This is a genomic window from Rhodoglobus sp., assembly GCF_053580035.1.
Genome location: NZ_JBMDVL010000001.1, coordinates 1,817,485 through 1,872,608, shown reverse-complemented (window position 1 = coordinate 1,872,608; position 55,124 = coordinate 1,817,485). Strand labels below are relative to the sequence as shown.

Here is a 55,124-nt window from a genome sequence, read left to right as displayed (position 1 = left end):
GACCCGTGCCGGAGCGCGTTAGTAAGTGCTTCTTGGACGATGCGAAATACGGCGAGCTGCTGGTTTGCCGCCAACGCTGGCGGCTTACCGGATTGCTCCAGCCGCAAAGCCATGCCTGAGGAGCGAAACTGCCGCACAAGTTGATCAAGGTCCGTAATCGTCGGCTGAGGGCCGGCATACTGCTGGTGACGCAATTGTCCGAGCAGTATTCTGACGTCGGCGAGAGCTTCTCGCGCGGTCGTTGAAATGGTCACCAGAGCATCGTCGATCACTTCTGGCTTGGTGGTCCGCGCGTACCGAGCCCCATCGGCTTGCGCGATCACCACCGCAAGACTGTGTGCCACAACATCGTGCATATCGCGAGCAATTCGATTGCGTTCTTGCTCAATCGCAATCGCCTCATCAGCCTTAGCTCGTTCAAGCCGCGTTTGCTCGGCATGTACCTTCATCTCAACTAGGAGGCCGAACGACCAGCTGAGGCCAAGTACCGCAAAGAGACCCACTGCCAATGTAACGAGAGAGATAAGTGTGTCGGTGCCAAGCAGGAACTGGATAATATCTCGCGGCGTTTCGTAATTTGCCCCTGGGACAGCTACGAAGAGGTAAACAGATGCTACGACAGCACCAGCCGCCGCGGACGCGAGGCCAAACCACCGGACCGCACCCGCACCGTAGCGTGCGGTGGCAAATAGGACCGCAAGGATCGCAAGATTCGCAACGTCGGGCAACGAGCCGGCGACCATCTGGAGAACGGCTCCCACCCACGCCACTCCTAGGGCCAACAGTGGGCTCAATCGTCTTAACGCAAGCGCGACACCCAGCCCCCCCACCGCGATTCCCAAAAGCAAGCTATCGACCCCGAACGAAATTCGCACAACGAACAGCGCCAGCCCGATTGCGACGTCAACCAACAATTGGCCCCGAGTCAGTGAGCGAAACATCTTCCCACGATAAAGGAGTGCCTCGGATCTGTCTCACAAAACAACGTTCAGGTCGGTAATGTCATCCTTGCGGCGTACGAGCAGTCAACCCAAGAGTGACGCGCTACGGAAGCAGAGCTCTTTCAATAGAAGCATGAGAAATACACTCCCCTCCATTACCACTGCAGCCGCACTCGCCATACTGCTCGTCTCGCTCGCCGGCTGCTCGGCAATATCCGATACCTTGCACAACGAATCAACATCTGAGTTCGCCTCCGCGTCCGACTTAGTAAAGGACTGGGACACCAAAGCCCTGTGGGTTCCCGAAAATGCGCAAGAAATACGTATTCGCGAATCAACGCCAGGGGATGCTGCGATCCTGCGAGCTACGACAGACTCGAAGTTAGACCCACAACTATGTGTTGAGGTGGAACGGCAATCCGCGGCAACTTTCGATGCCGACTGGGCACCCGATTCGTACGTAGACAAGGTATTCGCTTGCGGCGACTGGGCGGTGATACCCGCCGATGGCGGCTGGTTCGGGTGGACGCCCAATCACCCAGACGAGAAATCTGCTGCAGAGGCAATCACCCCGTGAACGAACGGATTGCGCGACGCAAGCAATTTCCGTCTCTGCGGGGTCACGGCTCAAGCATTCTGATTGCCGCTCTTTCGAGCTCTTTCGGAGTCAGCCTACTCACCGTAACCGGCGTGTTATCTCAAGTCTTGGAAAGTTCAGGCATACGAAGTGGCACCCTCACCTTTATCCTCTCCTTCATCTCATTGGTGTTCATTGCTATCGCTGTTTACGTGGGGGCGATAGTTATCACTAACACTTTCGCCACCATCATCGCCGGGCGCACGCAGACCATCGCTTTAATGCGTTTGATCGGAGCAAGCGCTTCTGCACAACGTCGGACGATCGCGCACGAGGGGCTGTTGGTCGGTGCGACCGGAGCCATAGTCGGTGCGGGTGTTGGCATCGCGCTTACAGCCTCGATCGTGACAGTCGGATCCGAGGTAGGACTGATTCCAAGCCGCAACTACACATTTGTCGGCCCTACAATTCTGATCCCTTTGGCGGCTGTGATCGCAACTACCTGGGCTGCGTCGTGGTCGGGTTCCCGACGCGTACTTAACGTCTCGCCACTGGAGGCAACGCGTGCTGCCGTTGAGTCGTCTCTTGAGGAGCAATCTGCTAAACGGGGCCGAAACGTTGCCGCTATGGTGCTGTTCGTGATCGGCATCACCGCTTTGATCGCTGGAGTTATCGTGGGTCTAACAGATCCACGTGGAGTATTCATCGGGCTGATCGGTGGGCTGACGTCCTTTAGCGCCGTCATCATGTCGGCTGAAGTCGTCATGCCTCGAGTACTGCAGATCGTCGGGGGCCTCTTCGGTACCAGCGCGACCGCACGACTAGCTCGCGCCAATGCAGTTAGATACCCCCAACGCAGTGCAAGAACCACGATTGGACTTGTCATCGGAGTGACTCTCGTCACAACGTTCGCTGTCACTCTGTCGAGTTTTTACGGCATTATCCAGACGGCCCAGCGGGCACAGCCCGACGCATATAGCGGCGTAGAAGAAACCCTTCACATCATGGTGATTGTCTTCTCAGTACTCACTGGTTTCTCGGCGCTCATTGCGGGGATTGGGTTAGCAAATAATCTTTCGCTCAACGTTTTCCAGCGAACCAAAGAACTCGGGTTGCTACGCGCTCTTGGATTCACTAAGCGCCAAGTCCGTAAAATGATTTTCATTGAAAGTGCACAGCTGACCGCATCTGCTGTCGCAGTCGGACTGATTCTGGGTGTCTTCTATGGTTGGGCAGGTGCACAATCGCTAATCGGCGGCATACTCGGTTCTCCCGGAATTGTTCTGCCGGTAGTCCCATTCGCATTGCTTCTCGGAGTAATGATCGCGTCAGTCGCACTGGCAACTATTGCATCCGTCATACCCGCACGCCGTGTGACTCGCATCAAGCCAATCGCCGCGTTGGCGTCACAGTAGCGAATTGGGTCGTATGGCTTCAGGTTCAGGATTTTGAAGTTGGGTCCAACACTGCCGCAGGATCGACCACGCCCACGAAAATCTGATCTAGGAATCTTGATACCTCAGTAACCTGAAAGTTCAGAACGTCCAAGACGACAATTGTCACCTAACCGTGCAGCAAGCCCAACTCTGCCCCTCGCAGCTAGTTGTCCACGGTTCGCGGCGCACCGCTCCCCCACAGCCCGATCGAGAGAGGGATTCCACCCCACACACGGACTGAGATGAGTAGTTTCGCCCAGGCGTCCGCCGTCATCCGCCCTGTCAGGGGGGGCGCCAAAAGTGTCGGTCATCTCCTGCCGCTCAGCGGTTTGATGGCGAAACTGAGGATCGACCATCTGCTCGAGGGACTGACCGATCGCGAGGGCGAAGTTGCGATTGCTGTGGGTCGCGGACTCTCGAACGCTGAACTCGCAAGCGATTAGCGGTTCTGCCGTGGCCCATTCGCCATACGGCTGATACGCCAGTGGCGTGTAGTTCATCGCGTCGGAACACAGCCAACAGGTATCCCGCCCGGGGCAACCCGGATGCCCGCTTGGCGGCGAGCGGACTTTGACCCGTGCGTTTTCCCAGCTTGACTTGGTTCCGGGAACAGGGCGTGAACTTATGTAAGGCATTAAGGCAACTCGATGCTCGAAAAGTATAAAAAGCGATCGAAATCATCCGGATGAAAGCTGGCGAAAATGGCATACCTGCACGCGAGGACCAAGCGCGAGAACGCGATCAACTCTCATAACGCCAACAGCATCGCCGCGTTCTTTGCCGACGACTACGTTTCAGCCATACCCGACGGCACAACCAGACTTCCTTGACGCCCCTGTGCGTGTGCTGTTCCCTCGCTTTGCGCTGTCAACTGCTCCCCACCGGTGTTGGCACCATCCAGTGCCGGATAACCAACCCCTATAGAAACGAGACGACATGCTCAGAGTGACTGGATCGATTCTCCTCGCCGGCGGCTTCCTGATGCTCGCGGGCGCGTGGGCGATTACCGACCCGTTTGCAAACGACGCAAATATTGGGGCCGGTGGTCTCATTCTCCTTGGCCGACCCGCCGGCGCGGTCGGCTTGTTGCTCTTGCTCGTCGACGGACTCCTCAGGTTATCGGCTCGGCGCAAAACGGCCCGCGAAAGTGCCGCGGAGCGTTACTCCTCTTGAGTGACGGCCGCGGCCGGGACGGTGCTCAATTCGATTATCTCGGATTGCCCAAAACGAGACACGCTGTTGCGCAAACGAGCGGTGTAAAGATATGATTTACATATGCAATACAACTTGACAACCGCAATGACGGACCTCAAACGACACGCGGACGCATTCCTCGCGGCACGCGTTCTGACCGACGGCGACGACTTCGCCGGCGCGATCAAGTACTCGCTTCGAATCCAGGTGGCGGCCGACGACGTCGTTCGCGCTGTCGTCCTGCAGGTGCGAGAGCGCGGCGCGACGTGGCAGACAATAGGCGACGCCTTAGGCGTGAGTCGGCAGGCAGCATTCCAACGCTACGGCAAACCCATTGACCCACGAACAGGAGAACTCATGAATACCACCCCCCTTGAGGACGCCGCCGACTTGGCCCGATCGGTCATACAAGACCTTGCGGCCGGTCGATGGAAGCTCGTCACCGAGCAATTCGATCCCACCATGCGCGACGGTTTATCCGAGGATGCCCTGGCGGCGGCGTGGTCACAGATCGCGGGCTTGTCCGGGGGGTTCGAGGGACAGGGAGAACCAGTTGTGACGCGAGCTAGCGATGTGACCATGACCAACACGCCGCTCTCAATGGAGGCAGGCGACTACACCGCGCGGATCTCATTCCGCGACGACAGGACGATCGCTGGCTTGTTCATCCTCGCCGAGCAGACGCCGTGACCCACCATGCTCCGGATGGAGCTCCCATGTCAGACACCCAAATCCGCTCTCGATTGAGCGGCCGTAATGTCCGCTCAATTGCGATCTTCGTGTCGATCGCCTTTGCGCTCGCCTGGATTGTCGCGCTCCCACTCTGGTTCGGCGACGGACTCGATAGCCCTCTGCTCTTGATCGGCATTATCGGGGCTGCGAGCATGGCAACCCCCGCGATCGCCGCCCTCATCATGGTCTTCTTCGTCGACCGGGAGCGGCGGAAGGCAAGAATTCTCGGGCTCTGGCCGTTGAAACCCGTCCGCCGGCTGGTCAAATACGGCCTATTGGGAATCCTGGTGCCCATGGCGCTCGCGCTCATCGCACTTCCTATCGGTGCACTGCTCGGGGTGTATCCCGCCGACTTCGTGAACTTCTCTGGATTCGAACAGGCCCTCACCGAACAGGCACAAGCTGCGGGGACGAGCGTGTCGGCGCTTCCCATCAGTGTGCTCGTCGCTATCCAACTGCTCATTCTCCCCACCGCCGCGTTCATCAACCTCATTCCGGCACTCGGAGAGGAACTCGGTTGGCGAGGCTGGCTACTCCCGAAGCTCATGCCGCTCGGAGCGGTACCCGCGATTGTGATCTCGGGCGTGATCTGGGGACTATGGCACGCACCGCTCATCCTCCTCGGATATAACTATCCGGACGCGCCGAGGTGGCTCGGCCTCACCATGATGATCGGCATGTGCAGCATTTTCGGCGCGATCTTCGGTTGGCTGAGACTTCGATCTGACTCCGTGTGGCCCGCAGCTCTCGCACACGCCGTGTTCAACGGGGCTGGCGGCACAATCCTGATCTTCTCCATGGCGGGCGAGCACATCGACACCACGCAGGCGACCGTGCTGGGATGGAGTGGGTGGATTATCCCGCTCGCACTCGCGGTCGTCCTTATCGCCAGCGGTCAGTTCCGCCGCCACCGGACTGCCCAGACCGCGGTCGAAGCGGAGCCAGCCGTAATTGGCGTGCCGGTCTCCGCCCGCAATGAAGGTAATCGACAGTGAGCGGCAACCACCTGACGATTGCCGGCGACCAACTAGTGGTGGAACCCCTGGGCCTTGACAAGCTCTGGTCGTTCACCCGCGTACTCCAGATTCCGCTGATGCATGTGAAAGGCGCCTTTTTTGACCCAACCGTGATCGACGATGCCAAAGGCCTCCGTTTCCCCGGTCTGCACCTTCCGCGCAAAATGGCGGGCAAGTTCTACACAAACGGCAAGCGGCAGTTCTGGAACATCGTCGGGTACGAGGGAGCCATCGTCGTCGAGCTAGACTCTGCTGAACGTTTCGACCGACTGGTCCTCTCAGTCGACGATCCCCTCGGGCAGGTCGACAAGATCAACGCCGCCCGCCGGCCGAGCTGAGGAGTCTGCTCACAGCATTCCCTCTTCTCGCTGCGAGGACCGACGGCGATCTGATGGGCATCGACGCGAAGCCCATTCCACTGGAAGGGAAGACGTTCGAGCATTGGGCTCCGCTCAGGTTCAAGGGGGACCGGGAGGACCCCAACTTCACCGACCCGATGGCTCCTGCCCGAACCCGACTCCTTGCACCCAACGGCGACTGAGGCCGCGATGCTCGAAAGCTGCGAATAGCAACGAAATCACCCCAATGAAAGCGGGCAAAATGACAGACCTAGAGGCGCTCACCAAGCTCGAGACAGCGATCAACTCCCACGACGCCAACAGCATCGCAGCGTGCTTCTCCTCCGACTATATTTCCGAAACCCCTCATCACCCGTCTAGGAATTTCGAGGGTCGCGCAACCGTGCTGCGTAACTGGACGGCGATACTCACCCAATTCCCGGACCTTGAGGCGCGAGTTCTGCGTCACGCGGTGAACGGCGACGAAGTGTGGTCGGAATGGGAAATGAAAGGCACTGCGGCCGATGGGAGTTCCGCGGGGATCGTCGGCCCCGTCATCTGGCGCACCGATGCCCAGGGCCTCGTGTCCTGGGCGCGTTTCTACCTCGACCCTGTAATCGACCACCCGATCAGGCCTTCCTGACAACCCTGCGCGAATTCGTACGGACCGACGACGGGACGGCGCAGCCCTGACGCTTGACCAAGTTCCGAGCAAGACGACCACTGAACCGGACCGACAGGAAGAAGCACACATAATGCGCGCATGGGTAGCCGACCAGACGAGCCACGCAGGACTTTCCTTTCGCGAATTACCCGATCCGCCCCAACGTGAAGATGAAGCTCTTATTCAGGTGCAGGCATTCGCTCCGAACCCGGGAGATCTCGCGGCGCTCGCCACGGCGGAACCCGGATCAGTCCCAGGCTGGGACGGTGCCGGGACCGTGCTTCGTAGCGCGCCGAACGGGAGCGGGCCCGAGGAAGGCCAGTCCGTGATCTTCCTCGGGAGCCACGGCGGCTGGGCTCAGATGCGGAGTGTCCCGACAGCGACAATCGCCGTGACACCGAACGGTGCCGACCCGGCGCTGATGAGCGCGATCCCTGTCCCGGTCACCAGCGCTCTCCGGGCGCTTCGAGGGCTCGGATCGCTGCTCGGGCGGCGTCTGCTGGTGGTGGGCGCCAACAGTGCCGTGGGAGCGGCCGCCGTTCAGCTGGCGGCCAGATCCGGGGCGCACGTCGTCGCGATCGCGCGGGACCAGGTGGCCCACGAACGAATCAGGCAGCTCGGAGCTGCGGAGGTGCACGCGACGATGGACACAGTATCGTTGCCGGTCTTCGCGGCGTTGGACGTCGTAGGCGGACCGCATCTCGTCGCCGCGTATTCCTTGCTCGCGCCGGGGGGTACGGTCATCGCGCTCGGCCATTCTGCTGGTCAAGACGAGCACTTCCCCTTCGGTGCATTTGTTGCCGATTCGATGAGCTTCGACAGGTCGATCTCGACCTTTTTCCTTGGTAGTCAGAGCGGGCTGGCCTCCGAAATGGCATATCTAGCAGCTGACGTTTACGTCGGCCGCCACGTGATCGAAGACCTCGACCAGCGGTCCTGGACCGACCTCGGACCATGGGTCGCCGGCGGCGGGGTGCGGTCGACGAACAGGGTTGTCTTCCTCATCGACTGATCCGCGGGTGGCCTCGAATGCGCCGCAGCCGTCTTCGCTGAAAACGGTATCCCCACGATCCAACGAGCCCTCTCCGGCCACTCCTTCGTGGGGAATGCCTCCGGCGACCGTTCTAGGCCGGTCCGGGTCATAGCCGACACGTTGCGTCGGCCGGAGGGGGGTGTGAGACCGACACAAGGCAGGCACGGCCTCCGTGGGCGTGCCCGGATCGAGGAAAGGGACTGCGGCGAGTGCGGCACCGAGGAGCTCAGCCTGGCCCGCCGGGCTGAGGCGGTCCTCGTCCAGGCAGTCGATGTCCACCGTCGCCTCCTCGGAGTTGGCGTAGGCACCGTCCAGAGATCGTTCGTGGTACAGGTCTCTGAGCGCAAGGAGGGTGTCGCCATGACCCACCGCGAGTTCCGAGAGGCCCGCGATGACGGCCGGCCAGAGTGCTTCAGTGTAAAGCCCGGTAACGACGGCGTCGTTAACTGCCGTGTAGCCCCCTCACGACCTTCGCCGGCTGAGCCTGGTGTGTCGAGTAGGGGGCGCGCGAGCTGTTGGTCTGTCTCAGTCAAGATGCCAGTTCGAGCGCCGAGCGGGCATTCGATCTGTGTCGGGCGGAATTCCGCGGGAGACTAGAAAGCGTGCTGCAGTACCTCCCATTGCACTACGTTTCGTTCGAGAATCCCCGGATGGGCGGTCGGATATCGCCGTCTACGAGGATGAATCATCAGCTTCACCTATCGGATCGGGCCGGCGTAGTGGAGCCAGAAATCGATGGCTGCCGCACGCGGTCGGGGGGACATGACGCTGACCTTCGGCCCGAAGCCCATGACGTTGTCAGGGGCATCCGCAACCGTCGCCCAGGTGGGCAGGCCGCGTCCGTTGGGGTTTCCGGTCTGCACGAAGTTGAGCCAGTATCCGCTCATCTGGTCGCGGAGCCTGTAATCGGACGCCTCATACACGCTGTCGTGGTCGACACCGAGGTTGTCGTACGCGTAGGCGACCTCGGCACCGTGGTATGCACCGAACTTTTCGAGCCCGTCTTCCGGAGGAACGTGCGAGAAGAAGTACAGGTACGCGTTCTCATCGCCGGTGTCCGTCTGCAGCCGGGCCCAGCGGAGCATCGCGCGAGTCATGACACTGTCCGTTTGCGCTTGTAGTGAGGAAGCAAGAACACCTTGCTCGGTGTCGCCCGGGTACAGGCTAAGGAATTGCTCTGCTTCGTCGCCGTACGTGTCGCGGACCGACGCTCGGTAGTCGGCAACGGTCATCTTTTGCGGGTTTGCCAAGGCCAGCGACGCTTCGTCTGCGTTGCTCCCCACAAGCGTCGGTACATCCAGCTGTTCCCCTGACGCGTAAATCTCTGCCGCAGCTTTTGGGAGCACGCACCCGTCTAGAGTGGGCCGCACGGTCAAGCTGGATGCTGGTTTTCCGGTTCATGGGGAGCAGATGGCGGTGTCGATAAGGCCGCGGAGGCGGGAATCCGCTTCGATAGACGTCGCGTTCTGAGTTACCGCGATGGCCGCGGAACGGCCGTCTTCCGTAGCCGCCACCCGGCTGACAGTGCCGGGAACGTCGCCACCGTGTCCCCATGCGGTCACCCCGCACGAGAGCTCAAAGGAAATGAGGCCCAACCCATATTCGGCACCCTCCCATAACGAATCGGCCGGGATCGTCTCTCGCATGTCTTCTAGCTGCGCATCCGCCACCACGTCGCCTGTCGCGAGCGCGGAGTAGAACAGCGTCAGGTCCTCGGTCGTTGACACCATCGCGCCGGCTGCGTATCCCCAGGAGGGATCGAAATCCGTGAAGTCGACGGGGGAATCGCCCAGCGGAATATAGCTGTGCGGATGATCGCCCCGGATGACTTGTTCGCCCTGATCGGGGAAATACGTGTTCTCAAGCCCGAGGGGGGCAATGATGCGTGTATCGATCTCTTCGGCCAGCGGCCTGCCTGAAACGGCCTCGATGATCAGCCCAGCCAGGATGTAGTTCGCATTGCTGTATTCGAAGCTCACCCCAGGCGCGTTCGAGACCGGATGGGTGAAGGCGAGGTCGAGTGAAGCCCGCGGCGAGATGTAACGATGCTGCCACTCCAGCAGGTGGTCGCCGATATCACCGTCCATGTCGGGAAGCCCACTCGTGTGCTGCAACAACTGACGGACGGTGATGTCGTGTCCCGATACCTGGGGGTGCCGGACGACTCCCGGAAGGTACGTCTCGACAGCTGCATCGAGAGAAATTGAGCCCTCGCCGACCAGTTGCATGACAAGTGCGGCGGTGAAAGTTTTGGTATTGCTCCCAATCCTGATCTGGCTGTCAGCCCGAACCTTGTCGGGCAAGCCGAGCTCAATCACACCGGAAGCGTAAGTGCGAACCTTCTCGCCGGAGTTGCGAACGGCGACCAAGCCTGCGGGCCACGCGTCGACGGCCATAGTTTGGGCGAGAGCAGCGCGCACGGGGTCGCGGGGTGTGGTGTTTGGCGCGGCCCCAGACGAAAGGCCCGAAAGGACGAAAACAAGCGCAGATGCCGCGGCGATGGTGTGTGAAATCTTCATGATTATTCAATGAAAAGGTATGTGCTCAGCACAGGGTCAAGTGGTTGCACTGCTCACGCTTACGCCACGTATGCCCACCGGCTCCGCCGCCGCGACCAGAGCTTCACTGTGCGCGGCGAATACAGTGTGACCAGCCAGGTGAACTCAGTCCTCCACCCATCATCCCCACGCCTACGCCCGGGGTCTGGCTCGGGATCGTCACTTTCCTCACGCACCTCGCGGTCTTCTACACGATCTGGATATTCAACGGAATCGACTATTCGTAAGTAGGCGAAAGCGAATACACACTCCTCGCCTGGCCTGGTACGTAACGCCCCCATCCCGCGGTCTGGTCGTCATCCTGATGGTCGTGTCCATTTTAGGAGGGTGGCGGCCGTCGCTTCTCGAGAAGCGGCGTCTTCCGAAATCAACCTTCCTGCTCCTAGCGCTGATAGCCGTCGTCGCCAGCCTCAACATGGTCTTCAGTGAGAGCTCCACGGCGACTCCGCCGATGTGGCTCTACCCGGTGGTCGGCAGCGTACTCACGGGGTTCAACGAAAAGGTGATTGCGCGCGGTCAGCGCCTCGTCGCTCTGCGCTCGAAATTCGGAGAGACGGGTGTCTGGTTCATCTTCACCCTCCTGTTCTTCTTGCTGAACCTGCCGAATACGTTCTTCGGTATTGGTGCGCTAGCAATCCTGCAGGTTCTCATCCAGTTTGGCTTGGGATCTGTGTACTACGTGGCAAGTCGCTTCAACTGTTGCCTGGTGCCAGCGATGATCGTGCACGGCCTATGAGTGTTCTCAACTTTCTCTCCCAGCCTGCCCTAAACCGGATTGGCCGCGCCGTTCATCTGAGCAGGCGCAGTAATCGTGATCGTGATCGTTCTTGGCCGGGACAAGCGCAGCGGCGTGAGCCGGGTGGGGTCCCTCTCCAGCTGAGCGGAGCACCGTTCCGGCCTAATGCTCACCAGCCGAGGAGTCCTAGGACGCCAGACGCTGCGACCGCGATGACGCTCGTCCACACTACGATTGCCACGATCTGCCACAGTATAACCCACCCCTTGGAGACGCCTGTGCTGACAAAAAAGGCCGCGGTCAGCATTGTAGGGAGGGCAAGAGGGGCGAGGATGCTCGCGCCGGGAACTCCGAACCGGACCGTCCAGCGACGGAGCCGCGCCCGGCCCTTCGAGCGTCCGGTCTGCTTCGCGTCGTGCGCTTCGGGCGCGACTGCGGGCAGCTCAGGCCCGCCGGCAGCGACAAATACGGGATTGGCCGCACGCCGCGCTACGACTCGTTCGCGGATCCGGGACCCCAGGAAGACCACACCGAAGACGCACAGGATGTTGCCGGTCGCGCCCGCGATCGCTGCGACCACAGGGTTAATTCCGGCGATGATGCCGAAGGCGGCTGCGCCCTCGCCCTCGATGTAGGGGATCGCGCCGGCAAGAGCGACGATCAAGGGGTGGAGGATTTCAGGAACTTGCTCGATCAAGCTCCGAAGCCATTCGTAGGGGGTGTCCATGTTGAACCTTCCTGAGAGATCCCGATACGCTCCGGCCGTTCGGCCGACGCGCGAGATAGCTTTAGCAAAGACCGTGTTCTCGCCACATGGTCAAACGGAAATCGAAGACACAAACAGTTCTTGACCCTGTGGCGGGAACATAGACTTCAATGGTGATGACGAGCGCAGCTGACGCTGCCGGCCGCTGACGATAGAACGGAGTCTGTGATGACGTGGAGCACGCGTGAGGTGGCGGAACTCGCCGGCACCACGGTGAACACGGTCCGTCATTACCACCAGGCCGGGATGCTCGAACAGCCCGAGCGAACATCCAACGGGTACAAACAGTACGGAGCCCGCCATCTGGTGAGGCTGCTCCAGATCCGTCGACTTCGCGACCTCGATGTACCCCTCGCGCAGATCGGGTCGATGGATGTCGGCGAAGAATCACCGGCAGTGGCCCTGATGGCCGTCGACGCCAACCTGACCGCTGGCATCGAGCGGCTCAAGCGTGCACGCGCCGAGATCCGGGCGATCCTGGATGGGACTACAGCCACCGATGTGCCGTCGGGCTTCGAGCACCTCGCAAGCCGACTGTCCAAGCCGGAGCGTTCCCTCATGCTCGTCGTCTCGCAGCTGTACGACTCGTCGGCGATGGCCGATCTGAAGAAGATGGTCGAGTTGGAGACGCAAGATGCAGGCGTTGAATTCGATGAGCTGCCTCCGGACGCTGACGATTCCACCCGGCAACAACTCGCCGAGGAGCTCGCGCCTCAACTCGCTCAACACATCAGTGACTACCGGTGGCTCGCCGACCCGGCGGCGCATCTGCCGAAGGGTTCGCGGGTCTCGCAGGAGGCTCTCATCGAAACCGCCGTGGAGTTATACAACGAGTCGCAGCTGGATGTTCTCGTCCGCGCGAGCGTGATCGCAACCGCGCTGGCCGCTGACAGCAGTAAATCGGTCTCGGACCGTTAGACCAGTCCGACGGCACTTCACGTGATGCCCCCGCCGCGCTCGTGGGGAACGAGACCGCGGGGTCGTGATGCCAGCAGCCGCCGAGCGCAGTGACGTCGACGACGAGTTCGAGGGCTTCCCCGCAAATGCGAGTGACACGGCTATCGACTCACTCGCCGCTAAAATGGTGCCGGTTGTGCTCGCACAGCGCGAGAGGCACCCCAACATGTCTGATGCGCTGACGCACTCCCCGCACGGCGAGCAGTCCGCAGAATCCACGGTCGCCCAAGCCTTGGCTGAGATATACAACCCGGCGCAACTGCGGACCTTGAAGCGTATGGGCGAACTACTTCTGCAAAAAGATCCCGAATAGGTGAGCAAATCCTGATCGACAGTGGTCGTATGCGCTGAAGGCTCGCGACACATTACGGAACAATCTGCCATCAAGCGCCCGGAACTCCTATTCATGCACTATCAGTTACAGCTAATTGAACTCCCCGCGACCTTGGAGAGACGAGCCTTCTGTCCCGGTCGGTCGTCAGCATCGGTAGCATCGCGCGCACACGCTACCTGTCGAGCCGGTGATATCACTCAGCGATTCTGACGACTATCTTGCCGCGCACGCCGCCGGCGGAGAACGCGCGGTGCGCCTCTGCGAGGTTTTCGAGCGGGTACGTTTTGTGGACCAAGCCACGGATGCCGCGCTCGTTCACGAACTGCGTCAATGTCGCGAGGGCACCTGCAGGTGGCTCGCCGGCAAACATTCGGATGCGTGCCGAACCGTAGATTCTGGACATTCCAATTGCAGCGATGCCTGCAAGTGAATCGAAAGCAACGCTCACCATGCGCCCGTTGGGTGCCAGCGTTCGACGCCAGCCGAGTAAGTCAGTTCCGACAGTGTCGACGAGAACGTCCACCTTCCCAACCGACGCCGGAGTAGCGGTGGTGTAGTCAAAGAACTCGCTTGCGCCAAGCACGCTGGCGAGGTTATCGCTTGAAGGCGAGGCAAGTACCGCGACACGAGCGCCGAGAGCGGCAGCGACCTGGACTACCGCGTTGCCGACGCCGCCCGTGCCTCCGCGCACCAAGACTCGCTCGCCCGGCTGGAGACGTGCGACGTCCTTCAGTGCCCTCAATGCGGTGTACGCACCTGTGACCAGACTTGCGGCATCCACGTTGTCGAGCGATTCGGGAGCGCGGGCGAGATGGCGTGCGTCGACGACGCAGTAGTCAGCTGCCGGGCCCGCGGCGTTTCGCATCCCTGAAGCGCCGGCTCGAATGCCCCAGACCCGCTCGCCCGGTGCGAAATCTTTCACCGCTCCCCCGACGCTTTCGACACTACCGACCAGATCAATTCCGAGCCCCTGGGGCACGCGGCGACCAGCGAGCAGTCGGAGCCGACCCTGACGGTGCTTGATGTCGACTGAGTTGACACTAGAGGCGGCTACTCGCACGAGCACTTCATCAGCTCGCGGCGCCGGGATGGGCACGTCGGCAACCTGAATGGCTTCCCAGTCGCCGAATCGGGTAATCTGTGCTGCGCGCATCGGGGCTCCTAAGTGGGGAAGTTAAGTGGAAGGCATCTTCCACTTAGTCGACGCTACCACGAAGTGCTTGGGGTCCTCCCGATCTATAGGCTGGGGTCATGACTTTGCGAGCTGACGCGCGGGACAACCGCGACCGTATCGTCGACGCCGCTGAGCAGATGTACGCGATCAGTGGCATCAAGACGCCGATGGCGGAAATCGCTAGACGCGCGGGCGTGGGAGCCGCCACTCTTTCCCGCCGGTTTCCATCGAGAGAATCGCTAATGGACGCGGTCTTCGCCCGCCAACTGAGATGGTGGATGAGCGCGGTAGACGCGGCCGCCGACGCAGAGGATGCTTGGCACGCTCTCCTGATCCTGCTGGAGGAGACTTGCGTGCAACAAGTGCACGACGGCGCTTGCGCTGATCTTGTCGTCAGATCGTTTTTGCAGGGAACTTCCTTCGACGTCGAAAAGGCTGCGGTCCGTGCGCAGATGGAACGCATTATCGGTCGGGCACAACAAGACGGAAAAGCATCAGCGGACGTGAGTTGGGATGACGTCGTGTTACTGATCGAGGCCAACGCCGGAACTGCTGGACTCACGACAGCCGACCCTGAGGCGCGAGCCCGTCGGCTTGTCCATCACTTCGCGCGCTCCTTCGCCACTCATTGATATCGTCCGCGCGCGTCCCAGCCGTCTCAAGATGCCGGCACAAACCCCCGCCCACCGAGATCGGTCGACGTCCGCTCAACACCACGACAGTAGCGATTTCCTGGTTAGCTTCCTCGTTGATTGTCTCTCAGCCAGTCTGCTGATTTGGACCCGAAGCAGGCCCCACCCACGGTGGATGTCCCGCTCGTGCTCAACCCCGCTCGAACCCGCTTGCGTGATCACGGCTGGAGAAGATCCTGCACCGCAGCGGCCGCCAGGGCGGGGTCGGTTGCGGAGGGGGCACGGGTTCATCCATCGGCTGCGGGGGGAGCGATCTGATCGACTCCGTTTCTATCAAAGGTGAGATTCGTCAATGTCCTGGGTCCTTTTCGAATGAGGCGATATCGATGCTCTGTGTGGGTGGTAGGAAGATCGCTGCGGGGTCGATGGGTCTTGGGGGGTAAGCGTCGGTCATGGTTCTCCTTCTTGTGAGGCTCTAGTACGAGCTGATGTGGTCGCGCGTTTGCGGAATGGGGCGCTGGCAAGCTGGTGGACGCCTGCTCGCGCTGGAGCGATGGCTTCTCGCAATCAGCCTGACTACGCAATGAATTGCCCTGTATTCGACACAGCGTCAAGCGACTGATGGACAAACGGGCGGTTAGAGTTCCTTGCGCCTGAACAGCACGGCGGCCGCGACTACCAACGCAACGGCAGCCGCGAGCGACACCAGCACGGGCCACAGGAGGTCTGGTACCGGCTGCTTGGCGGCGAGTGCCGCCGCTTGACCGGCCAGCCCTGCGGGTGAGTAGTCGGCCAGAGGTCTCCAGAGGGCACCCATGGTGAGCAGCACGAAGGCTCCGATGCCTGCCCCGGCAGCGCCTGCCGCCGAGGGGATCAGGACTGACAAGAAGGTCATCAGCGTGATGTAAAAGACGCCAAGCACGAGCCAAACCAGAGTTCCCGACCACAACGGTTCCAGGGGTGCCTGGCCGAAGACTGCGGCCGTGATGCCCCAGGTCAACAGAGTTCCGATGACGACCAGCGCGGCGAGGAAGACGGAGTGGATTGCGGCCTTCACCGCGACGAATGCGCCGCGTGACATCGGTTTGGTGAGCACCAAGATTGCAGTTCCGCTCGAGGTCTCAGACGAAACGATGCCACCGTAGATGATGATCAGGGCGAAGAGAAAAATCTGGCCGAGGCTTTTGATCCATTGCGCGTAGGCGTCGAGATAGGTTGCGTCGGGAAGGGTAATCGCGCCGAGCTGGGCGCCGCCCACGGCCCCGACGATCTCGGGGGTGAAGCGGGCGAGCAGCGGCGCGGAGACGGCAAAGAAAAGGATAATCGCCGGCAATACCAAGATCCGCCAGGTGCGGACGATCTCGAGTGCCTCTTTACGCGCGAAGACGAGGGTGGCGTTCACTTGTGTCCTCCCACCAGGTCGACGAAGACCTCTTCGAGGCCGACCTCTCCGGCCTCCAGTCGTGCGAGCCCGCTGCCACGGGCCGCGACGATAGCCGGGATGTCGTGTTGAGCGGCGCGGAGATCGGTTACCGTGATCTCAATCTGGCCGTCGTCTCCTCGTTTCGTCGTTGCTGCCCATGGGTGCTCGCTGAACTCCCTCGCGAGGGAATCGGCATTCTCGGTCACCTCGACCACCACCTTGTCTTTGCCATATCGTGCCTTTAATTGGTGAATCGGGGCCTGTGTGACCATTCGTCCGCGGTCGAGAATGGCGACCGTGTCGCAGACTCTTTCGACGTCGCCGAGGATGTGTGTGGAGAAGAAGACGGTGGTGCGCCCGCGCAACGAAATGATCATGTCGAGCACGTCTTTGCGGCCCATCGGGTCGAGGGCGCTGGTGGGCTCATCGAGCAGCAGCAGCCGCGGTGCGTTGATGAGGGCCTGGGCGATGCCGAGGCGTTGCTTCATGCCGCGTGAAAAACCGCCGACCTTCGAGGTCACATCGGTGAGTCCTGCGAGGTCAAGGAGCATGTCTGTGCGCTCGCGTAGCGCGGCATCTGACATGCCGAACAGCCCGCCCGCGAAGCGCAGAAATTCGGGTGCCGTCATCCAGCCGTAGAAGGCTGGCACGTCGGGGAGGAATCCGATCTCGGAACGCACGGCAGCGCCGACCGCGCCGACATCCTGTCCGAGGATTCGGATCGACCCACTCGTGGGCCGGGCGAGCCCAGTGGCGAGCCGCAGGGTCGTGGTCTTCCCGGCGCCGTTCGGACCGAGAAATCCGAAGATCGAACCCTCCTCAACGTCGAGGTCGAGGGCATCAACGACGAGTTTGGGGCCGTAGGACTTCGTCAGCGCGGCGGTCCGAATAGCGGAGCTCATCGCAGCGTCAGCTTCTCGGCGGTGCCGTAGAGGGCGTCGGCGATATCGGTGCTCGATCGTTTCTTATCGGTCGGCGGCTGATAGATAGCCTGCGCCGACTTGCGACCGATGGCGAAGTACAGGATCGGGCCGATGAAGCTGGAGATGACGATGACCACCACCCAGATCCACTTGTTGCCGGTCGCGATCGTCGCAGCCGGCCGTCGATACAGATCAACGAGCGCGGCAACACCGAGGGCTATCTGGATGAGCAGCACTGCGCTCACCCCGATCAGGACGACGAGGGGGATAGTGGAGAGATCCATGTTTGTTCTCATAATTGTGAATGCTAGCAGAAATGTGAATGGATGATAAGGTTGATCACATGGCGAGTTCAGAAATCCTTTTGCACCCGGTGCGCTTGCGAATCGTGCAGGCGTTCTTGGGCGATCGAGCGCTCACGACCACGCAGCTCGCGGCTGAACTCGATGATGTGCCTGCCGGAAGCCTCTACCGTCACATCGCACTCCTAGCCGACGCGGGAATCCTGCGGGTAGCTGCTGAGCGACGCATCCGGGGTAGCGTCGAGCGCACGTACACCTTGGCTCAGGCCGAAGCCTCGATCGGGCCGGCGGAGCTCGCTGCGATGACCCCTGAGCAGCACGGCCAGGCGTTCCTGGCGTTCGCCGCGGGACTGATCGCCAACTTCGACAGGTACCTCGCCGCAGGCACGCCCGACCTCGTGCGCGACGGCGTCGGGTACCGCGTCAACGCGATGTGGATGACCGACGCCGAGTTCCTTGAGTTCACGCGTGACCTCGCGATGGTCTTCCAAGCGAGGCTCACAAACGAACCAGTAAAGGGGCGCAAGCGACGGATCGTGGCGAGTGTGATCCTTCCCGCACCGGATAAGCCCTAAGACCCTTGCGCCCGCCTCATCGTTTTGGCAGCGGTTTGGGTTAGCTGAAAGAATGGAATTGCATACATGACACGCTCTTTTGACCTGACGTGGAAGCTGGACGACATCGCAATGGAGGGCACAGTTGTGTGCCCTGACGGTGAGGGGCCATTCCCGGCAGTGGTGCTTGTCGCTGGCAGCGGTCCGACCGACCGCGATTGGTGTTCGCCATTGCTGCCCGGCAGCAATGGCAGCGCTCGGCTGTTGGCAGAGAGGTTTGCTGATGCGGGCATCGCCTCTCTTCGCTACGACAAGCGGGCGTCCGGCCCGCACGCGATAGAGAACTCCGGAAAGCTCATCGGGAAGATGAGCATGAAGTCGCAACTGAATGAGCTGATCGCGGCCGTCACGGAGCTCTCTCGGCAGGACTTCGTGGACTCCACGAGAATTGTGGGGCTCGGCCACAGTGAAGGAACCCTTCACGTGCTGCACTACGCCACAACTGCCCAAGACGTCCCCTTCGCGGGAATCATCCTCGCCGCGCCCCCTGGCCGGCCGATACAGACAGTGCTGATCTCGCAGTTGGCGCTCCAGGCCCAGATTTTCGATGACCCCGAACTGATGTCTAAGGTGCGCGAGGCCGCTGCGCGATACTCTTCCGGGCAGCAGATGAATCCTGACCCGAGCCTGCCTGACAGCGTGAAGATGGTGCTTGCGGGCTTCGAGGCACCAGCGAATCTCCCGTTCGCCCGCGAGTTGTGGATCGAATCCGCAAGTGATTCGCTCGCGAAGGTGCAGATCCCCGCGCTGATACTGATTGGCGCGAAAGACCTTCAGGTAGACATGCACGCCGATGGCATCCCACTCGAAGAGGCTGCCGCGGGGATGACCAATATCACCGTCGGCTTCCCAGCCAACGCGAATCACGTGTTCAAAGAGGATCGACGCTCTCAGACTGAAATCGCCGCGTCGCCAGGCAGCGGATACAACGAGCCGGGTACGCGTCTCGACCCCGAGAGTGTGGAAACGATACTCAGCTGGCTGGCAATCAATGGTGTGTCCGCGTGACCGATCGAAGCGCATCCTGAACGGAGTGTGCATCACGAAATGCACACTTTGCGCTGAGCTACCCTGGTCAGGGATCCCAGTGCGATAGTACGTAGCTTCGATGAACGTTGCGAACGCATCGTTCGCGAGCGTCGTCGAGTCGATCTCTAACGCCGCCTCCGATAAAGCTGCAAGGGTCTGTGTTGATTCAACTCAGAACGATAAGTCACAACCAACCGCGATCGCGGGCTGCCCTCGCCGCGTCGTGCCGGGTCGTCGTCGCGGTCTTCTGCGTGGCGCCCGAGAGGTAATTTCGAACGGTGCCAGATGCGAGATGCAATCGCCGAGCGATTTCCTTGACCGAGTACCCCTCGCGTGTCTCCCGCAGGACATCGGCTTCGCGCTCTGTCAGGGGTGAGTCGTCGACGACCGAAGCCTCGAGAACATCGTGCGCGATCCAGCGGTCGCCGTCGTTGACTTTGCGGATCACCTCGGCGATCTCCTCCGGGTCAGAGCTCTTGCTCATGAAACCCAACACCCCGAGCTTGAGCGCTCGCCGGAGAACGCCCTGTCGGGCATGCCGGGTGAGCATCAGCACGCGTTGCCCGGGATTCTTGGACAGAATCAACGCGACTGCCTCCAAGCCGTCAATCTCAGGCATCTCGAGGTCGATGACGAGTACGTCTGGACGGTGCTGAAGCGTCGCGGTCACCGCCTCGCGGCCGTTCTCAGCTTGCGCCACGACGTTGATGGTCCCGTCGAGTGTGAGGACCGCCGAAAGTGCCGTCCGCAGCAGTAGCTCGTCATCGGCCAGAATGATCCTGATCGGATCCGCCGCCGTCATCGCCCGTCTCCGGTCCCCGTAGTTCTGCTTTCGGGATCGATCCGAGCAGAAACGACAAACTTACCTGACGATCGTTCGACGCACAACGCGCCGCCCGCACCCTCCACCCGATCCCGCAGGCGAGCAATTCCCCTCAGCGTGGAGTCGCCCGTATCGACAGCGCCGTCGTTGGTGACCACCACGGACTTTGGCGAGGCGGTGATAGTGACGAAGGTCGGACGCGCATGGCGAAGCAGGTTAGTGGTGGCTTCCCGCAGGACCTGTGCCAACAGGGGATGCGCGGCACTCCCGCTCGCGTTGTCGAATGTCACCTCGACAACCACGCCGGCCGCCTCGACGAGCCTCTTGGTGTTCTCGAGCTCAGCCACCAGATTTAGCTCATAGCGCGCATATGTCAGCGCTCTCGTTTCCGCGATGGTCTCGTTGACAAGACGGCGGATCTCGCTGAATTCCACATCGGCTCGGTCGGGGTCGCTGTGCACCACGCGTCCGCCCAAGGCGGCTTTCAGCTTGATGACATGAAGCGAATGTCCCTGAATGTCGTGAAGGTCCCCAGCGAAGCGTATCCGCTCGCGCGTAACCGCAAGCTCCGCCTCTGTTTCCTGGGCGCGTTCGAGCCGCCGCACCACCTGCCAAGCCTGTTCACTGAGCAGGATCACCGCGACGATAAAGAGCGTTCCGACAGCTGGAAGCGCAAGGTACTGGGCGGCAAGCACCCAACTCGCGGGGTGGAAAAGAAATGAGCTCGCCCCGATCGCCGTGACCGCCAACGCGAACGCGCAGATCCATAACCGCCATCTTCGTGTCCGCGCGAGCAGCAGCGCGCCGATAAGCGCCATCGGTACGAAACCGATCGGGCTCGAAGCCGTCAGTGCACCAACGATCCACGCCGCTGTGGTGAACATGAGCGCGAGGATCGCCTGGCGCGGGTACCCATCCAAGCTCCACTTGCGCAGCAGAGCAAGGGTGACGAGGAATCCCAAAGCGACGAGTAGAGCGTCCGACCAGGATGTTGCAGTGAGCACGATACCTACAATGCTCAAAGGAGCAATCGCTACTACAGCGGTGACCATCGCCACCCGACGCATCCGTGTGATGCTCGGTGCCTCGTCGCTCGCGTGGTCGTTGATGGTCAGCTCCGATTCTCAGCTTCCTGCTGCTTGATCGCGCGACCGACGGGCCGTTTTGCGATCATCGCCGCGATGCCGAGCACAAGAGCGACATATTGCAACGCCAAGTTCTGAATGAATCCTTCCACGATATTCGCCGGGAGCGTCATAAAGAGACCAAAGTCGAAGTAGAAGTAGCCGACGTAGGCAAGGAAGACGGTCGCGCCGAGGACAATGATCGCGCTCAGGGCAAGATCGAAGATTTTCATGAACTCCACGATCCCGCCCGCGTGGTTTCGACGGTAGTGACGCCGTGTCACATCATTTTGATGACACCTCGCCACTGCAGGCGCGTCGAAACCTGGGATGTGATGGGTTACATGACATCACTACCCACCACCAAGGCCCCTGCACGTTCACCGCTCTGGCGGCGCCCCTTCACAATCATCCACGAAAACAAACGTGCCTACCTCATCATCAACCTTGCCACTTACGGTTTGGCAGTCATCGGTTTCTTGATCGGACTCGCATTTCCTGAGCTCAGTGCGGCAAAAGCCACGTCCTTGGAAGACGACGGGACAGCCGAGCTCGTGGGTCAGCTGCTCAACACCCCGCCGCTATTCGCACTGATAATCCTTGGCGTCAACGTCTTCCAGCTCAGCCTGCTGACCATCGTGCTGCCATCGCTCATCGTGCCATTCGCTGGACTCGCGCTCTTCGCGCACTGGGCAGTCCAGATAGGCATCACACTCGCACCGGCCACCCCCGAGGGATGGGTGTCGCTTATTCCTCATTCTCTGACCTTCGTCATCGAACTCCAGGCCTACGTGCTCTTTGCCCTCGGCGCCTACCTCATCGGCAGAAGCTGGCTGTTCCCACGCAGCGTCGGAGCACAGAACCGTCGCAAGGGCTACCTTCAGGGCTTGAAGCAGATCGGTCTTCTGGCGCTCCCCGCGTTAGTTCTGCTCATCATCGGTGCGGTGTGGGAGGCGTACTCGATTCGGTACTTCGTCTACCCGCTCCAACAACTACTGCTCTAGCTCCCCTATGCCGTTTCACCGCAACCGGGAACGAGTGCCGTAATCAGAGAACAAAGGAAAAGCGCATGAGTACCATCGAAACAACCGCCAGCACGGCCACCCGGGTCGCCCTCGTTGTAGGAGGCTCTGGAGGCATTGGCCGGGCGATCGCCGAACGGCTCGGCCGGGATGGCCAAGTCGTGGGCGTGCACTACTCGGATAATAGGAACAGAGCAGATGAAACGGTCGAGACAATCGTCAATGCGGGTGGTCGGGCTATCGCCGTCGGTGGAGATGTGGCAGACGAGTATGCCATGGCGGCCGCATTCGACACCGTCGAAGCAGAATTTGGTGGGATCGATGTCCTCGTGAACACAGCCGGAATTATGATTCTCTCCCCCCTCGCGACCATGAACCTCGACGATCTCGACACAATGCACCGCACCAACATTCGCGGTACATTCGTTGTCTCCCAGCAAGCGGCACGCCGGTTGCGTTCGGGAGGGGCGATTATCAACTTCTCCACATCAGTCACCCGCACCGAGTTCCCGAACTACGGCGCATACGTGGCGAGTAAGGCCGCCGTGGAAAGTGTCACCCTGATCCTGGCGCGCGAGCTGCGAGGCAAAGACATCACCGTCAATACGGTTGCTCCTGGGCCCACCGCGACCGCGCTATTTCTCAGCGGTAAAGACGAAGCAGCGGTCGAAGCTCTTTCTCAGATGGTCCCGCTGGAACGGCTCGGCCAGCCGGACGACATTGCCGAAACCGTCGCCTTTCTTGCTGGGCCTGCGCGCTGGATCAACGGCCAAGTCATCTTTGTTAACGGCGGACTCGCATGAGTGACGTTGTTGTCGTCGCGGACACTGCCCGCCGATCTGTCTCGTAACCGAAAGGCGGTCTCAGGCGGTCGTCGCAACAGTTGGTTCTGGTGGGTTCGAGAGTAGCTTCTCGATGGCGGCGGCGGGGGTTTTCCGGGGTTGTAGGTTGAGTTCGGTGGCGACCTCGAGGAAGCGTTCTGGACTGTGGGCGTTGAGGTTGGTGCCCTTGGGGACGCACTGGCTTAGGGGTGGGGTGGTCCCCGGAAGTTAGACATTGTATCTAGGTTCTTTCTTCTCGAAGTTGTGATATTTACTCGAAGGCTCTGTCTGATGGCACGTCCCAGCACCTACCCGCGCAAGCCTTGTCCGAGACGTAATCCCATGCTGTTCGCAGGATCTCATCTGTTGGCGCCCGCCCATCAATGGCTTGGATGCTGGTCACTCCGAGCCGGGTGGTGGAGTTCGTCATGCGGTCCTCGATCGCCAGATCCGCGAGCACAGCTCCGGCGAGCACACAAAAGAGAGTGTTCTCGCCGGCGATCGTGCCTGAATCGGGCTAGAGCAGCAGGAGCAACAGGTCCCCCGCCAGCGTTCATTCGCTCGACCCGTCCTCCATTGGATGCGCTTCCGCTTGCCGATGGGAGGGAGCCTCCGGGTTTTATGTTCATCGAGAGTCGCTCTCTCGTGTGGGTCTTGGATCGACGCGCAGGCTATAAACACGGCGTTGAGTGCACCCAGATCAGGGTCGTGGTGACGGTGGTCCACAGTACGATTGCCACGCCCTGCCAGAGCAGGACCCAGGAACGCGGTGTGCCGGACGCGATGAGCATGGCGGCAGTGAAGTGGATCGGGATCGCGAGCGCGATCGGACCGAGAATGCTCGCGCCGAGAACACCAAATCGGACGAGCCACTTCTAAGAACGCTGACGGCCGTTCAAATCGGTTGTGGCTGGTTCCAGGCCCGCGGCCTGCTCGTCCCCCTGCCCACGGGAGAGAGCGCACCGGTCGCGAAGTCCCCGGCAACCACCGGCTCTCGTCTATCCGCCCGGCAGCTCACCACCGCGACTCGGGCGCGAGAGCAAACGAGGACCACGATAAGAACGGCGATCAAGTTTCCCGTGGCGGCGGCGATCCCCGCGATGAGAGGCCGGATTAATTCGGGCACCTGGGTCATGAGATTTTGAAGGTTGTTGATGAGGTCCTGGATGGGGTTCATGGATATTTCTTCTTTGCGGATGTCGAGTCATCTCGCTTCGCATCTCACTAGGGATGCTGTTCCCAGAGCAGTGTCAATTCACGCCGAATCGATTGGCTCATTGGTGCCACCGTTGGTCTCCGTCATGTGTTGCAGCAACTCCTGCGCAAGCAGACTGGCGCGTCCGAGGACATCGATTTGAGCGGGATTATACAGCTCTACCACCGCCTCGGCAATCGCCTTGCGAGAGACTCGTTCACTCTTTGAGAGATGTTCGCTCGGGTTCAGCAGCCAGAGGTACTGGATGAGGCTTTTGGCGAGGGTCGGAGCAAGCAGGCTGGCGAGCCGACGCCGGGTCGCGTCGTCGGCATCGGAGGAAAGCGCATCGATCTCTCTTTACACGTCATCGGTGCTCACTCCTGCTTCCACCATGCTGCGCAGGTCAGCCATTGCCTGGGTGTCGTAGAGCTGGCCTGAGATGTGGAGTATCGAGCTGTCCGCCTCTGACAGGAAGATCGCGACGGATTCAAAACCGGACGGCGCATCGGCAGGGGCTTCGTCGCGCAGGATGATGGCGATATCGGCTCGTGCTCCAGGCCATAGCGTCCTCTTCATTTCGAACAATCAACGGGTGCGCGTATTCAGAAACCACGCCATCACTTTCCGAGGATGGGCTCAATACCGGCGGCGGACACCCCCTAAACGCTATGCCAGCCGCGCAAAGCATCGTCGGCCGAGTGAGTGGCTGCTCAGGTTCAGTGTTGCGCTGCTGGTGCCGCCGGGTCAGTGAACCGAGGTTCAGCGTCGCGATGGTCAGCGTCGTCGCCGATCGGTCCCCACGCCTCGAATGACGTCTCCTCAAGCGGGAGAGGTTTCGCATTCGCGATGATCGTCTTCTCAGGCCGTGGTCCTCCGGCGAGGAAGTCCAAGACGGGGCGGTCGACCTGTTCGGTGCCGTAAGGGAAAACACCATGGATGCTTTCGTTATCGACGGCGATGAGCGTCGTGTTAGGCAAGCCAGAACCCGACGCTCGGCCTTGCTCGAACGGAGAGAGAGCATCGAGCTCACTCTGCACCACGATCGTCTCAGGAAATCCATCGTTAGCGGCCGGCATCTCAGAGGTGGAAGGCCAGAACGCACAGGTCGGCGGACCATCGAGCTGCCCGAGTTGCGCAGAGATGGGGGAGGTCTCTGCGGTGCGTTCGTTATAGTCCTCCCAGTAGTCAAGTCCCTGAGTCCACCGACCGTCGGTGCACCGGGTGAAGTCAATGATCGCGTCGTAGGTCGCGGGTGCCGCGGCGGCCTCCCCCGCCTCCGACTCAGCCATCGCCTCAAGGCTGGTGTAAGCGGCTTGCCGGAGCGGGTCCGGAACAGCTGGACCCATTCGGTCCACGATTCGAGTAGCGGTCTGCACGGGATCGCTCGATGCGGGGTCCGTCGGCGACTCCCCCTCCGCGATGACCTTCGAGACCAGTTCTCCCATCGCAGGGTAGGCAACGGGCTTCGAGAACGCGGTGACGATGCTGGTCGACGTCCATACAAGGCCGGCCGCTTCCTCCATGTGTGGCGCTTCCGTTGCGGTGAAGTAGCGTTCCCAGATCGCCTCCGGATCGGTCCCGAGTCCGTAGGTGGCGTCGTTGCGTGCTACCCAGTTCATCATGTGCAATCGAAACTGCCGATCCCTGCCGACGTTTTGCGACTCGAAGACATCCTGATAAGGCGCCTGTACGTTGAGCGCGGAGTCAAGAACCATGCGATCGATCGATTCGGGGAAGAGATTTCCGTACCACGCTCCCAGCCAAGTGCCATAGGAATACCCGAGGTAGCTGACAGTGTCGACGCCCAGCAGATGGCGAATGAACTCCATGTCGTAAGCGGCCTGCTCGGTGGAGATCGTCGCGACGTCCGGATCCTGAGAACAGGCGTAACCGATCGCCTGAGTCTGACTGGCGATGTCGGCGGTCGGGTCGTACTCGTACTCGCACTCCGCGTGACTGGACTGGCCGACGCCGCGCTGATCGAAGCTGACGTAGTTCGTCGTGCTGCGCAACTCCGGCGTGGATGCTTGGGTAGTTGCTGCGAACGACAATCCCGAGGACGGTCCTCCAGGGTGCACCATCAAGGTCGTGTTGTAGTCGGCATCCGATGGCTCGATGTTCTTCGCCTGCGAAATTCGAACGTCCCAGCTGTCAGCGATATCAGGGTTCAGCCAGTCCTTCGGCACCTGGATCGTTGCGCATTCCACATTCGATGTGTCGACGCCTTCGGCGGGCGGGCCGTCGGGGAACTTGCATGGCTCCCAGGAGATCTTCTGATCGGCCAACGTGCCCGCGGACTCTGCGATTCCGGGTGACTTGGACGTCTGCCACCAACCTGCTTGGGAGGTCAGACTGTAAGTAATCCCGAGAGCGGCAATAGCCGCGACAATCGCGATAATCCATTTGTAGGCATGCGAGACGCTCGGAGACCTGCGGCTATCGTCGGGTGATCCCAGGGATGACATGAGTGACTCCTTCTTCGAGCTCAGTGGAATTTCCACTGCTCGCTTCCTCTTGGCCCCTTCTCCAGAGAACCAATTAAGCTAGTCCACGCTGTGTTCAGGGAACCGGGTCAAGGGGCTCGGCGAAAGGGTCTGCGATCGAGCCTTCGTCCGACGGCCGGACCCGGCGGTACTCCGCTGCCGCAGGTAGACGGGCATTCCGGCTCTTCCGACATTCGGTGGGGGGTGAGGCTCAGCGGTTGAGGTAAGGTAGGTAGGGTCGAGGTTCACGAGAATCAGAAGCGCTAACCGTCCGATCGACCCATCAGGGACTCCCCCAATCTCGCCAAAAACCGCTCGAGTACGTAAAAGGTGAGAAGCTCTTGCACAGCGCGGCGTTGTTTTCGGGCGATGCGTTGCAGCGCAGTGAAGGTTTGCTCCGGGGTCATGTCAGTATCTCCACGGCGGTTCGTAGCGGGCCGATCGCTCGGGGCAGTGACTGCGCAATAACGAATGGGTCTGCTGCACGCGCAGGTGACGCATGAGGACATCGAGAACCGCCATGTCCTAGCCCCTCAATCAGAGGTCAATAGGTCAATCTCGTGAGGAGGACCAAATCTCTGGCAAACACTGGGCCGGGACGAGTCGCAAAGGCTGCATTTCTGCCAAAATCCGACCCGAAACTTTTCGAAGTGTGGGCAAACGAAAACAGGCCCGACCGCACTCCACGAGAAAGTGTTGGTCAGACCTGCTTTATTTGGTGCGCGCGGAGGTGTGTGGTTTCAGGACATAGGAAACCCCTGTCTCAGGACATAGGAAACTCTCGTCGAGACACAGTTGACCATGTCGATAGCTCGTCTGGTCATCACTGCCGTTGTTCTCGAGGGCCGCACCCAAGCCGAAGTCGCCCGCGACTACGGGATCTCAAAGGGGTGGGTCAGCAAACTTGTTTCCCGCTACCGAATCGAGGGTGAAGCCGCGTTCGAGCCTCACTCGCGCCGCCCCCACCACACCCCTCACGCGATCCCGGCAAACAGCATCGATCTCATCCTGGAACTGCGCCGAAAACTCACCGACCACGGCATGGATGCCGGCCCACACACCATCGCTTGGCACCTGAAACAGCACTACCAACAGACGGTATCTCCCGCCACGATCTGGCGCACCCTGAACCGTGCCGGGCTCATCACCCCGGAACCAAAGAAACGCCCAAAGTCGTCATACATCCGCTTTCAAGCAGAACTCCCCAACCAGTGTTGGCAATCCGACTTCACCCACTGGCGCCTCGCCGATAGCACAGATATCGAGATCCTCACCTGGCTAGACGACCACTCCCGCTACGCCCTCAGCTGCACCGCGCACCACCCGGTAACCGTCACCGCAGTGCTGACCACATTCCGCGACACCGCAACGATCTTCGGCCCACCCGAGCCTGACACGCAGGGGGTCGCACACGGGAGTCTGCCTCACCTGGTCGATCAACGTTAGCTTCCGGCAGCAGCTCGGACCAACCTCGCAGAACAGCATCCTGATTAGCTCCGAGGAAAGTGAACTTCCAGGTCAGGTGCACACCAGCAGGTAGGAGCCCAACATAGCAACCGGCATCTCCGACGGCTACTGCGAGGACACGGTCCGGCGCACGATCGATCTCGTCAGGAGCAAATGGGCGATGCGCGTCCTGTGGAAGCTTTTGCGTGAGGAGAGGCGTTACGCCGAGGTGCAGCGCCGTGTCGGCGGTATCTCCCAGAAGGTGCTCTCCGGAGAGTTGAAGACCCTCGTGGAGGGCGGGGTCTTCGAACGGGAAGTCACGCCGACTGTCCCGCCACAAGTCAGTTATCGCGTGACAACCAAGGGACGGAGCCTCGAAGGCGTCTTCGTCGCACTCGACCTGAGGGGTCGTCCGAACGAGGAGTCGGCCGGGTCGGCGGTGTGATCGTGCCGTGAGGATCCGTGGGTCGTGAGGGGTCTCATAGTCAGCGGGCGTCGTGCCATGCAGGAGAGGGGCCGCGTGCGCATGGCCGGGTGAGCGCCTCATCCACCAGCGGTGGGCGCGAGACTGCGCATGGGCTTGGCCACGAGCACACCGATGACCATGAGTGTCCACGTGGCCGCTGCGGCCATGGCGGCGATCTGCACGCTCACGCTCTCGGTCAGGATCGAGGCAATGACGATGCCGATCGACGGGGCTACGGTGACCGCCGCGTTCTGGACGCTCATCACGCGTCCTCGTACTCGATCGGGAATGCGTTCGAGCATGAGGACGCCCGCGAGACTGGTGAAGAGTCCACTGGCCAAGCCGGTGACGAAGGCGCCGATGACGACGATCGACACGTTCGCGAGGGACGCCATCAGCGCGATGCCGATCGCAGCGCCACTGAGGCCGCCCGTCAGCCACGCCCGTCGGCCCCGCCCTGGCTTGGCCACTACCGCATAGACAGCGCTGCCGAGCAGGAGGCCGAGCGCCAGCGCGCTCAGCACGAGCCCGAGCAACGCAGGCGCTTCGATGGCGGTGAAGTAGACCGGCAGGATCAACCCTTGGAAGGAGCTCGTGACCATCCCGGCGACGAAAGTCATAATCAGCAGCATCACGAGGAACCGGTTGCCGAATAGCGCGCTCAGCCCCTCGCTGAACTCGGAGAGGACGTTGCCCCGCGCCGGGTGGGGATCTCGAGGCACGGCTCCGTCGCGGTGCGGGATCAGTAGTGTGACGGCGGCTGCCGCGAGAGAGAATCCCGCTGTGATCCACAGGACCGTGCTTCCTCCCAGAACACTCGTCAGGACGCCGGCAGCGGCCGGACCGATGACGATCGCCGCGGCGCCGAGGCTTTCGCGAAGACCGATGAGTCGCTCTGGCGACAACGGGCTCGTCCGCACCACGGCCGGCAAGAGGGTCTCTCGGGCAGTGATGCCGGGGATGTCACCGAGCGCACCCACGGCGCCGAAGACGACGAACCAGCCGATGTTCAGGTCGGTGAAGAGGTCGATCAGGGGAAGGGCTGCGATGGACAGTCCGGAGATCACATCGGTGACGATGGACGAGGTCCGTCGGTTGACGCGGTCGATGACGACTCCCATGAGGACACCACCGGCGAGCGCGGGGATCACTGTGGCGGCCGCGACCGTGCCGGCGCCGATGGCGCTCCCCGTCGTCTGGAGGATGATCAGCGGCAATGCGACTGCCGCGATGGAGTTGCCGAGCGTGGAAAACACGTAGGAGGTGAGATAGGCGATTGTGAGTCTCATGTGTCGAGTCTCGACGTTGTCGTCGCGACAAGGTCAAGCGGGCGAGCTATCGTCCTCGTCCAGCCTCTCCGCGGCTGTCGCGATCATGTCGAGCTGTGGGGCCGTGAACGCCTGCTTGAGGTAGCTGTTGACGAGCTCACTAAGTTGCGGCTGGACGACGAGGTCCGACCACTGCGCGAAGACGCGACGCAGCTCCGAGACGACGGAGTCACGGTCCCCCGGCGAGGAGTCCTCGTCGATCGACCGGAACCGTCGGCTCAACCGGATGATTCGGCTCAGCTGTGCGGGGTCATCGAGCCCTTCCCTCAGCCTCTCGAGGAGACCCTCGTCCCCTGCGGACGCGAGGAGAAGACCAACATCCCGCTCTATCCCCTGGACTCCCGGGAGCGCCCACAGTTCACGGACTGCCTCATGGCTCGTGTCGTACACCACGATCGAGTCGGGCGACGCAGATGCGCGGGCGGACCTGATGGCGGCGAGCTGCTGGTGCAAGCGGTCGATCTGTCCGAGCACGTCGTCTTCGAGCGCCCCGAGTTCGCTGTCGAGGACTTCGGGCTCGTTGCGCAACGTCTCGGCGATGCGATGCAGTGGGAACCCGAGGTGGATCAGCCGACGGATCCGCAGGAGCCGAGTGAGGTCCATCACCGAGTAGACGCGGTAGCTGTTCGAGGAACGAGCTGGCTCAGGCAGGACACCGACTCGGTGGTAATGACGAATTGCGCGCGGCGACACCTGTGCGATCGTCGCGATCTCCCCGATCAACATAGCTTCTCCTCACCGAAATCCAGAGTGCCTCAACATTCTTCGTTCTCGCCCATCAGCGACGAGGCTCAGTTTATGGCCCCGGACATAGGATGGGTCATGACGCCGTTGCCCTGCCCGTCCCAGCCGAACCGGCCGTCATCCCCTTCCCCACTTGTGCGCACACGCAAAGCTGGTGTCCGACAGCTCGGAAGTTGATACCGAAGTTCGCCGGACCATCCCAGATGGATGGGACATCTTGCAGCGCTAGGGATCAGAGGCGTCTCGCCCTGCCCACGCTGGCTGCACTGTGTCGCATCTCATGGGATACGAGACGTCTCATGCCGCATCTCGTTTGTCGTTTCGTGAATCTTGAGATCGCCGGATTCTCGCGGCACACCCGCGTCACTACCTCGATCGTGCTGGCCGAGTTCCGACAGGCCACCACAACCCACGGAATCCCGGCCTCCACGCTCACCGATAACGGCATGGTCTTCACCACCCGCCTCTCCGGCCTCGGCCGCCAAGGCGGCCGCAACGCCTTCGAAACAGAACTCCGCCGCCTCCACATCACCCAGAAAAATGGCAGACCCAACCACCCCACGACCCAGGGCAAAGTCGAACGCTTCCAACAAACCCGGGGTTTGACAACCCCGGCCGGTTCGTGGTCGCACCCGACTTCTTGTCGACATAGATGCGGCCAGACGGGATTCCGATCGCGCCCAGGGCGTCGAGTTGGCGATCGAGATCTTGTTTTGCCGTCGAGACGCGCGCATAACCGATGTCCATCATCCGAACGCACCGGAAGTCACATCCGTACCCGGCCCACGAAACATCCTCTTGGACCTGACTTGTGGAATACCAAAAGGCAGCCCAGCGCAAAAATTCAAGGACCTCTGCGGGGCGTCCCACCATCAAGGAAGTGGAACAGCACGATCCCAACTCCCCGGTCACGAGCGCTGTCTCAGTTTCATTTCTCGGCCAAAACCTAATAGTATTAGGCAAATGCCTACTGACATTAGTTTTGGAGGATGAGAATGGCACGTGCAGGACTGACCACGGAACGACTCACTCAGGCGGGCGCCGAGCTCGCCGACGAGGTCGGCTTCGACCACGTCACCCTCTCGGCACTCGCGAGGCGGTTCGAGGTCAAGGTCGCAAGCCTGTACGCCCACGTCACAAGCTCCCAGGATCTCAAAACCAGAATCACACTGCTCGCCCTCCAAGAACTCGCCGACCGGGCAGCGGATGCCCTGGCCGGCCGTGCAGAAAAAGACGCCCTCATCGCCCTCGGAAACGTCTACCGTGACTACGCCCGCGAGCACCCCGGCCGCTATGCCGCCATGCATTTCCGGCTCGACCCAGAGACGGCAAACGCGAGCGCCGGCGCCAGGCACTCCCAGATGACCCGGGCGATCCTGCGCGGCTATCAGCTGTCCGAGCCGGACCAGACCCACGCGGTCCGGCTGCTCGGCAGCGTCTTCCACGGCTTTGCGACCTTGGAGATGGAGGGCGGCTTCAGCCACAGCCTCCCCGACTCCCAGGAGTCCTGGTCCCGAGCCCTCGACGCCCTCGACGCCCTCCTGCGCAACTGGCCAACGCCCAAATAGCACCACACACACCCGACACAGTCCGATATTCCCGATCAGAAGGCTGACATCATGCCCACCCAGCACGACTGGATCACAACACCCCTCGCACCGGGCCACCTCCGCGGCGCCCTTGACTTGGAACGCACCGAACACGGCCTACTCCCCCACCGCCTTCCCGCCTGGGCCAGGGCGCAGTACGTGGACCCGCAGTTGGCGAACGCGGAGTCCCAGCCGTCCGGAATACGGATCGCGTTCCGCACCCGGGCAACCGCGATCGAGCTCGACGTGCTGCCCACGAAATTCGTCTACCTCGGAGGCCCGCCCCGCCCGGACGGCGTCTTCGACCTACTCATCGACGGCCAGCTGACCGACCAGGCCACCGCGACGACCGGCATCACTGTCACCGTCAACATGGCCACCGGCGCAACCACAACCCACCTCGGCCCGTCGAGCACCATTCGTTTCACCGGCCTGCCCGACCATGCGAAGGATGTTGAAATCTGGTTGCCCCACAACGAGAAAACCGAACTCGTCGCCCTGCGCACAGACGCCCTCATCGAACAGGCACCCGCTCGAGACCGCCGGGTCTGGCTGCACCACGGAAGCTCAATCAGTCACGGCTCCAACGCCGAGAGCCCGACGGGGACCTGGCCGGCACTCGCTGCCTCCCGCGGGGGCGTCGAACTGGTCAACCTCGGTTTCGGAGGCAACGCCCTTCTCGACCCTTTCACGGCCCGCACCATGCGCGATACCCCCGCCGACCTGATCAGCCTCAAGATCGGCATCAACATCGTCAATACGGACTTGATGCGGCTACGCGCCTTCACGCCCGCGGTACACGGCTTCCTCGACACCATCCGGGAGGGCCATCCCACGACGCCGCTCCTCGTTGTTTCTCCTCTCTTCTGTCCGATCCACGAGGACACACCTGGACCTAGCGCTTTCGACCTCAGCGCCCTCGCCGACGCGCGCCTGCAGTTCACGGCCACCGGCGACCCGGCCGAGGTCACTGCCGGGAAACTGACCCTCACAATGATCAGGGCGGAACTGTCCCAGATCGTGCAGCGGCGGGCGGCCGACGATCCGAACCTCTTTTACCTCGACGGCCTCGACCTCTACGGCGCCGCAGACTTCGCCGAGCTGCCACTGCCCGACCAGCTCCACCCGGACGCGACAACACATCACCGCATCGGAGAGCGTTTCACCGAGCTGACCTTCGGCCTCGAGGGAGCGTTCGCCGCCGAAAATATCTAGGACCCGGCCCAGACACGCCTATCGGCCGCAATCGATGTCGGAATACACTCCAACCACGTATTCTTCCACAGTGGATGTTGCCCTCACAGCGCCCCGTCAATGAATCTGTCCGGTCGAACTCCAAGACCCTCGCCAAGCGAGTGTCGAGAAAATCAAATTAGACCCCAGCCTGACGCCCTACGAGAAGTGTCCTGACGTCGGACTGACGTACATCCTAGATAGACGCAAAGGTGAGCTGCACTCCCCCAATGAAGACGTACCAAGTTGATGCTGAAAGGGTCTTGCTGCACGGACAAGTGACACACGCGGACATCGAGAGCGACTGCGCCGCAGCCCCTCAATCAGAGGTCAATAGGTCAATCTCGTGCGGTGAACCAAAACCCAGACCAACAGTGGGCCGGGAGGAGCCGCAACGGCCGCATCTCGGCCGAAATCGACCCGAAACTTTTTGAAGTGTGGGCAGAATGTGGGCAAACAAAAACAGGTCCGACCGCACTCTGCGAGAAAGTGCTGGTCAGACCCGCTTTTTTTGGTGCGCCCGGAGGGATTTGAACCCCCGGCCTATTGATCCGTAGTCAATTGCTCTATCCGCTGAGCTACGGGCGCATCTCATTGACTTACGCCAACCAGAAAACTATACCAGCGGTTTCGACCTCCCACTGACACTCTGGCTAGACGGATGCCGCGAGCGCCTACTTTCTGACGCGAAGGTGAGCAACGCCGCCATCAACTTCGAGCGCGGTGCCCGTGGTTGAGCCAGAGAGCGGACTCGCCAAATAGGCGATCGCGCCGGCCACTTCTTCTGGTGTCACCATGCGTCCGGTGGCTTGGCGGGCATCCAGTGCAGCACGTTCGGCGACAGGGTCGTCGAAGCCTTGAAGCATCCGCTCCACAAACGGAGTGGAGACTGTGCCGGGACTGACGGCATTGACGCGCAACCCGTCCGTCACATGATCGGTTGCCATCGCGTAGGTGAGGGCGAGAACGGCACCCTTTGATGCGCCGTAGAGTGCCCGCTGCGGGAGCCCATTGAGGGCGGCGATCGAGCAGAGGTTCACGATGGCGGCGTTCTGCGACTTGCGCAACCAGGGCATCGCGGCCGCGGAGACCCGGGCCATGCCGGTGACGTTGATGTTGAGCACGCGCGCCCATTCGGCGTCATCGTTGTCTTCGACAGTTCCCACGGCACTGATGCCAGCGTTATTCACGACAATATCGATGGCGCCGAGCTTCTCCCCTACGGCGGCGATGGCCGCGTCAACGGAAGCACGATCAGACACGTCGGCTCCGAAACCGTGCAGGCGAGCATCCAACCCCTCAGGGTTCAGGTCGAGCACAGCAACGGTTGCCCCGCGCTCGGCAAGCGTCAGCGCGGTTGCGAGGCCAATGCCCGAGGCTCCCCCGGTGACGACGGCGACGAGGCCGTCGAATTCGGCGTTCATGCCTGCACCATCATCTGGCGCGCACGACCGAGACCGTCGATCTCAAGCTCAACGATGTCGCCGGCACGCAGGTATGGCTGACCCTCGATTCCCATGGCAACACCAGCGGGGGTTCCCGTGTTGATGACGTCGCCGGGCTGCAACACCATGAACTGGCTCAAGTACCAAATGATGTGGTGGACACCGAACGCCATATTCGCGGTCGTACCATTCTGGCGTTCCACACCATTCACCCACAGTCGCAACCCCAAGGCTTGAGGGTCGGACACCTCGTCGGCGCTCACCAGCTCAGGCCCAAACGGATTGAACGTTTCGCAACTCTTGCCCTTGTCCCAGGTTCCGCCGCGTTCGAGTTGGAACTCGCGCTCGGAGACGTCGTGCGAGACGGCGTAACCGGCAATGATGGCGGCCGCGTCATCCGGGGAATCAAGGTAGCGAGCAGTGGCACCGATCACGACGCCGAGTTCGACTTCCCAGTCGGTCTTGACGCTCTGGCGCGGGATAAGCACGTCGTCAAAAGGGCCGACCATGGTGCTGGGGTCCTTCATGAAGATGACCGGTTCGTCCGGCAACGTTGCGCCGGTTTCTTCGGCGTGGTCGCTGTAGTTGAGCCCAACGCAGACGATCTTGCCGGGACGAGCGATCGGTGCACCGACGCGCACACCCTCGGTCTCGATGGCAGGAAGCGAGCCCGCAGCGACAGCGGCCCGAGCAGCCTCTACTCCGCCCGCCGTGAAGAATGCGCCATCAATGTCTGGTGCGATGGAACGCAGGTCGAAGGCTCCCCGGTCGTGAAGCACAACGGGAATTTCTGAGCCAACCGGCCCGAGTCGCGCAAATCTCACTGAGTGTTCTCCTTCGTTGCCAACGCGATACCTTCGCGCTCTTGTGATTCATAGCCGGCTTCAACAACGGCCATGGTGTGCATGACGTCATCGACCGATGTCGGAAGTTCAGGAACGGAGCCCTCGACATACCGCTGGAGGGCGCTCATGGAGCCAATAAAGGCATCCGGGAACCAACTTCCCTGAAATTCCACGGGTTGCCAGCCGAGCTCGGGCTTGTCGGTGTACGCAATCGCAAGCGCATCGGGGCCACCACGCGGGTAGTCGAGCATGAGGCCCATCTGGGCGCGAATGGCCCCCTTGGTGCCCTCCCACTTGATAAAGCTCTCTTCGAAGTCGCTGCCAAATCCGTGATCGTGGTTCGTGCTGATCGTGACCCGCAGCGGGCGATTCCGGTAGCGCATGATGATCGTCGAGCGGGTATTCGAGACCTGAGGTTTCGCGGGGTGCCGCACGGTCGCAACACTCACGCCGTCGGGGTTGCCGAGGAACGACCGCACGAGGTCCATGTAGTGCACGCTGTGCATGTTGAGTTCGAGGCGTTCCATGCCAAGCACGTGCGGGAAAATCTCCCACGGTGTCTCAGTGGCGACCCTGATCTCGAGGTCGTAGAGTTCGCCGATTGCACCGTCGGCTATAAGCTTGCGCGCCGCCGCCACATAGGGCGCGAACCGCAACTGTGTGTTCACGGCCGCGACAAGGTTCTTGCGGTGACAGATGTCGAGCAGCATCCGCGCCTCGGCAAGGTTCTGACCGAACGGCTTCTGGATGAGAACGGCAGCACCATCGGGCAGTTGGTCGAGCACTGCCGGGTATTGCTCGGGCATGAGCGCGAGGTCGTAGACGGCGTCTTTTGGGGCCGCAGCTACGGCATCCGACAACGACGTGTAGACGTTCGGAATTCCGAACTCATCAGCGAGCGCCTGCGCCTTGGCAGCGGTGCGGTTTACAATCCCCCACACCTCGAACCCGGCCTTGCGATAGGCGGGAAGGTGCGCGTCTTTCACGATTCCGCCGGCACCAATCATGACGATGGGGCGCGGCTTGTTTGGCATCACGACCGTGTACGCCTCGGCGGGCTGACGTTCGGGAAAGTGCGACACAGGTTGCTCCGGCTCTCATAGGCGGTAAAACTCGTGATCAAACGATATATCAAACACCCGGGGTGGGCAATGCGGAGGCAGTACAGGCGGCTGGATGGCTCCCGCTGGCCGTAGGAAACTCAGGATATTTCGGAAACTCAGGAGATTGGTGCCCGAACTGGCCTTGGCAGCGCTCCAGTACCTCCGAAGAGCGAAATCTCCTGAGTTTCCGAAGGTGCCATGCGTGACCATGCGTGACCGCGCATGACCGCGCATGACCGCGCATGACCGCGAAGGGCCGCGCGCATCGCGTTCATCGCTGAACCATAAAGTGCGGCCCGCCCTAACGGCAGGCCGCACGTAAGTCACGTCAGTGAGCTGGTTTAGATCGCACCCCGCGGGCCCTGAATCAGATCTTCGTGATGGATCTGGGCAACGTTGGGGTGCGCCCGCATTCGATAGCGAAGCGCATTGTCTCCGTAGGTCTCGAGGATGGGGCTATTGGTGGGGTCGAGTGAGAGCCCGCGAGCCTGAGCCGCGAGCTCGGGCGGCAACTGCAACTGCGGCATCACCGTGTCGAGTGCCGGGTTGAAGAAGAAGGGAATCGAGATGCGGTCGTCGCCGATCAGCGGTGAGATGACGCGGTGCAGCGTCGCCTTGAGATAACCCTCGGTTACGAGCTCAAGCATCTCGCCAATGTTCACGACGAAAGCGCCAGGCTTGGGCGGGACATCCACCCACTCGCCCTGGAAATCAACCTGCAGACCACCCTTACCGGGCTCGACCATCAGCAGCGTCAGAACACCACCATCACGGTGAGCACCAACACCCTGCTTCGGCTCTGGGTTAGATTCGCCCGGGTACCGCACAATCTTCAGCTGCGGGAAAGGCTTCTCGGCGAAGGCGTTGTCAAACACGTCCTCCGGCGCCCCGAGGGCGTGAGCCCAGGCGCGCAATAGTCGCAACGAGACGGCACTGAGTTTGTCGTTCCATTCGTTGACCAATTCACGAAGCTGGGGCACGGCATCCGGCCACAGGTTGGGGCCTTCGAGACGCCAATAGTCGGCAAGCCCGGCAGCATTGTCGACAACGTCGCGCTCTGGACCCACATCGATCTGTTCGCGCCAGTCGGTCTTGCCCTCGGTCAGCTCACCGCCCACGCGCGTGTAGCCACGGAACTGCGGGCTCTTCACGTTCTCCACAGCCAGCTTCTGCTCGGCGGGCAAGTCAAAGAACTCGCGGGATGCCGCAAGCAGGTCATCCATCAATGTCTCGTCGACACCGTGCCCGACGAGGTAAAAGAACCCAACATCGTGGGTCGCACACAGCAGATCGTCACGAAACTGGGCGGCCGATTCTGGGCCGCCATCGAGTAGCGAGAGATCAATTACTGGGAGTGCGGATTCGTTCATTTAACGATGTTCACACGGGCGACCTGAGAGTTTTACTTTGTTACGCCCACAGCGCTAAGCGTGGGCGTAACACGATCACGGTTCGGAGAATTATGAGCCGACAGCGGCGCGTTCGGGAATAACTTGCGGGTGTGTTTGCCCCATGTGCTCGATGACGCGCACGACCTGGCTTGTGTAGCCGAACTCGTTGTCGTACCAGACATACAGCACAAGATGCTTGCCGTCGCTGATGGTGGCGAGGCCGTCCACGATGCCCGCGCGGTGCGATCCCGTGAAGTCACTAGAGACAACCTCGGGCGAGTCGATGAAATCGATCTGCTGCTGCAGAGTCGAATCAAGAGAGAGGTTGCGCAAGTAGCGATTAACCTCAGCACGCGTCGTTTCGGTCGCGAGGTTAAGGTTGAGAATCGCCATCGACACATTCGGGGTCGGAACCCGGATGGCGCTGCCAGTGAGCAGGCCAGCAAGTTCCGGAACAGCCTTCGCAACTGCCTTCGCGGCACCTGTCTCGGTGATGACCATGTTCATCGGTGCTGAGCGACCCCGACGGTCTCCCGAGTGGAAGTTGTCGGTCAGGTTTTGGTCATTCGTGTACGAGTGCACCGTTTCGACATGCCCGTGCTCGATGCCGTACTGGTCATTGATCGCTTTGAGCACCGGCGAAATTGCGTTTGTCGTGCACGACGCAGCGGAGAGGATGGTGTCGGTGTCGGAGATTGTGTCGTGGTTGAGCCCGAAGACAATGTTCTTGATGTCGCCCTTGCCGGGGGCAGTGAGGAGAACACGCTTCACGCCCTGTGACTTGAGGTGCTGGCCGAGGCCCGCTTCGTCACGCCAGCGACCCGTGTTGTCGACGACGATGGCATCCGAAATGCCGTATTCGGTGTAGTCGATCGTGGCGGGATCGTTCGAGTAGATCACTTGAATGAGGGTGCCATTGGCCAAGATTGTGTTCGCGTCGGTGTCGACCGAAATGGTCCCCTCGAATGGACCATGCACGCTGTCACGACGCAACAGGCTGGCGCGCTTCACGAGGTCATTGTCTGAGCCTCGGCGCACAACAATCGCTCGCAGACGCAGCCCTTCGCCGTTGCCGGCGTGCGCGATGAGGATGCGGGCCAACAGTCGACCGATGCGTCCGAAACCGTAGAGCACGACATCCGCTCCCGACGGTTTTGTCTCGCGACCATTCTTGAGCGCTGGGGCAAGTTCGGCAGCGAGGAAGTCGTCGAGCGTTCCGCCCTGCTCGCGGAAGCGATTCACGAGCTTCGCTAGGTCAATGGATGCCGGATTCAATGGCATCGCCGACAGCGCGAGCATCACCGGCATGGTCTCTTCAATCGGCAGTTCACTCTCGTTAATCTGCCGCGCAAACCGGTGCGCTTTGAGCACTTCGACCGGAGACTGGTTGATAAGGCGACGCCCGTGAATCGAGGTCACAACGCCGTGGTTGCGATACAGCCCACCGATGAGCGGAATCATTGCCTCAGCCAGTTCTTGGCGGGCGTTCCATCGGGAAAATTCGTCGCTGTGTTCGCGTTGCATCAGGTTCCTTCCGACTGCAGTGTCACGGGGCCGCAAGCGCGCTTGTGACGTGGCTGGCCCCGCATCCATTCTTCCAGACGGATGCTCGGCTCGGGCTGCCAGTGGGATGCAGTTCGGGCAACACTTTAGACAGCGCCAAAGGGGGCGATTCTTAACGGGGCGGGAGGGCGGGATTTCGCCCGCTTCGACGTCGGGAACGCCCTCGGTTGAGCGATCTGCGGTGCGCTTTACTGATTCTGGGCCGCGGCTGCGCGCATCAGATCGCGGAAGGCATCGGGGTCGACACTCTCACCCTCATGCAAGTCGATCGCCCGACGAACTTTGGCGTCGAGGCTGCTGTTAAAGAGGCCGGTGGGATCGTCGACGGAAGCGCCCTTCGCAAAGGTGAGCTTGACCTTGTCTTTGTAGATCTCGCCCGTACAGAGCAGACCATCAATGCTCCACGCTGCTACGCCGTCGGGATTGGATGGCTTTCGCCACTTTACTTCTTCGACGACTTCGGGCAGCGCTTCGACAATGAGATCGCGGAGTTCGGCGAGCAGTGCGCTGCGCCAGTCACGGGGGTCGGTGGTCGCGTCATCCATAGTGCTCACTCTAGTTGCCGTCAATAGTAAGATAATAAGATTTACTAACGTAAGGGTCTGCCGTGAAGATCGCACGCATTGAAACATTCCTCGTTCCACCACGCTGGTTGTTCGTGCGCATCGAGACCGACAACGGCATCGTCGGCTGGGGCGAGCCCGTAGTAGAAGGCCAGGCCGACACCGTGCGGGCCGCCGTCGAGCAGCACGCCGAGTACCTCATCGGGCTCGATGCCACCCGCATCGAAGACCACTGGCAAGTGCTCACCCGGGGCGGCTTCTACCGCGGCGGCCCCATCGCTTCCAGTGCAATCGCCGGCATCGACCAAGCGCTCTGGGACATCGCAGGCAAAGCCCATGGCGTTCCCGTTCACGACCTTCTTGGCGGCGCCGTGCGCGACCGCATCCGCATGTATGGCTGGGTTGGTGGCGATGATCCCTCCGAGCTGCGCGACAATATCGCCCAACAGGTGGGCTCTGGTCTCACCGCCGTCAAAATGAATGGCAGCGGGCGGATGAAGCCCATCGGCACCGTCAGCGCCATCGACGAGGTCGTCGAACGAGCTGCCCTCGCGCGCGAAGTTTTGGGCCCCGACCGCGACATGGCCATCGACTTCCACGGACGGATGACCGTGGCCAACACGCGCCGCGTGCTCCCCCTCCTCGAACCCTACGCTCCGCTCTTCGTTGAAGAACCTGTCGTGCCCGAAAAGTCACACCTGCTAGAAGGAATCGTGGCAGCGACCTCGATCCCCATCTCCACCGGCGAGCGCCTCTACTCCCGAAACGAATTTCTCGGGCCGCTCCAAGCCGGCATCGCCGTCGTGCAACCCGACCTCTCCCACGCCGGCGGAATCTCCGAAGTGCGCCGCATCGCCGCCCTCGCCGACATGTTCGATGCCCAACTCGCGCCGCACTGCCCCCTCGGGCCTATTGCCCTCGCAGCAAGTTTGCAGGTGGGGTTCAACACACCAAACTTCCTCATTCAGGAACAGAGCATCGGCATCCACTACAACGTCGGATCAGACGTGCTCGAGTACCTCATGGATACGAGCGTGTTCGACTTCACGAGCGGCTACATCGAGCGGCTGACCGCTCCGGGGCTCGGCATCGATATCGATGAGGCTGCCGTGCGCGCGGCCGACAAGGTGGGGCACCAGTGGCGCTCCCCCGTGTGGCGTCACGATGACGGGTCGCTCGCCGAGTGGTAGCGGCCTCGAGCTAAGCGCCGAGAGTGGTCGTCATTCCGCCATCAACGACGAGCGATGCGCCGGTAATGTACGAAGCGCCGTCTCCCGCCAAGAACTGGATGACCGAGGCGACCTCTTCTGGGGTTCCGAGTCGCTGCAGCGTCGCTTGACGCTGAGCACGCTCGCGGTCTTCCAAACTTTGGTGATTCCACTGGCGAGTCTGGATTGCCCCGGGCAGCACGACATTCACGCGAACGTGGGGTGCGTAGTCAACAGATAGTTGGCGGGTCAACGAAATCAGGCCGCCCTTGGCCGCGGCATAGGCGGGCTGTTCTGACCACGCAAGCACGCCGTGAACACTCGAAACATTGACCATGCTTCCGCGCGCAGCGGTGAGGGTGTCGTGGAAGGTGTGCATCGCACGGTAGACGGATGACAGGGTCACCGATAGCTGTTTGCTCCAGTCACCTTCGGACTGTTCGTGCGCAACTCCTCCCACTTGAAAGAACGCGTTGTTCACGATGACTGCTGGTGGACGGTTAGAGGCACGGAGCTCGAGAGACAGCGCCTGCCAGGCTTCGGGGTCGCCGACGTCGAGCGAGTGCGAGGTAGCAAGCCCACCGACGGCCCGAATGTCTTCGGCAACGATGGCGGCTGAAGCCGTGTCAATGTCGGTGACCACAACGTCGTCACCGACAGCCGCGAACAGTCGGGCGCTGGCGGCACCGATGCCGTGACCTGCGCCCGTGATCAAAACGGTGCGCTTCGAGGCGTGCCCGTTGCTGTTGTCGCTGCTCCCGCTGCGGGCGCTGCTCTCGCTCACTAAAGTGCCCGCTTGCGGTTCTTGACGAGAGCGGCACCCTCGTCGTCGGTGCTCACAATGGCATCAGAGTCAGCAGCGGATTGAGTCATCAACGTCACCATCGCTGAGTGAGCGCCGTCAGCATCCTGAGCAACGATCGCGTCAACGACAGCGCGGTGCGAATCCAAAAACTGGGTGGTCGTTTCGTGTTCGAATGCGATCTGGTTGCGGGCCTGCAACGCTGGTTCGAGCACTACTTCAAAACGCGCCAAGAGTTCATTGCCGGATGCCGCAAGCACGGCCCGATGAAACACCAGGTCGGCCGCCGCGTGCGATTCCGCTTCGGTGCTCGCGAAAGTCGCGGCCAGCGCGGTCATCGCTGCCTCAATCGCAGCACACTGCTCATCGCTGCGACGGACAGCTGCCAGCCTCGCCGCGGCCGGCTCCAGAACTTGGCGCACCTCGCTCAACTCAAGGACGAGCAGCGGATCAGGCACCCCCTCCGACCGCCACGTCATGACGTCGCCATCGAGCAACTGCCACCGCTCCCGCTCAGTAACGTAGGTGCCAAGTCGGGGTCGAGCGTCAACGAGACCCTTAGTGGTGAGTACTTTGATGGCTTCGCGCATGACCGTGCGGCTTACCTGAAATTCGGTGAGCAGTGCATCCGGGTCAATGATGTCACCAGATACGAGCTCTCCGCGCATGATGCGGCGACCAAGCACGTCAACAACATGCCCGTGCAGGCCGCGGCGAGAGAAAGTAGTCATCCCCGCGATGATACTGTGCTGACCGCTGCCGCCGCGCAATCAGCACATGCAGCGCGACCCTACTTTTTCTGATGACTGAGATGAAGCCCGGAAGCGGGCTTGAGTCCAGCAACGTCGGCGTAGACAGAGACTGATGCTGCAGCGGACCATGCTTGGGGGCGGCACGCTGCAGGGTACGGTGCGGGTCGGCTATGGGTCTCTGCGGAGTCTCCAGAGTGCAATTCTGGGGTTCGGTAGTCGAAAGCTGCAGCTGCTTCTAGGAGGCCGTCGATCAGAATTGCGGCTTCATCGGTGAACCCTGATTTCGTGAGACCGGAGATCGCGATCGCTGTGTCGTGCGTCCACACACTTCCGCCGTGATAGCTCAGCGGCCAATACCCGGCTGCACTCGTCGCGAGCGTGCGGAGGCCAAATCCGCTGTTTAGTTCGGGGGCGACTAGGCGCGCGGCGACGATGGCCTCTTCGTCGCGGTCAAGGATTCCCGTGCCGAGGAGGTGCCCAATGTTGCTGGTGAGAGAGTCGATGGGACGTTTCGTGGCATCGAGGGCAATCGCAGGAAAAGGCCCCTGATCATCACTGATCCAAAAACTTTCACGGAACTTGTCCTTGAGCTGCCCAGCCCAGGTGCGCCACGCTGTGCCGTCCTCTCCAAAGTGCTCGAGGATCGATGCGCCGCCGATAGCAGCCTCGTAGGCATACGCTTGCACTTCACAGAGAGCAATCGGGCCGGTTGCTAAAGTGCCGTCGTTCCACTGGACTGAATCACCGGAGTCTTTCCAGCCTTGATTGGCGAGACCTTGGCCTGAGTTGTCTGCATACTCGAGCAAGCCATCGCCATCAGCATCAGCATGGTCGCGAAGCCACCCCAGCGCTTCACGAAGCGGCGTGAGAAGTGACCTGACCGAGTCATCGTCGAGCCCCCACCGCCATGCGTCATGCAGCAGACAGATCCATAACGGAGTTGCGTCTACTGTGCCGTAGTAGAGAGGAGGAAGTTGCACATCGGGGCTGACTGAGATGGGGGCGCGACGCATCTCATGGAGGATTTTCCCCGGTTCTTCAGCCCGGCGGAGATCGATCTCGGTACCTTGATGCTCCGCGAGAAGCTTGAGGGTGTCGAATGCGAGATCAGTGCCGAGCGGAAGCATGAATCGCGCAGCCCAGATCGAGTCCCGGCCAAAGAGGGTAAAGAACCAGGGCGAACCGGCTGCAAGAAAGCTGAGTTCTGGATGCTCAACGGTTGTCATTCGCAAGCCATCAAGGTCACTCAAGGACTGGCTGACCCAGCAGGCGAGCCTCTCGTTATTCTCCACGAGCGGAATCGACCACGGCAGTGGCGACTCATCTCCAAGCACCGTGGCTGTTTCGTCACGCGCTGAGACCTCGCACATCACGCTGACAGAACCAGCGGCCGGAAGCGCGACCGTCCACCGGAGGTCAACTTTCGTTCCCTGGACCGTGATCTCCGCATCCCGAGCGGTCAATGCGGCAAAAATACCGTCGCCCGACCACTCAACGTCGTCACCGTGCACGCGAACGTTTAGTGCGTTCTTCGCTTCGTCTATGCCCGACTTAATTGAGTCGAGCTGGTCAAGCCCCAATGCCAGGGTCACCACAACTTCGACCTCGCGACTGTAGCCGAGGTTCGAGCAAAGAGTTACCTCTTCGCTGCTGCCGTGAGAGTTGATCGTGCGCCGATGTTCGACCCGTAAGCGGGGATCCGGTTCGGTGTCGTAGGCCCTAAGAAGGGAGGTGAACAGGCATCGAGCGGATCCGGCCGGATCTTTCGAGAGAGCTGTGGGTTGTTCACCGTCGATTGTCACCGTCAAGCCGGACACGAGCCGAACATCCGAAAAATAGATTCCATGGATCGCGGCACGGCCCATCGTGCCGTCGTGCGCAGACCACGCCTGCATCGGTGCGCGAAAAACCACGCTCTGGTCATGTAGTAGTGGCTGACGTTGTGCAGTCATGGCAGTGTTGCGGCCCCTCGTTGGCAGTTTTGCAGCCCTGCTCCATTGACATCGGCCACTAGGGGTGTAATTCTTACACAAAGAATTTGAACGATCAAACTTTGTAGTGAGATCACGCCGATGCACTTAATCGTGGCCAAAGGAGGCACCGATGGGACAAATGCCAACAGTTGAGGATGTTGCACGGGTTGCCAATGTTTCGCGTCAAACGGTCTCCAATGTGCTCAACTCACCTCACATAGTTAAGGCGCTCACTCGCGATCGCGTTCTTGCCGCGATCCAGCAGCTTGGCTACCGCCCCCACGCCTCTGCACGTCGGTTGCGCACCCAGAAATCCTCCACGATCGGGGTGCGCCTCGAAGCACTAGGCAACGGTATCTCGGGTTCAGTACTCGACACTTTTCTGCATGCCCTCACCGAACAGGCTGACGTGCGGCACATGCGAATACTTCTATTCACCGCCAACAACGCCCAAGATGAGATCGACCAGATTCGCCGGTTGCGAGATGGGGCTGATGTTGACGGGTTTGTGCTGACGTCTACAACCTACGCCGACCCCCGCGTGAAGTGGCTGGTCGAGAATGACGTACCGTTCGCTACATTTGGTCGCCCGTGGGGTGCGGATAACACGGGAGATCCCCGGCATCGTTGGGTCGACGTCGACGGACGAACCGGCGTTCGAGAAGCCACTGCGCACCTAATCAATTCAGGAATGAAGCGAGTGGGCTACATCGGCTGGTCTGCCCCGTCTGGCGCCGGTGACGATCGCCGACAGGGATGGAAGGAAGCGCTAACCACCGCTGGTCTCGATGGAACGGGACTTGATGTTGCGGTTGAAGACACAGTGGTGGGAGCATCCAGAAGCACGGAAACCCTCCTAACGATGGCCTCCCCCGCCGAAGCCCTTATCTGCGCAAGTGACACATTAGCTTTGGGCGCAACGTTCACCGCAAACGCGCTCGGCCTCAAGGAAATCCCCATCATCGGGTTCGACAACACCCCGGTGGCCGCAGCGGTCGGCCTCTCGAGCATCAAGCAGCCACTAGATGAAGTAGCTACTGGCATCCTCGACCTTCTTCTCGGCGCTAGCGGCTCTGCCGTTGTCGGAAACACCAGCATTAGCGAGGAGCCGACGAATCGACTCCTCGTCCCACAACTTGTCGAGCGCAGACACAGTCAGCTGCAACTCGGCGAGACCTCCGGCCACTAACGCCGGCAGTCACATATTGAAAGGGAACACTGTGAAAAGAACACAATGGATGTCAGCAGCCACAGCTGTCGGCATCGTGATTAGCTTAGCGGCCTGCAGTTCTGGTGGCGACGTTGGGTCAACTGACAAGCAGGAACTAACGATGCTGATCGGCTCAAGCGGAGACGCGGAAACCAACGCGGTCCAGGCTGCCGCAGATGCTTGGGCCGCCGATACGGGAAATACCGTAGAGGTCATCGCGGCAAGCGACCTCAATCAGCAGCTCGGTCAAGGCTTCTCTGGTAACAACCCGCCCGACTTGTTCTACATGGGCTGGGATCAGTTCCAGACGTACGCGCAGAACGGATATTTGGAGCCATACGCAGAGAACCTGAGTAATGCCGATCAGTTCTACCCGGCGCTGAAGGACGCATTCACGTATGACGACACGTTCTACTGCGCACCGAAAGACTTCTCTACCCTTGGCCTAATCATTAACACTGACCTCTGGGCCGCCGCCGGACTTACGGATGCAGATATTCCCACCGATTGGAATGGGTTGACAGCAGCAGCCACGAAACTGACAACCGCAGATATCGTCGGTCTCTCGTTCGGCCAAGAATATGCGCGACTTGGCGTGTTTATGGAGCAAGCCGGAGGTAGCCTCGTCAGCAACTCTGAAGTCACCGCCGACAGCCCCGAGAACGCTGCCGGTATTGATTACGCAAAGTCACTACTCGACGCCGGTGTGCTCAAGTTCCCAGCCCAACTCGAAGCTGGCTGGGGTGGCGAAGCGTTCGGACTTCAGAAGGCCGCAATGGTCATTGAGGGGCCGTGGATCAACGGTGCGTTGAAGAACGACTTCCCTGATGTGAACTACATCGCGGCAGAGCTCCCCGCCGGTCCTGGTGGCCCGTCGACCTTCACGTTTAGCAACTGCTGGGGCATCCCGGTCGACTCACCTACCCTTGAGGCGACACAGTCACTCGTGGAGTACCTCACCGCCGATGAGCAGCAGCTCACCTTTGCTGATGCATTCGGCGTAATTCCCTCCACCGAATCTGGTGCTGCGGCATACGCCGAGAAGTTTCCCAACAATGCGTCATTCGTTGCGGGTAATGACTACGCCGTCAGCCCGGTCGCTTTTGCCGGTGCATCTGCGGTACTGGGAGACTTCAATTCCAGCCTCGAGGGCCTCGACGCGGCGAACTCTGCAGCGCTGCTGAAGATGCTTCAGACCAACCTTGAAGAGGCCTACGCGAAAGCTAACGGCTAAGCGATGGCTGCCATAGTAGGGTCTCGCCGCGGCTCACTGCGCCGCGGCGAGACCCGCTATGGATGGCTCTTCACCGCCCCATCCATAGTGATCACCGGCGTTTTTCTTCTCCTGCCTATCGCGCTCGCCGCTTGGGTGAGCGTTAGCGACTGGAACGGTTTAGGCTCGCCTTTGAGCGGCCGCGCAGAATTCGTAGGTGCGGAGAACTACGCTGCGGTTCTTACGGATCCCGGCTTAGCGCAGAAAGACTTCGGGACCTCAATACGAAACAACCTCTATTACGTTCTGCTCGTTGTTCCCCTGCAAACTGGGCTCGCCCTGTTTCTCGCCGTTCAAATGAATCGAGCGATCTTGCGTGGCCGGGGATTCTTTCGTACAGCCTTCTACTTCCCCTCCGTAACAAGTTCGATCGCGATCACGACGGTCTTCATCTTCCTGTTCACCGCCTCAGGCACCGTGAACAGCATTCTGGCTTGGCTGGGGATCAAAGGGCCCAACTGGTTCGCTGACCCTAGTGGCGTCATTCACAATCTGCTCGCAGGAATAGGGATCACGTCGCCCCCACCGTTACTCGATGTCGGCGGCCCACTTGGCATCACCTGGTGGCAATGGCTTTCCGGCCCTTCAGTGGCGATGTGCGCACTCATCGTGCTCGCTGTTTTCACTACCTCCGGCACCTTTATGCTCCTCTTTCTCGCTGCGCTTCAAAGCATTGGTGGGGAGATCGACGAAGCAGCTCTGATGGATGGAGCGGGCCCGTTCCGAAAGTTCTTCTCAGTGACGTTGCCCATGCTCAGGCCAACACTGTTCACTGTCCTCACCCTCGGCCTCATTGGCACTTGGCAAGTTTTCGACCAGATCTATCTCACCGGCGGCGGCGCTCCAGGTAAGACGCTGCTCACCCCTGCGTTTCTCGCCTACCAAACATCCTTCAAGGATCTGCAGTGGGGTCAGGGTGCAGCGATTGCGTTTATTCTCTTCGCAATCATCGTGCTGCTCACCCTGCTTCAACGATGGATCCTTCGTGAGCGCACCCCCACGATGAAAGCTCCGAGGGCAACCCGAGTTAGAGCAACCCTCAACGAAGGAGATGTGCAATGACCGTCACCTCACCCGCCGCTGTCGAGCCCCCGGCACCACGACCTCGGCGCCGTCGACGGCTGAGTCGGCGACTCCGCACTGTGGCGATCCTCAGCTACATCATGCTCATCGCGCTCGCGATGATCTACATCTATCCGTTTCTCATCGCCGTGTCATCCAGCTTCAAGAATGATGCTGACGCCACCGCCAACCCGCTCCAACTGATTCCCGAAGTTTGGAGCTTTGCGGCATACGAGCGCTTGTTTACGGATGTGCCCTTGCCTCTGTGGACTTTCAACACGGCATTCATCAGCGTGATCGTTACGTGTGGCCGGGTGTTCTTGGATTCGCTGGCGGGGTATGCACTCTCCAGGCTCCAGTTCAAGGGCCGCACAATCGTTTTCGCCGTATTTATTGGAATCATGTCAGTGCCCGGTGTTGTTCTACTGATCCCGCGCTTCCTGATTCTTCAACAACTAGGGCTTTACGATACCTATGGCGGCATGATTATTCCGTTGCTCACCAGCGCCGCAGGAATCTTCATCATGAAGCAATTCTTCGACTCCATCCCCATCAGCGTTGAAGAGGCAGCACGAATCGATGGTGCGAGCGTTTTCCGCACCTATTGGACGATCGTGCTTCCCATGGCGCGCCCCGCACTCGTCACCCTGTTCATCCTGAGCTTTCAAGGCTCGTGGAATGAGTTCGGACACTTCGTGGTCTCACGGCAAAGCGCCGACCTCAACACCCTTACGACTGGCGTGGCGTCACTTGTGTCAGGTCAACTCGGTTCAGGCAACCAGTATCCGCTTCAACTCGCGGCGGCGACCCTCATGACAATTCCCGTCGCGGTCATCTTCTTCATCTTCCAAAAGCGGATCATGAATAACACGTCAGGCGCCGAAAAGGGCTAACGATTGTGGGGCATTCCGTACTAGCTTTCGACGAGTGCGGTGTGCCCCACAATGAGTTAGTTAAGCAGACCCTTCTCGGTGAGCCAGTCCTTGGCCGCCACGGCAGCCTGGGCCTTTTCGGAGCCCTCGACGCGATCCCGCAGTGCGATCAGATCATCGGTGGTGAGAGCGGCCGAGATCTCGTCTAATACCTGAGCGAGGTCATCGCTGTAGATACTCGAGTTGAGCAACGGCACTACGTTCTGCGCGGCAATCAGGTTCTCGGGATCTTCGAGCACCAAGAGCTTCTTCGCGACGAGATCAGGAGACGTCGTGTAGATATCGGCCACCTGCACTGCGTCGTCGACGAGAGCCTTCACCGTGTCTGGCCCGCCGAAGTCTTCGATGGGAACGAAAGTCACGTCGCTGACGCCGTAGGCCGCTTCTAGGCCCGGGATTCCATAGGGAAGCTCCGCAAACTGCGGGCTCGCCCCCAGGCTGAATGGTTCGATCTTCTTCAGATCCGCGATCGAAACGAGCCCCTCTTGATCTGCAAGCTCTTGAGTGACGACGTAGGCGTCCTTGTCTTGAGCGGGAGACGAGCTGAGCACTTGGAATCCGTCGGGCACGATGGTTTCGAGCGCGGCGTCTACGTCCTCTGTGCTTCGGGCGGTGTTCTCCGTGTCATAGAAGAACAGGAGGTTTCCGTTGTACTCGGGCATGAGGCTGATCGAGCCATCTTCCAGAGCAGGAATCGTGGTCTGTCGCGGTCCGAGGTTGAACTTGGTCTCTACCTCGTAGCCAGCGTTCTCGAGGGCGAGCGCATAAATGTTTCCGAGGATCTCGCTTTCGGGGAAAGCAAATGAGCCGACGATGATCTTGGTGTCTGTCGTTGTCTCATCCGATGAGGCGCCCGTCGGGTCAGAAGTGGCGCATCCGGCCAGTGCCACCAGCGCCCCTGCGGCGATGACCGCGGTGGTGAGCCGGGCCGCTTTGTGTGCTGCGAACATTAGTTTTTCCCTTCGTTGGCGGATGTTGCCGCCACCGCGACCGGTCCGTTTGACCGCCCGCGGACGTGTTTTTTGTTTCGGCGCGTATCGGAAGACCCGCGCCGTCTCGTGAGTTGCTGAATCAGCGCGAAGACCCCATCAACGACGAGCGCCAGTACCGTGACGAGAATGGCACCGCCGAGAATCCGCTCGTTGTCGTTGAGTCCAATTCCGCTCGAAATGATCGTGCCGAGTCCACCGAGTGAGATGTAAGAGGCAATCACCGCCGTCGCAATAACCTGCAATGTGGATGCGCGGATCCCACCAATAATGAGCGGAAGCGAGAGCGGTATTTCGATCTGCGTGAGCACTTGCAACTCGGTCATGCCGCTCGCTCGGCCTGCATCAACCGTCTGGCTGTCGACCGATTCGATTCCCGCGTACGCTCCCGCGAGTATCGAGGGAATAGCCAAGATGACTAACGCGATGATGGAGGCGACAAAGGCAGCCCGAGTGAATGGCACCGTCGCACCTACAATGACGAACAGCGCCATCAGTAAGCCCAACGTCGGCAGCGCCCGCATGCCGCCCGTAAAGGCGATGACGAACTGGCGCCCGCGCCCCGTGTGCCCAATATAGAAACCGAGGGGAAGCGCAATAACCGCTGCGATCGCGACCGCTACAACGGTGTACAACAAGTGCTCGGCTAGTCGATCCTGAATCGGCAGTGGGCTCTGTGCCCCCGCAGCGTAGTTAGCGGGGTCTAACAACCAGCGAATAGCGTCAATGAAGAATTGCATGGGTCAGACCACCCGCTCGACTGGAACGCGATTCTGGGGCTGACTTCCGCCACGTCGCCGCTTCCACGGCATCAAGAGGCGACCCAGCTGAACAAGCACGACGTCGAAAACGAGAGCGATGACGAGGCTCGCCACGATGCCAATGATGATCTCCTCAAGGAAGTCACGTTGCTTTCCGTTCGTGAATAAATAGCCGAGGTTCGCTGAGCCGATGATTGCCCCCACAGAAACAAGCGCGATCGTGCTGGCGGAAACTACCCGAAGGCCCGCGAGAAGAACAGGGCCAGCGAGAGGTAACTCAACAAGCCAGAAGCGGTTCCAGGTGGAGTAGCCCATAGCGGTGGCCGCCTGGATCGTCTCGGCGGGCACCGCTGCTAGCGCATCCGCCGCTGTGCGAACCATCATGGCAACCGCGTAGATCGTCAGTGCGACAACGATGTTTCGGTCATCCGTAATGCGTGTTCCGAGGACGTAAGGCAACATCACGAAGAGGGGAAGGGACGGGATTGTGTAGAGCAAACTTCCCCCGGCGATCACAATCGACCGCAACGCCGCCCAGCGATTGGCAACCCAACCGAGCGGCACCGCAATCGCGAATCCGAGAATGATTGGCACGATGCTGAGAGCAACATGGTTGCCCGTGAGTCTCGCGATGAGACCGAAGTTGTCGATGAACCAACTCATCGTTCAGCCCTCAAAGCTCGTCCGCGAGAATTCCCGCGGGACGCCCATCGCCGTCGACGATGAGTGTCGCGTTGTCTCCTTCGCGACGCTGCAAATGAAGGGTGCGCTTTCCTTTATCGGCACCAATGAATGTCGCGACGAAATCATCTGCAGGCTGCGACAGGATTTCGGCGGGGGTTCCCACCTGCGCAATCACCCCTCCACTGCGCAAGATCACGACCTGATCGGCGATCGCGAAAGCTTCATCAATGTCGTGGGTGACGAACACGGTTGTCTTGCCGAGCTCACGCTGCAGCCGGTTGAGTTCGACCTGAAGTTCAGCTCGCACGATCGGGTCAACCGCGCCGAACGGCTCATCCATGAGAAGGATGTCGGGGTCGCTCGCCAAAGCGCGCGCAACTCCCACTCGCTGCTGTTGACCGCCCGAAAGTTGGTCTGGATATCGCTCGGCCAAGGATCGGTCGAGTCCAACCGCATCGAGCAAGGTAAGCGCATTCGCCCGAGCCACTCGCTTCGGCACCCCGTTCAGGCGCGGCACGGAAGCGATGTTGTCGACTACTCGGCGGTGCGGGAGGAGGCCGATAGCTTGGAGCACGTAACCGATCCGCCGGCGAAGCTCAACCGGGTTCAGCCCCGAAATGTCTTCACCATCGATCAGGACTGTGCCGGATGTCGGGTCGACCATCCGGTTGATCATGCGAAGGAGAGTTGTCTTTCCCGAGCCCGAAGAACCGACGAACACCGTTGCCTTGTTCGAGGGAAGCACGAGAGAGAAGTCTTCGACAGCGAGAGTGCCATCGGGAAACCTTTTGGTGACGTTCTGGAACTCGATCATGACGGTCGACTCATTCCCCCTGCGTCTGGCGAATCGACGCGTGCCGATTCCCTCGAAGTGCAAGTATATTCGCTGCGCTTCAGAGGCCAGAGTGGGGCAACACCGCTAGACAGCCGAGTGCGGTGTTCCACACCTCGGCGATGACAGTTGGCCTAGAGGATCTACGTGATCCCCTGATCCTGAATCGCCGACGATAATGTCATGCCGTTGAGTTCTAAGTAGAGCTGGCCCTCGGTGACCGACAGTGTGACCGAATTGCGTCGCTCGAGGCCAGCGACGGCCCCCTCAATGAAGCCAGGCTCGAAGCTGCGCAGCGTGATGGCCTCAACCTGGTGGATTTTCTTGCCCGCCCACGCCGCAGCCACCTTCACCGGATCGCGGTGCGTATAGACAGCGACCCGATCGGCGAGCTTGCTTCCGTAGTGCAGCCGGGCAGCATCGGGGGCACCCACTTCGATCCACGCGGTGATGGTTCCGGTGAGATCCCGGACAAGCACGGCGGGCTCGTCGGTCGACGAGACTCCCTCGCTGAAGGCGATTCCTTCCTCGTATTCGAGGCAGTACGCCATCAACCGCGTCACCATATAGAGGTCAGTTTCTGACGGATGACGCGCGACTCGAAGCGTGAAGTCGCCGTAGACCCCGCGATCCACATCCGCCAGTTGAACCGTGAAGGTGTGAATAGTTGAGCCAGCTGCCATAGTGCCCGAGCCTAGTCTCTGGATGCGGTGCCGAATTGCGGCCGCGACAACGGGAGAGCTAGTGCGCGACAGTTCCGCGCGCCGGGTATCCGTTTTCGGTGACGTACTCGAGGCCATGAATGATCGCCTTCACGGGCATGCGACCAAACGGCATGCTCGAAATGTTGCTCCAGAACATCGTGTTATCGGAGTCGAGAACGAAGATTCCCGATTCACTAAAGCGTTCCGGTTCGCCCTTCTTGAAGCCACTAGAGATGAAGAGCCCCCACTGGCGCGCTTGCTCTTCTGTGAGTCCGTGGGCGATGGGTAGCTGCGTGAGTTCCCAGTCATCAACGGATATCGTTGCGCGCTTGAGAGTGTCCATGCTGATCGCAACAACGCGTCCGACACCGGCCTCACGCAGCTCATCCATGCTGTCGTCAATTTCGCGGAGCTGCTTTCGGCACAGCGGGCAGTGCAGCCCACGGTAAAAAACGATGAGCGTAAAGCGGCCATCAACGCCGGAACCGAGAGCGAGATCGTCGGTGGTGCCACCCTGAACAACGGGCAGTGAAAGGGCAGGAACCAGGGTGCGCGGCAGAATAGTCATCCTCAAAGCCAACACACTGGTGGCCAAGAATCATTCCGCGAAAAGAACAAATGGCGGAGACGGAGAGATTTGAACTCTCGGTACCCTTACGGGTACTCCACCTTAGCAGGGTGGTGCACTAGGCCGGACTATGCGACGTCTCCAGACGTACTCAGCAATCATAACTTGTCATAGGCCATACGACGAACCGAGATTGCCATCCGATTAACCGTCGGCGACGGCGCCGGCTTTGCCACGTCGTTCCCGCCCCTCACAGACGCTCTCGCAAGTGGGACGCATAGCCACCCGGGGTGCGACCATACTCTCGCCCCGAAGTGAGAACGCAACACTCATCTGTTGCCACTGAACGCGCCCCTATTGCGTTCAGTGCCTCCACGAGGCGCACATCTTCGTGTTCAGTAACCGGGGTAAAGCCACCAGCTTCTCGATAGCAATCGGCTCGAAAGCCAAGATTCGCGCCGTGCACGTGACCATTCGCTTCACCGGGCACATGCGTAGCCAGCCAGCGACTCCGCTTCTCGTCACTGAGGTCGTTGAAATCTGGCCGCACGGTTCCGATCATGACCTCGGCACCGCTCTGGGCGATCTTCCACTGTTCGCTCAGCCAGTTAGCTGGCACTTGCGAGTCCGCGTCGGTGTTGGCGATCCATACCTCAGAGTCCGGAGTGCGCGTGGTGCTGAGCAAGTGATGGATGCCGTGTCGGCGAGCTGCGCCCACGGCGCCATAATTCACCGCAAGAACTTCGACGTCATTCCACTGCGAGGCTATTGCAGCGGACTCATCGGCGCAGTCATCCAAGACGAGGATCAC

General features: G+C 60.8%; 59 protein-coding genes, 2 tRNA genes and 1 pseudogene (2 of these 62 only partly in view). 28 read left to right on the top strand and 34 right to left on the bottom strand.

The features are described 5' to 3' along the window. Positions 1-941 carry the 5' portion of a sensor histidine kinase gene (locus ACOH1Z_RS09210; protein WP_449648141.1) on the bottom strand. 238 nt of this gene lie to the left of the window's left edge, so 941 of the gene's 1,179 nt are visible here — the first part of the coding sequence; the start codon lies at positions 939-941; the stop codon falls past the left edge of the window. A gap of 133 nt (positions 942-1,074) precedes the next feature. On the opposite strand from ACOH1Z_RS09210, the gene ACOH1Z_RS09205 reads away from it, so the two are divergent. The 9 genes from ACOH1Z_RS09205 to ACOH1Z_RS09165 all read left to right on the top strand — a co-directional run bounded on the left by ACOH1Z_RS09205 (position 1,075) and on the right by ACOH1Z_RS09165 (position 7,910). Further along, positions 1,075-1,518 (top strand): hypothetical protein, encoded by a 444-nt coding sequence (locus ACOH1Z_RS09205; protein ID WP_449648140.1) that lies wholly within the window; start codon positions 1,075-1,077, stop codon positions 1,516-1,518. Further along, positions 1,515-2,933 carry an ABC transporter permease gene (locus tag ACOH1Z_RS09200; protein ID WP_449648139.1) on the top strand — a complete coding sequence of 473 codons (1,419 nt, stop codon included), beginning with the start codon at positions 1,515-1,517 and terminating at the stop codon, positions 2,931-2,933. Before ACOH1Z_RS09205 ends, ACOH1Z_RS09200 begins: the two co-directional genes overlap by 4 nt. Positions 2,934-3,196: 263 nt before the next feature. Next, a complete protein-coding gene (locus ACOH1Z_RS09195; protein WP_449648138.1) occupies positions 3,197-3,397 on the top strand; it encodes a hypothetical protein in 201 nt (66 codons plus the stop codon). 493 nt (positions 3,398-3,890) lie between these two features. Continuing rightward, positions 3,891-4,127 carry a hypothetical protein gene (locus ACOH1Z_RS09190; RefSeq protein WP_449648137.1) on the top strand — a complete coding sequence of 79 codons (237 nt, stop codon included), beginning with the start codon at positions 3,891-3,893 and terminating at the stop codon, positions 4,125-4,127. 126 nt (positions 4,128-4,253) lie between these two features. Then, complete coding sequence (locus tag ACOH1Z_RS09185; protein WP_449648136.1) at positions 4,254-4,838, top strand: DUF3887 domain-containing protein; 585 nt, start codon at positions 4,254-4,256, stop codon at positions 4,836-4,838. A gap of 26 nt (positions 4,839-4,864) precedes the next feature. Then, positions 4,865-5,875 carry a CPBP family intramembrane glutamic endopeptidase gene (locus ACOH1Z_RS09180; RefSeq protein WP_449648135.1) on the top strand — a complete coding sequence of 337 codons (1,011 nt, stop codon included), beginning with the start codon at positions 4,865-4,867 and terminating at the stop codon, positions 5,873-5,875. Continuing rightward, positions 5,872-6,234: a hypothetical protein gene (locus tag ACOH1Z_RS09175; protein ID WP_449648134.1), complete on the top strand. Its 363-nt coding sequence runs from the start codon at positions 5,872-5,874 to the stop codon at positions 6,232-6,234. Before ACOH1Z_RS09180 ends, ACOH1Z_RS09175 begins: the two co-directional genes overlap by 4 nt. Before the next feature lie 262 nt (positions 6,235-6,496). Further along, on the top strand, positions 6,497-6,877 hold the full coding sequence (locus tag ACOH1Z_RS09170; RefSeq protein WP_449648133.1) for a nuclear transport factor 2 family protein: 381 nt from the start codon (positions 6,497-6,499) through the stop codon (positions 6,875-6,877). A gap of 112 nt (positions 6,878-6,989) precedes the next feature. After that, the gene (locus ACOH1Z_RS09165) at positions 6,990-7,910 is read left to right on the top strand and encodes a zinc-binding dehydrogenase (protein WP_449648132.1); all 921 of its coding nucleotides are present in this window, start codon (positions 6,990-6,992) and stop codon (positions 7,908-7,910) included. A gap of 719 nt (positions 7,911-8,629) precedes the next feature. On the opposite strand, the gene ACOH1Z_RS09160 is transcribed toward ACOH1Z_RS09165, so the two are convergent. Together ACOH1Z_RS09160 and ACOH1Z_RS09155 are read right to left on the bottom strand one after the other, a co-directional pair. After that, positions 8,630-9,301: a carboxylesterase family protein gene (locus tag ACOH1Z_RS09160; protein WP_449648131.1), complete on the bottom strand. Its 672-nt coding sequence runs from the start codon at positions 9,299-9,301 to the stop codon at positions 8,630-8,632. Positions 9,302-9,328: 27 nt separating this feature from the next. After that, positions 9,329-10,450 carry a serine hydrolase domain-containing protein gene (locus ACOH1Z_RS09155; RefSeq protein WP_449648130.1) on the bottom strand — a complete coding sequence of 374 codons (1,122 nt, stop codon included), beginning with the start codon at positions 10,448-10,450 and terminating at the stop codon, positions 9,329-9,331. Between the two features lie 349 nt (positions 10,451-10,799). On the opposite strand from ACOH1Z_RS09155, the gene ACOH1Z_RS09150 reads away from it, so the two are divergent. Further along, positions 10,800-11,225: a CPBP family glutamic-type intramembrane protease gene (locus tag ACOH1Z_RS09150; RefSeq protein WP_449648129.1), complete on the top strand. Its 426-nt coding sequence runs from the start codon at positions 10,800-10,802 to the stop codon at positions 11,223-11,225. 169 nt (positions 11,226-11,394) lie between these two features. Here the strand turns inward: ACOH1Z_RS09150 and ACOH1Z_RS09145 are convergent, their stop codons facing one another. After that, positions 11,395-11,952 (bottom strand): small multidrug efflux protein, encoded by a 558-nt coding sequence (locus tag ACOH1Z_RS09145; RefSeq protein WP_449648128.1) that lies wholly within the window; start codon positions 11,950-11,952, stop codon positions 11,395-11,397. 207 nt (positions 11,953-12,159) lie between these two features. Here ACOH1Z_RS09145 and ACOH1Z_RS09140 point away from each other — a divergent pair, with 207 nt between their 5' ends. Both ACOH1Z_RS09140 and ACOH1Z_RS09135 read left to right on the top strand, forming a co-directional pair. Next, positions 12,160-12,909: a helix-turn-helix domain-containing protein gene (locus tag ACOH1Z_RS09140; protein ID WP_449648127.1), complete on the top strand. Its 750-nt coding sequence runs from the start codon at positions 12,160-12,162 to the stop codon at positions 12,907-12,909. A gap of 64 nt (positions 12,910-12,973) precedes the next feature. Next, positions 12,974-13,261 (top strand): hypothetical protein, encoded by a 288-nt coding sequence (locus ACOH1Z_RS09135; RefSeq protein WP_449648126.1) that lies wholly within the window; start codon positions 12,974-12,976, stop codon positions 13,259-13,261. A 214-nt stretch (positions 13,262-13,475) separates the two neighbouring features. Here the strand turns inward: ACOH1Z_RS09135 and ACOH1Z_RS09130 are convergent, their stop codons facing one another. Further along, on the bottom strand, positions 13,476-14,435 hold the full coding sequence (locus ACOH1Z_RS09130) for a quinone oxidoreductase family protein (RefSeq protein WP_449648125.1): 960 nt from the start codon (positions 14,433-14,435) through the stop codon (positions 13,476-13,478). A gap of 98 nt (positions 14,436-14,533) precedes the next feature. Here ACOH1Z_RS09130 and ACOH1Z_RS09125 point away from each other — a divergent pair, with 98 nt between their 5' ends. After that, on the top strand, positions 14,534-15,088 hold the full coding sequence (locus tag ACOH1Z_RS09125; RefSeq protein ID WP_449648124.1) for a TetR/AcrR family transcriptional regulator: 555 nt from the start codon (positions 14,534-14,536) through the stop codon (positions 15,086-15,088). Between the two features lie 637 nt (positions 15,089-15,725). Here ACOH1Z_RS09125 and ACOH1Z_RS09120 read toward each other — a convergent pair. The 3 genes from ACOH1Z_RS09120 to ACOH1Z_RS09110 are packed head-to-tail and all read right to left on the bottom strand — an operon-like array spanning position 15,726 to position 17,718. Beyond that, positions 15,726-16,490, bottom strand: coding sequence for an ABC transporter permease (locus ACOH1Z_RS09120; protein ID WP_449648123.1), 765 nt, complete (start codon positions 16,488-16,490; stop codon positions 15,726-15,728). Further along, the gene (locus ACOH1Z_RS09115) at positions 16,487-17,413 is read right to left on the bottom strand and encodes an ABC transporter ATP-binding protein (RefSeq protein ID WP_449648122.1); all 927 of its coding nucleotides are present in this window, start codon (positions 17,411-17,413) and stop codon (positions 16,487-16,489) included. The genes ACOH1Z_RS09120 and ACOH1Z_RS09115 overlap by 4 nt, the downstream gene beginning before the upstream one ends. After that, on the bottom strand, positions 17,410-17,718 hold the full coding sequence (locus ACOH1Z_RS09110) for a PLD nuclease N-terminal domain-containing protein (protein ID WP_449648121.1): 309 nt from the start codon (positions 17,716-17,718) through the stop codon (positions 17,410-17,412). The genes ACOH1Z_RS09115 and ACOH1Z_RS09110 overlap by 4 nt, the downstream gene beginning before the upstream one ends. 59 nt (positions 17,719-17,777) lie before the next feature. Between ACOH1Z_RS09110 and ACOH1Z_RS09105 the strand changes: the two genes are divergently transcribed. Both ACOH1Z_RS09105 and ACOH1Z_RS09100 read left to right on the top strand, forming a co-directional pair. After that, entirely contained in the window at positions 17,778-18,311 is a 534-nt protein-coding gene (locus ACOH1Z_RS09105) for a helix-turn-helix domain-containing protein (protein ID WP_449648120.1), read from the top strand. A gap of 66 nt (positions 18,312-18,377) precedes the next feature. Next, positions 18,378-19,358 carry an alpha/beta hydrolase family protein gene (locus tag ACOH1Z_RS09100; RefSeq protein ID WP_449648119.1) on the top strand — a complete coding sequence of 327 codons (981 nt, stop codon included), beginning with the start codon at positions 18,378-18,380 and terminating at the stop codon, positions 19,356-19,358. Between the two features lie 205 nt (positions 19,359-19,563). Here the strand turns inward: ACOH1Z_RS09100 and ACOH1Z_RS09095 are convergent, their stop codons facing one another. Both ACOH1Z_RS09095 and ACOH1Z_RS09090 read right to left on the bottom strand, forming a co-directional pair. Further along, on the bottom strand, positions 19,564-20,181 hold the full coding sequence (locus ACOH1Z_RS09095) for a response regulator transcription factor (RefSeq protein ID WP_449648118.1): 618 nt from the start codon (positions 20,179-20,181) through the stop codon (positions 19,564-19,566). Next, positions 20,178-21,164, bottom strand: a complete 987-nt coding sequence (locus ACOH1Z_RS09090; RefSeq protein ID WP_449648117.1) for a sensor histidine kinase — start codon at positions 21,162-21,164, stop codon at positions 20,178-20,180. Before ACOH1Z_RS09090 ends, ACOH1Z_RS09095 begins: the two co-directional genes overlap by 4 nt. A 34-nt stretch (positions 21,165-21,198) precedes the next feature. Between ACOH1Z_RS09090 and ACOH1Z_RS09085 the strand changes: the two genes are divergently transcribed. Further along, entirely contained in the window at positions 21,199-21,345 is a 147-nt protein-coding gene (locus ACOH1Z_RS09085) for a hypothetical protein (RefSeq protein ID WP_449648116.1), read from the top strand. On the opposite strand, the gene ACOH1Z_RS09080 is transcribed toward ACOH1Z_RS09085, so the two are convergent. Continuing rightward, positions 21,314-21,559, bottom strand: a complete 246-nt coding sequence (locus ACOH1Z_RS09080; RefSeq protein WP_449648115.1) for a hypothetical protein — start codon at positions 21,557-21,559, stop codon at positions 21,314-21,316. The two genes, ACOH1Z_RS09085 and ACOH1Z_RS09080, sit on opposite strands and share 32 nt — an antisense overlap. Positions 21,560-21,670: 111 nt before the next feature. Between ACOH1Z_RS09080 and ACOH1Z_RS09075 the strand changes: the two genes are divergently transcribed. Next, positions 21,671-22,330 (top strand): hypothetical protein, encoded by a 660-nt coding sequence (locus tag ACOH1Z_RS09075; RefSeq protein ID WP_449648114.1) that lies wholly within the window; start codon positions 21,671-21,673, stop codon positions 22,328-22,330. 65 nt (positions 22,331-22,395) lie between these two features. Continuing rightward, the gene (locus tag ACOH1Z_RS09070) at positions 22,396-23,151 is read left to right on the top strand and encodes an SDR family oxidoreductase (protein WP_449648113.1); all 756 of its coding nucleotides are present in this window, start codon (positions 22,396-22,398) and stop codon (positions 23,149-23,151) included. A gap of 1,570 nt (positions 23,152-24,721) precedes the next feature. Here ACOH1Z_RS09070 and ACOH1Z_RS09065 read toward each other — a convergent pair. Continuing rightward, complete coding sequence (locus ACOH1Z_RS09065) at positions 24,722-24,940, bottom strand: hypothetical protein (protein ID WP_449648112.1); 219 nt, start codon at positions 24,938-24,940, stop codon at positions 24,722-24,724. A 140-nt stretch (positions 24,941-25,080) separates the two neighbouring features. After that, positions 25,081-26,829 carry an alpha/beta fold hydrolase gene (locus tag ACOH1Z_RS09060; RefSeq protein WP_449648111.1) on the bottom strand — a complete coding sequence of 583 codons (1,749 nt, stop codon included), beginning with the start codon at positions 26,827-26,829 and terminating at the stop codon, positions 25,081-25,083. An 819-nt stretch (positions 26,830-27,648) separates the two neighbouring features. Between ACOH1Z_RS09060 and ACOH1Z_RS09055 the strand changes: the two genes are divergently transcribed. Both ACOH1Z_RS09055 and ACOH1Z_RS09050 read left to right on the top strand, forming a co-directional pair. Continuing rightward, on the top strand, positions 27,649-28,293 hold the full coding sequence (locus ACOH1Z_RS09055) for a helix-turn-helix domain-containing protein (protein ID WP_449648110.1): 645 nt from the start codon (positions 27,649-27,651) through the stop codon (positions 28,291-28,293). A gap of 103 nt (positions 28,294-28,396) precedes the next feature. After that, positions 28,397-28,738, top strand: a complete 342-nt coding sequence (locus ACOH1Z_RS09050) for a winged helix-turn-helix transcriptional regulator (RefSeq protein WP_449648219.1) — start codon at positions 28,397-28,399, stop codon at positions 28,736-28,738. Between the two features lie 98 nt (positions 28,739-28,836). Here the strand turns inward: ACOH1Z_RS09050 and ACOH1Z_RS09045 are convergent, their stop codons facing one another. Together ACOH1Z_RS09045 and ACOH1Z_RS09040 are read right to left on the bottom strand one after the other, a co-directional pair. Beyond that, positions 28,837-30,048, bottom strand: a complete 1,212-nt coding sequence (locus ACOH1Z_RS09045) for an MFS transporter (protein WP_449648109.1) — start codon at positions 30,046-30,048, stop codon at positions 28,837-28,839. Between the two features lie 33 nt (positions 30,049-30,081). Continuing rightward, complete coding sequence (locus tag ACOH1Z_RS09040) at positions 30,082-30,813, bottom strand: MerR family transcriptional regulator (RefSeq protein WP_449648108.1); 732 nt, start codon at positions 30,811-30,813, stop codon at positions 30,082-30,084. Positions 30,814-31,184: 371 nt separating this feature from the next. On the opposite strand from ACOH1Z_RS09040, the pseudogene ACOH1Z_RS09035 reads away from it, so the two are divergent. Beyond that, positions 31,185-31,427 (top strand): annotated as a pseudogene (locus tag ACOH1Z_RS09035) (IS481 family transposase); the annotation flags it as partial. Here the strand turns inward: ACOH1Z_RS09035 and ACOH1Z_RS09030 are convergent. Beyond that, a complete protein-coding gene (locus ACOH1Z_RS09030; protein ID WP_449648218.1) occupies positions 31,360-31,578 on the bottom strand; it encodes a recombinase family protein in 219 nt (72 codons plus the stop codon). The pseudogene ACOH1Z_RS09035 and the gene ACOH1Z_RS09030 sit on opposite strands and share 68 nt — an antisense overlap. 242 nt (positions 31,579-31,820) lie before the next feature. On the opposite strand from ACOH1Z_RS09030, the gene ACOH1Z_RS09025 reads away from it, so the two are divergent. Both ACOH1Z_RS09025 and ACOH1Z_RS09020 read left to right on the top strand, forming a co-directional pair. Further along, positions 31,821-32,399, top strand: a complete 579-nt coding sequence (locus ACOH1Z_RS09025; RefSeq protein WP_449648107.1) for a TetR/AcrR family transcriptional regulator — start codon at positions 31,821-31,823, stop codon at positions 32,397-32,399. A 51-nt stretch (positions 32,400-32,450) separates the two neighbouring features. Further along, a complete protein-coding gene (locus tag ACOH1Z_RS09020) occupies positions 32,451-33,635 on the top strand; it encodes a GDSL-type esterase/lipase family protein (RefSeq protein WP_449648106.1) in 1,185 nt (394 codons plus the stop codon). A 530-nt stretch (positions 33,636-34,165) separates the two neighbouring features. Here ACOH1Z_RS09020 and ACOH1Z_RS09015 read toward each other — a convergent pair. The 7 genes from ACOH1Z_RS09015 to ACOH1Z_RS08985 form a co-directional block, all read right to left on the bottom strand. Beyond that, positions 34,166-34,241: transfer RNA gene (locus ACOH1Z_RS09015), tRNA-Arg, on the bottom strand. A gap of 86 nt (positions 34,242-34,327) precedes the next feature. Continuing rightward, positions 34,328-35,077 carry an SDR family NAD(P)-dependent oxidoreductase gene (locus tag ACOH1Z_RS09010; protein WP_449648105.1) on the bottom strand — a complete coding sequence of 250 codons (750 nt, stop codon included), beginning with the start codon at positions 35,075-35,077 and terminating at the stop codon, positions 34,328-34,330. After that, positions 35,074-35,922 (bottom strand): fumarylacetoacetate hydrolase family protein, encoded by an 849-nt coding sequence (locus ACOH1Z_RS09005; RefSeq protein ID WP_449648104.1) that lies wholly within the window; start codon positions 35,920-35,922, stop codon positions 35,074-35,076. The genes ACOH1Z_RS09010 and ACOH1Z_RS09005 overlap by 4 nt, the downstream gene beginning before the upstream one ends. Then, the gene (locus ACOH1Z_RS09000) at positions 35,919-37,025 is read right to left on the bottom strand and encodes a Gfo/Idh/MocA family protein (protein WP_449648103.1); all 1,107 of its coding nucleotides are present in this window, start codon (positions 37,023-37,025) and stop codon (positions 35,919-35,921) included. The genes ACOH1Z_RS09005 and ACOH1Z_RS09000 overlap by 4 nt, the downstream gene beginning before the upstream one ends. A 362-nt stretch (positions 37,026-37,387) precedes the next feature. Next, positions 37,388-38,416, bottom strand: coding sequence for an isopenicillin N synthase family dioxygenase (locus ACOH1Z_RS08995; protein WP_449648102.1), 1,029 nt, complete (start codon positions 38,414-38,416; stop codon positions 37,388-37,390). Between the two features lie 90 nt (positions 38,417-38,506). Continuing rightward, entirely contained in the window at positions 38,507-39,961 is a 1,455-nt protein-coding gene (locus tag ACOH1Z_RS08990; protein ID WP_449648101.1) for a glyceraldehyde-3-phosphate dehydrogenase, read from the bottom strand. Positions 39,962-40,188: 227 nt separating this feature from the next. Further along, positions 40,189-40,545: a DUF1801 domain-containing protein gene (locus ACOH1Z_RS08985; protein WP_449648100.1), complete on the bottom strand. Its 357-nt coding sequence runs from the start codon at positions 40,543-40,545 to the stop codon at positions 40,189-40,191. A gap of 62 nt (positions 40,546-40,607) precedes the next feature. Here ACOH1Z_RS08985 and dgoD point away from each other — a divergent pair, with 62 nt between their 5' ends. Then, positions 40,608-41,753 (top strand): galactonate dehydratase, encoded by a 1,146-nt coding sequence (gene dgoD / locus ACOH1Z_RS08980; RefSeq protein WP_449648099.1) that lies wholly within the window; start codon positions 40,608-40,610, stop codon positions 41,751-41,753. A 10-nt stretch (positions 41,754-41,763) separates the two neighbouring features. On the opposite strand, the gene ACOH1Z_RS08975 is transcribed toward dgoD, so the two are convergent. From ACOH1Z_RS08975 to ACOH1Z_RS08965, 3 genes are read right to left on the bottom strand one after another with little or no spacing between them, the layout of a single operon-like run. Next, a complete protein-coding gene (locus ACOH1Z_RS08975; protein ID WP_449648098.1) occupies positions 41,764-42,555 on the bottom strand; it encodes an SDR family NAD(P)-dependent oxidoreductase in 792 nt (263 codons plus the stop codon). Continuing rightward, positions 42,555-43,304 carry a FadR/GntR family transcriptional regulator gene (locus tag ACOH1Z_RS08970; RefSeq protein WP_449648097.1) on the bottom strand — a complete coding sequence of 250 codons (750 nt, stop codon included), beginning with the start codon at positions 43,302-43,304 and terminating at the stop codon, positions 42,555-42,557. The genes ACOH1Z_RS08975 and ACOH1Z_RS08970 overlap by 1 nt, the downstream gene beginning before the upstream one ends. Positions 43,305-43,363: 59 nt before the next feature. After that, on the bottom strand, positions 43,364-45,277 hold the full coding sequence (locus ACOH1Z_RS08965; protein ID WP_449648096.1) for a glycogen debranching N-terminal domain-containing protein: 1,914 nt from the start codon (positions 45,275-45,277) through the stop codon (positions 43,364-43,366). Between the two features lie 151 nt (positions 45,278-45,428). Between ACOH1Z_RS08965 and ACOH1Z_RS08960 the strand changes: the two genes are divergently transcribed. Genes ACOH1Z_RS08960 through ACOH1Z_RS08945 form a run of 4 tightly spaced genes read left to right on the top strand, consistent with a single transcriptional unit; the run spans position 45,429 to position 49,736 of the window. Beyond that, entirely contained in the window at positions 45,429-46,487 is a 1,059-nt protein-coding gene (locus ACOH1Z_RS08960) for a LacI family DNA-binding transcriptional regulator (protein ID WP_449648095.1), read from the top strand. Positions 46,488-46,536: 49 nt separating this feature from the next. After that, positions 46,537-47,742 carry a sugar ABC transporter substrate-binding protein gene (locus ACOH1Z_RS08955; protein ID WP_449648094.1) on the top strand — a complete coding sequence of 402 codons (1,206 nt, stop codon included), beginning with the start codon at positions 46,537-46,539 and terminating at the stop codon, positions 47,740-47,742. Positions 47,743-47,745: 3 nt separating this feature from the next. Beyond that, the gene (locus ACOH1Z_RS08950) at positions 47,746-48,843 is read left to right on the top strand and encodes a carbohydrate ABC transporter permease (protein ID WP_449648093.1); all 1,098 of its coding nucleotides are present in this window, start codon (positions 47,746-47,748) and stop codon (positions 48,841-48,843) included. Continuing rightward, on the top strand, positions 48,840-49,736 hold the full coding sequence (locus ACOH1Z_RS08945) for a carbohydrate ABC transporter permease (RefSeq protein WP_449648092.1): 897 nt from the start codon (positions 48,840-48,842) through the stop codon (positions 49,734-49,736). The genes ACOH1Z_RS08950 and ACOH1Z_RS08945 overlap by 4 nt, the downstream gene beginning before the upstream one ends. 56 nt (positions 49,737-49,792) lie before the next feature. Here the strand turns inward: ACOH1Z_RS08945 and ACOH1Z_RS08940 are convergent, their stop codons facing one another. The 8 genes from ACOH1Z_RS08940 to ACOH1Z_RS08905 form a co-directional block, all read right to left on the bottom strand. After that, complete coding sequence (locus ACOH1Z_RS08940) at positions 49,793-50,725, bottom strand: ABC transporter substrate-binding protein (RefSeq protein ID WP_449648091.1); 933 nt, start codon at positions 50,723-50,725, stop codon at positions 49,793-49,795. Continuing rightward, positions 50,725-51,504, bottom strand: a complete 780-nt coding sequence (locus tag ACOH1Z_RS08935; RefSeq protein WP_449648090.1) for an ABC transporter permease — start codon at positions 51,502-51,504, stop codon at positions 50,725-50,727. Before ACOH1Z_RS08935 ends, ACOH1Z_RS08940 begins: the two co-directional genes overlap by 1 nt. Before the next feature lie 3 nt (positions 51,505-51,507). Next, positions 51,508-52,188, bottom strand: a complete 681-nt coding sequence (locus ACOH1Z_RS08930; protein WP_449648089.1) for an ABC transporter permease — start codon at positions 52,186-52,188, stop codon at positions 51,508-51,510. Positions 52,189-52,198: 10 nt separating this feature from the next. Then, positions 52,199-53,023: an ABC transporter ATP-binding protein gene (locus ACOH1Z_RS08925; protein ID WP_449648088.1), complete on the bottom strand. Its 825-nt coding sequence runs from the start codon at positions 53,021-53,023 to the stop codon at positions 52,199-52,201. A 161-nt stretch (positions 53,024-53,184) separates the two neighbouring features. Then, positions 53,185-53,724, bottom strand: coding sequence for a YaeQ family protein (locus ACOH1Z_RS08920; RefSeq protein WP_449648087.1), 540 nt, complete (start codon positions 53,722-53,724; stop codon positions 53,185-53,187). A 58-nt stretch (positions 53,725-53,782) separates the two neighbouring features. Then, positions 53,783-54,313, bottom strand: coding sequence for a redoxin domain-containing protein (locus ACOH1Z_RS08915; protein WP_449648086.1), 531 nt, complete (start codon positions 54,311-54,313; stop codon positions 53,783-53,785). A 51-nt stretch (positions 54,314-54,364) separates the two neighbouring features. Next, positions 54,365-54,456: transfer RNA gene (locus ACOH1Z_RS08910), tRNA-Ser, on the bottom strand. Between the two features lie 107 nt (positions 54,457-54,563). Beyond that, positions 54,564-55,124: the 3' portion of a glycosyltransferase family 2 protein gene (locus tag ACOH1Z_RS08905; RefSeq protein ID WP_449648085.1), read on the bottom strand. It continues 141 nt past the right edge of the window; 561 of the gene's 702 nt are visible here — the last part of the coding sequence; its start codon lies beyond the right edge, outside the window; it ends in the stop codon at positions 54,564-54,566.

Coding starts and splice junctions, on each gene's coding strand:
- ACOH1Z_RS08935 (WP_449648090.1), bottom strand. CDS start 51,504: ATGCAATTCTTCATTGACGCTATTCGCTGGTTGTTAGACCCCGCTAAC.
- ACOH1Z_RS08955 (WP_449648094.1), top strand. CDS start 46,537: ATGTCAGCAGCCACAGCTGTCGGCATCGTGATTAGCTTAGCGGCCTGC.
- ACOH1Z_RS09095 (WP_449648118.1), bottom strand. CDS start 20,181: ATGACGGCGGCGGATCCGATCAGGATCATTCTGGCCGATGACGAGCTA.
- ACOH1Z_RS09080 (WP_449648115.1), bottom strand. CDS start 21,559: ATGAAAATCTTCGATCTTGCCCTGAGCGCGATCATTGTCCTCGGCGCG.
- ACOH1Z_RS08985 (WP_449648100.1), bottom strand. CDS start 40,545: ATGGATGACGCGACCACCGACCCCCGTGACTGGCGCAGCGCACTGCTC.
- ACOH1Z_RS08995 (WP_449648102.1), bottom strand. CDS start 38,416: ATGAACGAATCCGCACTCCCAGTAATTGATCTCTCGCTACTCGATGGC.
- ACOH1Z_RS08990 (WP_449648101.1), bottom strand. CDS start 39,961: ATGCAACGCGAACACAGCGACGAATTTTCCCGATGGAACGCCCGCCAA.
- ACOH1Z_RS09115 (WP_449648122.1), bottom strand. CDS start 17,413: ATGAGCTCCGCTATTCGGACCGCCGCGCTGACGAAGTCCTACGGCCCC.
- ACOH1Z_RS09075 (WP_449648114.1), top strand. CDS start 21,671: ATGACATCACTACCCACCACCAAGGCCCCTGCACGTTCACCGCTCTGG.
- ACOH1Z_RS09010 (WP_449648105.1), bottom strand. CDS start 35,077: ATGAACGCCGAATTCGACGGCCTCGTCGCCGTCGTCACCGGGGGAGCC.
- ACOH1Z_RS08915 (WP_449648086.1), bottom strand. CDS start 54,313: ATGACTATTCTGCCGCGCACCCTGGTTCCTGCCCTTTCACTGCCCGTT.
- ACOH1Z_RS09130 (WP_449648125.1), bottom strand. CDS start 14,435: ATGCGCGCAGCACAGATTACCCGATTCGGCGACTGGGAAGCCATTCAG.
- ACOH1Z_RS09055 (WP_449648110.1), top strand. CDS start 27,649: ATGTCGATAGCTCGTCTGGTCATCACTGCCGTTGTTCTCGAGGGCCGC.
- ACOH1Z_RS09030 (WP_449648218.1), bottom strand. CDS start 31,578: ATGGACATCGGTTATGCGCGCGTCTCGACGGCAAAACAAGATCTCGAT.
- ACOH1Z_RS09140 (WP_449648127.1), top strand. CDS start 12,160: ATGACGTGGAGCACGCGTGAGGTGGCGGAACTCGCCGGCACCACGGTG.
- ACOH1Z_RS09020 (WP_449648106.1), top strand. CDS start 32,451: ATGCCCACCCAGCACGACTGGATCACAACACCCCTCGCACCGGGCCAC.
- ACOH1Z_RS09170 (WP_449648133.1), top strand. CDS start 6,497: ATGACAGACCTAGAGGCGCTCACCAAGCTCGAGACAGCGATCAACTCC.
- ACOH1Z_RS09025 (WP_449648107.1), top strand. CDS start 31,821: ATGAGAATGGCACGTGCAGGACTGACCACGGAACGACTCACTCAGGCG.
- ACOH1Z_RS09145 (WP_449648128.1), bottom strand. CDS start 11,952: ATGGACACCCCCTACGAATGGCTTCGGAGCTTGATCGAGCAAGTTCCT.
- ACOH1Z_RS08945 (WP_449648092.1), top strand. CDS start 48,840: ATGACCGTCACCTCACCCGCCGCTGTCGAGCCCCCGGCACCACGACCT.
- ACOH1Z_RS08920 (WP_449648087.1), bottom strand. CDS start 53,724: ATGGCAGCTGGCTCAACTATTCACACCTTCACGGTTCAACTGGCGGAT.
- ACOH1Z_RS08960 (WP_449648095.1), top strand. CDS start 45,429: ATGGGACAAATGCCAACAGTTGAGGATGTTGCACGGGTTGCCAATGTT.
- ACOH1Z_RS09185 (WP_449648136.1), top strand. CDS start 4,254: ATGACGGACCTCAAACGACACGCGGACGCATTCCTCGCGGCACGCGTT.
- ACOH1Z_RS09045 (WP_449648109.1), bottom strand. CDS start 30,048: ATGAGACTCACAATCGCCTATCTCACCTCCTACGTGTTTTCCACGCTC.
- ACOH1Z_RS09110 (WP_449648121.1), bottom strand. CDS start 17,718: ATGGATCTCTCCACTATCCCCCTCGTCGTCCTGATCGGGGTGAGCGCA.
- ACOH1Z_RS09100 (WP_449648119.1), top strand. CDS start 18,378: ATGACACGCTCTTTTGACCTGACGTGGAAGCTGGACGACATCGCAATG.
- ACOH1Z_RS09180 (WP_449648135.1), top strand. CDS start 4,865: ATGTCAGACACCCAAATCCGCTCTCGATTGAGCGGCCGTAATGTCCGC.
- ACOH1Z_RS09105 (WP_449648120.1), top strand. CDS start 17,778: ATGGCGAGTTCAGAAATCCTTTTGCACCCGGTGCGCTTGCGAATCGTG.
- ACOH1Z_RS09040 (WP_449648108.1), bottom strand. CDS start 30,813: ATGTTGATCGGGGAGATCGCGACGATCGCACAGGTGTCGCCGCGCGCA.
- ACOH1Z_RS08965 (WP_449648096.1), bottom strand. CDS start 45,277: ATGACTGCACAACGTCAGCCACTACTACATGACCAGAGCGTGGTTTTT.
- ACOH1Z_RS08925 (WP_449648088.1), bottom strand. CDS start 53,023: ATGATCGAGTTCCAGAACGTCACCAAAAGGTTTCCCGATGGCACTCTC.
- ACOH1Z_RS08970 (WP_449648097.1), bottom strand. CDS start 43,304: ATGACTACTTTCTCTCGCCGCGGCCTGCACGGGCATGTTGTTGACGTG.
- ACOH1Z_RS09065 (WP_449648112.1), bottom strand. CDS start 24,940: ATGAAGAGGACGCTATGGCCTGGAGCACGAGCCGATATCGCCATCATC.
- ACOH1Z_RS09190 (WP_449648137.1), top strand. CDS start 3,891: ATGCTCAGAGTGACTGGATCGATTCTCCTCGCCGGCGGCTTCCTGATG.
- ACOH1Z_RS09070 (WP_449648113.1), top strand. CDS start 22,396: ATGAGTACCATCGAAACAACCGCCAGCACGGCCACCCGGGTCGCCCTC.
- ACOH1Z_RS08930 (WP_449648089.1), bottom strand. CDS start 52,188: ATGAGTTGGTTCATCGACAACTTCGGTCTCATCGCGAGACTCACGGGC.
- ACOH1Z_RS09205 (WP_449648140.1), top strand. CDS start 1,075: ATGAGAAATACACTCCCCTCCATTACCACTGCAGCCGCACTCGCCATA.
- ACOH1Z_RS09165 (WP_449648132.1), top strand. CDS start 6,990: ATGCGCGCATGGGTAGCCGACCAGACGAGCCACGCAGGACTTTCCTTT.
- ACOH1Z_RS09195 (WP_449648138.1), top strand. CDS start 3,197: ATGAGTAGTTTCGCCCAGGCGTCCGCCGTCATCCGCCCTGTCAGGGGG.
- ACOH1Z_RS08940 (WP_449648091.1), bottom strand. CDS start 50,725: ATGTTCGCAGCACACAAAGCGGCCCGGCTCACCACCGCGGTCATCGCC.
- ACOH1Z_RS08950 (WP_449648093.1), top strand. CDS start 47,746: ATGGCTGCCATAGTAGGGTCTCGCCGCGGCTCACTGCGCCGCGGCGAG.
- ACOH1Z_RS09125 (WP_449648124.1), top strand. CDS start 14,534: ATGACTTTGCGAGCTGACGCGCGGGACAACCGCGACCGTATCGTCGAC.
- ACOH1Z_RS09060 (WP_449648111.1), bottom strand. CDS start 26,829: ATGTCATCCCTGGGATCACCCGACGATAGCCGCAGGTCTCCGAGCGTC.
- ACOH1Z_RS09155 (WP_449648130.1), bottom strand. CDS start 10,450: ATGAAGATTTCACACACCATCGCCGCGGCATCTGCGCTTGTTTTCGTC.